Consider the following 57,671-nt stretch of genomic DNA (forward strand, 5'->3'; position numbering starts at 1 on the left):
TAGCGTAAGCTAGTAAGATCCCTGAAAGATGATCAGGTTGATAGGTTCGAGGTGGAAGCATGGTGACATGTGGAGCTGACGAATACTAATAGATCGAGGACTTAACCATATAATATGAAGCAATGTTATCTAGTTTTGAAAGAATATAAAAAACTTGTTGACTTTAAAAGTTAAATAAGTTACAATGATTCTTGTCTTAAATGAATACAGTCTGGTAATGATGGCAGAGAGGTCACACCCGTTCCCATACCGAACACGGAAGTTAAGCTCTCTAGCGCCGATGGTAGTTGGGACCTTGTCCCTGTGAGAGTAGGACGTTGCCAGGCAAATGGAGGATTAGCTCAGCTGGGAGAGCACCTGCCTTACAAGCAGGGGGTCGGCGGTTCGATCCCGTCATCCTCCACCATTTAGCCGACTTAGCTCAATTGGTAGAGCAACTGACTTGTAATCAGTAGGTTGGGGGTTCAAGTCCTCTAGTCGGCACCAGAAAATCATGGCGGTTGTGGCGAAGTGGTTAACGCACCGGATTGTGGCTCCGGCATTCGTGGGTTCGATTCCCATCAGTCGCCCCATTTTTCTTTGAATAATTAATATGCGGGTGTGGCGGAATTGGCAGACGCACTAGACTTAGGATCTAGCGCCTTTGGCGTGGGGGTTCGACTCCCTTCACCCGCACTTTTAATAAAATAACTCATACATGTCTTGCGGAAGTAGTTCAGTGGTAGAATACAACCTTGCCAAGGTTGGGGTCGCGGGTTCGAATCCCGTCTTCCGCTCCAATTTTCAATATGACATGCCGGGGTGGCGGAACAGGCAGACGCACAGGACTTAAAATCCTGCGGTGGGTGACCACCGTGCGGGTTCGACCCCCGCCCTCGGCACCATATGCGCCCGTAGCTCAATTGGATAGAGCGTTTGACTACGGATCAAGAGGTTAGGGGTTCGACTCCTCTCGGGCGCGCTTTTATTAACGGGAAGTGGCTCAGCTTGGTAGAGCACCTGGTTTGGGACCAGGGGGTCGCAGGTTCAAATCCTGTCTTCCCGATTTTCCAAAAACACGGGGCCTTAGCTCAGCTGGGAGAGCGCCTGCCTTGCACGCAGGAGGTCAGCGGTTCGATCCCGCTAGGCTCCACTTATTTTAATATCTTTTATGGCGGTGTAGCTCAGCTGGCTAGAGCGTACGGTTCATACCCGTGAGGTCGGGGGTTCGATCCCCTCCGCCGCTACCATAAAGGACCTTTAGCTCAGCTGGTTAGAGCAGACGGCTCATAACCGTCCGGTCGTAGGTTCGAGTCCTACAAGGTCCACCACTAAAGCTTTATATCTCGGAGGTATACCCAAGTTCGGCTGAAGGGATCGGTCTTGAAAACCGACAGGCGGCGAGAGTCGCGCGGGGGTTCGAATCCCTCTACCTCCTCCATTTTTTCTGAATTAAATATTTTATCATCGCGGGGTGGAGCAGCACGGTAGCTCGTCGGGCTCATAACCCGAAGGTCGCAGGTTCAAATCCTGTCCCCGCAACCAAATGGTCCCGTGGTGTAGTGGTTAACATGCCTGCCTGTCACGCAGGAGATCGCCGGTTCGACCCCGGTCGGGACCGCCATTTTTTTACATAAAGGCTCGGTAGCTCAGTCGGTAGAGCAGAGGACTGAAAATCCTCGTGTCGGCGGTTCGATTCCGTCCCGAGCCACCATTTTGAAGTAGCAAGCCGACTTAGCTCAACTGGTAGAGCAACTGACTTGTAATCAGTAGGTTGGGGGTTCAAGTCCTCTAGTCGGCACCACTTTCAAAATGAGCCATTAGCTCAGTTGGTAGAGCATCTGACTTTTAATCAGAGGGTCGAAGGTTCGAATCCTTCATGGCTCACCATTTACAATTTAATGCGGGTGTAGTTTAGTGGTAAAACAAGAGCCTTCCAAGCTCTGGTCGAGAGTTCGATTCTCTTCACCCGCTTTTCAATTATGGGCCTATAGCTCAGCTGGTTAGAGCGCACGCCTGATAAGCGTGAGGTCGATGGTTCGAGTCCATTTAGGCCCACCATAATTATTCCGCAGTAGCTCAGTGGTAGAGCTATCGGCTGTTAACCGATCGGTCGTAGGTTCGAGTCCTACCTGCGGAGCCATATTATAGAGAAGTACCCAAGTGGCTCAAGGGGCTCCCCTGCTAAGGGAGTAGATCGCGAACGCGGTGCGAGGGTTCGAATCCCTTCTTCTCTGCCAGAATTGGCCCGTTGGTCAAGTGGTTAAGACACCGCCCTTTCACGGCGGTAACACGGGTTCGAATCCCGTACGGGTCATACTAAAAGAGATAGCATAATCTGCTATCTCTTTTTTGTTGTGTAAAAGTAGACTTTGGATAGTCTACTTTTTTTATGGATTTCTTGTATACTTTTTTCTATTTGAATCGTCTAACTAATAGAAAGGAGAGAGCGATGGAGTATGAAAAGGTTATTGTAGAAACATCTATTTCTATCTGGATTTCTGGTGTCTTTTCTTTAATGCTGGGTCTTAATCATTGCAATAAATTGTAGAAGATTTATGTATATGCACTTATTTTTGCAACCTTTTTATTCTCTCATTCGACTATATTAGTAAAGGGAGGAAGAAATAAAAATGGACATAGCCTATTTAGTAAAACAAGCAACAAGAGGAAATGATCAAGCATTTGAACAACTCATTACTTTTGTTCGCCCAAAATTATATCGAACAGCCTATTCTTATGTAAGAAATGAACAAGATGCACTGGATATATACCAAGAAACAATTTATGAAGCATATCTTTCACTGAGAAAATTAAAAAAGCCGGAGAAATTTCAAAGTTGGATTATCAAAATTCTTGTTTTTAAATCCATTGATTTTGTAAGAAAATCCTCTAGACAATTTGTTGCGAATGATGAAATATTTGCTAATTTATGTACAGAAGAGAGCATGAATACATTAGAACAATCATTGGATTTAACCGAGGCATTTAATTTCTTAGATCCTACTTACAAAACTATTATTTTATTACGGTATTATCACGATTTATCTATTAAGGAAATTGCTGAGGTTCTTAATTCTCCAGAAGGAACGATAAAATCTCAATTACATCGAGCAAAGCAAGCCTTACGCCCCATTTTAAAGGAGGGATATAGTTATGAATAAAGATGAATTTAATCACCATATCAATGATATTCCTATACCAGAAGACCGGTTAATTCAAAGAGAAAAAACAGCCATGCTCCAAGCTAAGAAAAATCAATACCGTAGAAAAAAAACAATCAAGTATTCTAGTCTTGTTGCTTGTGGAATATGTGTTTCTCTCTTAGGTTTTGGATTCATTTCTCCTACTATGGCAAAGACATTATCGAGTGTCCCAGTTATAGGCCCGATTTATGCACAATTTAATGATATTGCTTCTGATAAAATTGAAAAGGATGAGCTTGCTACATCAATTGAGAGACAAGATAACCATAGTGGTTTAACGATGAATGTGAAAGAAGCTGTTTACGATGGTGGACGTTTAGTAATCACAGTGGAATACAAAGGAGAAAATCCTATTTCCAATAGTAATGAAGATAAAGCTGGACTTAGTTATGTAACCATTAATGGGAAAGAAGTCAAATCTGCGATTGGTTCTACTTCACAGAAGTCAAAAGGACGAAACACCATTATCGAGCAGCATGAATTCACTCTGGCTAATTACGGTGAATTTGGTGATAAAATTGATGTTTCCGTCCATGGAGAAGATTTATTTGGAAAAACAGGAACATGGAACGTAGCATTTCCTCTTACAAAAGTTGAAGATGAGATTCGTAAATTCACTCCTAATATAAAAACATTAACGAAAGATAATCTGTATGCATTAACAGTAGATCAAGTAACCTTTTCTTCACTTTCAACGAGGATTGATTTGACCTTTGATTATCCAAAAGAAATGGAAGCTAATGATAGGTGGCCAGCACTTGATTATACTGTCACTGATGATAAAGGAAAAATCTACGAAGGAGTCAGCTTGCAAGTTGGTAGCACGGGACTATACGGACACCATATTGTTTTAGCTCTTCCACCAATGGATAATCCTCCAAAATCCTTAACAATTGAACCTACGTATCTTAGTGGTCAAAATGATACATTAAAAAATGGAGGTGCTGAAGATTTAAAAACAACTGTGTTGCTACAATAATTGAAGAGCTTTGCTAGGTTTTCATGTCTATTGACTGTTAATAAGTGATGGTATGTTAATTTGACGTGTATGGAAAAAATATCGCTATCCAGCTAAGATAAATTTGTATCCATATAGTCAAAAAACGCTATTCTTTTTGTAGAAATATACAGAAAGGATGGCGTTTTTTATGCTGTCATCATTGGCGGGCTTCGTCGGTAAGTCGATATATTGCAAAAAATCGCTGATATATCTGGAGTTGCGCTTGATATATTCAGAAAATCGCCGATATAATTTCACTTACCGACAAAAACGTAAGAAAATCCCTTTCACAATCTAAAGAAAACACCTAATTTGGTATGGATTCCACACCTATTCCATCAACTTTACACTCTATGTGAAAAAGTTCACAAATAGGTCATAATTTGTGAAGTAATTCACAATAATACGTGCTACAATATGAATGTAAAGAAGTTAAACAACATTAAATTAGTATTTTAATTAATTACTTAAACAATCATAAAAAAATATATGTGAACAATAGAGAGGGGAAATTAACATGAAAAAAGGTATCAATCGTGTAGTATTAGTAGGAACAGGAGCTGTAGGTTGTAGTTACGCTTACTCAATGATCAACCAAGGTGTAGCTGAAGAATTCGTACTTGTAGATGTTAATGAAGCAAAAGCAGAAGGAGAAGCAATGGACTTAAGCCATGCGGTACCATTCTCTCCAGCGCCAACAAAAGTTTGGAGCGGTAGCTATGCAGATTGTAAAGATGCAGATTTAGTAGTTATCACTGCTGGATTACCACAAAAGCCAGGTGAAACTCGTTTAGATTTAGTTGAGAAAAACACAAAAATCTTTAAACAAATCGTTCGCGGCATTATGGATAGCGGGTTCGATGGAATTTTCTTAATCGCTACAAACCCAGTTGACATTTTAACTTACGTAACTTGGAAAGAATCTGGTCTACCAAAAGAGCGTGTAATCGGTTCTGGTACAACTTTAGACTCTGCTCGTTTCCGTTACATGTTAGGTGACTACTTAGATGTAGATCCACGTAACGTTCATGCTTACATCGTTGGTGAACACGGTGACACTGAACTTCCAGTATGGAGCCACGCTACTATCGGTGTACAAAAACTAGAAACAATCTTAGCTAACAACGAACAGTACAAACAAGAAGACTTAGACAAAATCTTCGAAAACGTACGTGATGCAGCTTACCATATCATCGAGCGTAAAGGTGCAACTTACTACGGAATCGGTATGTCACTACTTCGTGTAACTAAAGCAATCTTAAGCAACGAGAACAGCGTATTAACTGTATCTGCATACCTTGAAGGACAATACGGTGAGAAAGATGCTTTCGTAGGTGTTCCAGCTGTTATTAACCGCGAAGGTGTACGTGAAATCGTAGAACTTGAGCTAAATGAAGATGAAAAAGCGAAATTCGCTCATTCTGTAAAAGTATTAAAAGAAACAATGGCACCAGTACTATAATAATTGATAAATCATTCAGAGGCGGGACACTGCTTCCTACCTCTGAATTCATATAATTTAATATAAATTCCTTTTCCGGTTTCCCTTGTATATCCCCAATATACCCCTTTTGCTGGATAAGGATCGTTTATAGAAAAGAGCACTCTACTTTACGTAGAGTGCTCTTTATTATTATTTTTTAGGCGTTAATCCCAATTTCTTTAAGATATCTGCCAGTGTACCGCTTTTTGATTTTTCCGCAGGTGTTTGTGATTTAGATGCATCCGGACCCTTTTTCAAGAAGTTCTTTTCAACGAAGCGAATATCTTTTTCGTCGACAATACCATCTTTGTTAAGGTCTCCGTCTTTTACAGATACTCCTTTTTTACCATAGTTGCTAGCGATAATTTCAGCATCTTTTATATCAATTACTTTATCACCATTTACATCACCTGCAAGGTTTTCATCAAGGCGTGCATAATAATATTGGCCAAGCAGCTTACCATCTTTTTCAGTACCTAATTTTGTTGTTAGTTGGCTTGTTAAATGCCCTGGCACTTCTACATATAAGTTATAGTCGCGTTTATTAACAGGAAGTCCATTTAATTTGAAGTATCCGTATTTATCTAGTGAGCCTTCAAACTTATGACGGTAAGAATCAGTCGCATATACTTTTATACCAAGCTTTGTATAATCGAATTTTTCATCTAAATATCCACGTTCATTTAAGAATGCACCAGGTTTAATATTTCCTTCTACTAGTGAGTTTAAGGACATAACTGAGAATGTTTGATCTTGAAGTACACGCATTCTGTTTGGTTCTGATTCACCTTGTTTCCAGTAAGCGAACACTGATAAATCTAATTGAGCATTTGCTTCATAAAACTCATCGTTTTCTACTTTGAACGTTACATCAATGAATGGGAAATCACCATCTAATCCAGCGAAGTTTTTGTCATCGATAGCGCCGCCTACTGTAACAGAACCTGCTTCTAGTTTCGGTTCATTTACTTTTGCTGTTACCCCTTTTTCAGAAAGGAGTTTTTCAAAAGCAGGATTCAATTTCGCATTTGCAAATTTGAAGTTCTTCTCTAGGAATTTTACGTTATATTCCCCAGCAACGAATTGTTTTACGTGTTTCGCATTTAGGGTTACAGTAAGTTCATCATTTTTGTATACTTCTTTTTTATCATAGCTAGTTTTCGCATATTGAGCTCCTTGTGGGATAAACCAATAGTTATTTACACCGTTTGGATAGTCAGGTCCTGCAGTTGCATAATCGAAAATATATACGCCTGTGTTCATTGGGCCTTCCACCTTAAAGGATTCAGGAGTAATGCCAACTTTAAAGTCACCATTTGCATTAATAGGTAAAAACTTATGCAAGTATGGGGAATAATCATAGTACATAACGCCATTCGCTTCTTGCGTAATGTTTAAGCCTTTTCCTTTTAAGTAGTCAACGTTTGAATCATATACATTACCTTTAATCCATAGTGCCTTTTTGCCATCTTCCACTGTATAATTCTCTTCATTTAATTCATAAATACCAGGTTTTAATCCCGTTAATTTCACTTCCGGTGGTGTATTATCAATTACGACATAATCACCTTTCACACGTGCTTTCCCGGCTTTATCGTAGCCGACAAACTCAATTGTGTAGTCTCCTTCTGGTAAGTTGATTTTCTCATCACCGATTGGTTTTGCAGGATCATTTGTAAAAGGATATACTTTTCCGTTAAAGAATGAATCTAAGTAATAATACACATCCGTTTTTAGTCCACTCGTGTTTAATGTTCCGATGAAGCCGAGCGCTTTATTTGTTTTGGAATCTTTCACGATAAGATCTAACGTTTCAAGTTCGCTATTTAATTGGAATGCCCCGTGAACATAGGATTCACCGTATGGATTAAATTTCGATGTATCAGTTGAAATGGCTTTTCTTGATAATATCGCGTTTTCAATACCAGGCTCTGATACACGAATAGAGAACGGAATTTGATACGTTTCTTCTTTATTTTTCGTATTTGTAATATGAATATATCCTTCATATCGGCCTTGTTTTACACCGGCTGGGACATTAATTTTTGCTTCGATTTCATCTGATTTGCCAGCATCAAGAGTAATTGTTTCTGGAACAGAGACTTTTACACTGTTTGCGACAGCATCGTTAATAGTAGAAGAAGCCGGTGTATAAGAAATTTCTGTTTTAAATTCTTTCTTCTCTTGTTTATTATGGTTTTCCACTTTTATATTTCGTTTTTGTTCAAGAGCTTCACCGTCTTTTTGATAAAACTTACCGAATGCAATAGATCCAGTTTCTTCTGGTACTTCAATTACTTCATCATTTACAACAGTTTTTGTCGTATCTAATACTTTAAAGCTTGTTTCTGTATGAACAGCGTTGTATGCATCTACTCGCCCAGCTCCAACTTCATATACAGAATACTTTTCTTTTAAATCATCAGCCGTGTTCATAAGAGACGCCTTTACATCGAATGGAGAGTATTCTGGGTGTTCTTGTAAAATAAGAGCAGCAACGCCAGCGATATGAGGGGATGCCATAGATGTTCCTTGCATACGCTCATAGGAAACGTCATAGTTTTCGCCTTCTTGTGGATCGTTAATATATTCAGGCACTGTTGAAAGTACAGCAACACCAGGTGCTGTAATATCAGGTTTAATATCATCATTTGATGTAACAGGGCCGCGTGAGCTAAAGTCTGCAAGATGATCGCCTTCTGTTTGAATATAACTAATTTCGCCAAAAGTAAAGGAGGTGTTACCTTGTTCGATTTGAGCTTTTAGTTTTTCACCATCTTCTTTCGTTAGGCGGAATGCTGGAATGTATTTTGTGCTTTCGCCAACGTAGAAAGGAATTTCTCCGTCCACATTGTTATAAATAATAACGGCTTTTGCACCAGCTTGTTTCGCATTCGCGATTTTTTCATCAAATGAGAGTGTACCACGTGCAACGAGAGCGATTTTCCCTTTTACATCCTTTTTACTAAATTCGTCAGGCGTACCGATTCCTACAGATTCAATAGGGAGAGATTGTCCTTTGAAATCTTCTATTTTATCAGTGAAGTTTTTGCCAAATAAAATTAAGTTAGGGAATTGTACTTGTCCAGCATGACCTGATAGTTTTGGTAAGGAAATAGAACTATCACTTGCCCCGACCGTAATCGCAAATGGAGAAGCACCTGGTGATCCGAGTGTCGCTGGATTTGGACCAGAGTTCCCAGCAGCAACGACTGTAACAACACCGGAAAGCATTGCGTTATTGACAGCGATAGACGTTGGATCAAGCGGATTGTTACTATCGTCACCTAACGATAAGTTAATAACGTTCATACCGTCAGAAATAGATTTATCGATTGCAGCAATAATACCAGAACTATCTCCGCTTCCGTATGGACCAAGTACACGATAGTTATACAGTTCAATGTCAGGTGCAACACCTTTTACTGCGGAATCGGATGTATTTTTCTTTTGAGCAGAAACGATACCTGCTACGTGAGTACCATGCGCGGTGTAGAAGGAAGAGCCACGATCATCAAATTCAGGAGCGCCAGATTGTTGCCATTCTGTATAAGTTGTTTCCATCGGATCAGCATCGTTACTAATAAAGTCCCAACCTTTTACGGAGTTGGGGTCTATCTTACTAGAATCTTCATCCGGTTTTGCGCGATAGCCTTTATACACGTCTTTTAAGTCAGGGTGATTGTAATCAATACCTGTATCTAGTACACCAACTTTAATTCCTTTTCCGGTAATACCCTCGCTATGTAACTTATCTACCCCAATTTGGGGAATGCTATCTGTTAGTTTTTGAGGTACTTTCTGCTCTGCTTGTTTTGGTAAATTTAATTTCACTTCGTAATCTTTCCAAATACGTTTTACAACGCCAATTCTTAACAATTCTTCAACTGTATTTGCAGGTAATGTCAGCGCAACGCCATTTATAGCGTGCTTATAAGAACGTTTAATTTGTACAGACTGGAAATTCCCTGATTTTACTGATGGGCTAAATTGATAAAGGCGTTTTAATCCTTTTTGGAATTCCTCATGTTCTTGATCAATACGTGCCTTTATATTTTCAGGAGCAGCTTGTAACCCTTTTTCTTTTTGTTTTAATTCATTAATCTTTACTGGCGCAGTTTGAAATTCTACAATGATATTTACTGGTTCGGAACTGCTCGTATTAATATCTGGTGAAATCGTAAAACCAGGATTGGCATCTAACGTTTGTAATGCCTGACGCTGTTCTTTAGAAAGTTTTGATAGTAAAGACTGGGCGTTTGAAGGGTCAATTTGGTTAATAGGGTTTTCAGCAAGTACATTGAACGGAAGGGCAGTTGAAAATAGAACACCAGCCGTTACAATTCCGGTAACAAAACGATTTTTCTTTTTCATGTATAGGCCTCCGATAATTTATATTTTAAAAATTATTTCTCCACGCCTGGTGTTTGCTCTGCATGGAATGTCCAGTTTAGCTGCATGGAATCACCCTGGAATTTATTTTGATCTTGGTCGTTATCTTCAAAGGAGAAGAGAACGTGTAAATAGTCTGTTTCACCAGACTTAATACCGTCTATTAAGTTATGACGTTCTAGAGAAGTAGCTACATCCTCAGGTTTCATAGTTTTTAATTCTGATAATTTTGTTTCCCACAAAATTTCATGATCATCGTTTGGATTAGATGGCTTTCCGTCATTCACTAAAAATTTGACGATGATGTGATCGCCTAAATCTTCACCATCATTATTTTGCTTTGCATCTGTAACTTCATAGGATGTTTCAAGTGCTACTTTTGCAATATGCAATGTTCCTTTATTTTCAAGCTTGAAGTTTCTTTCAATCAAATCACCTGGTTTTAAATCTTTCACATTAACAATTACGCTTGGGTTAATAGAAAGATCTAGTGTACCAGCTTGAAATGAGTTACTAGATGTTTCAGAATCACTGAAATAGGCGAATACACCGCCAAATGTAAGGGATAAGCCAAGTGAAGCTGTGACAACTCCCATTCCAACTTTTTGTTTTAATGACATAAGAAAGCCCCCTAATTTAATTTTTTATCAAACTTTTTCCAGGAGAATGGACAGAGTAAACATAGTGTTTCAGTATGAATTATATTTGCGAGAGTTCGCAGTTCTTTATTGAGAACAAGTATATGCTTATGAATTTGCCATTTCAATAAAATTGTGACAAAAAATGTTGAGAAACATTTTTTTATGACAGATTATTTTGTTACGATTTTAAGTGATAAATAGCGGGGAAAATAGGATAACTCTAATGAAATAAAGGTTGAGAAATAAATAATAGGATGAAAGACTAGTAGGTAATAAAGCGTTTACAATGAATATTCGTCAAAATTCGATATTTTACACAGTAAATTTGAATATTTTAAGCGAAATTAAAGAAAAAAACGAATATTTTTAAAAAAATAACAAGGATATTTCAGTTTTTCGCAGAAATGATAAAGAGTAAAAAATTTCTGTCATCTTAGTGAGGTGAACATATTGGATGTAATAAATTGTGAAGAAGTGAAACGAGATGAGTTTCATACAGAAAAGTACTATGACAGTTATAACATCTTTGGGGCACATATTGTGACGGAAGATGGGATGCGAGGTGTACGATTCACAGTATGGGCTCCTCATGCGAAAGCAATGAGTGTTGTTGGAGATTTTAATGAATGGAATTATGAGCAACATAAGATGCTACAAGTGACAGAAGAGGGGATTTGGTCCTTGTTTGTACCGCATATTGAAGAGAATGAGATATATAAGTATGCGATTGAAACGATGGATGGTGACGTTATTTTAAAAGCAGATCCTTACGCAGTATATGCAGAAGTAAGACCAAATACGGCATCTGTAGTTTTTGATATAGAGGGATATGAATGGAATGATAAAAACTGGATTCGTAAGAGAAAGAAAAAATCGATTTATAAAGAAGCGATGACAGTTTATGAATTACATTTCGGTTCTTGGAAAAAGAAAGAAGATGGCGCTCTGTATTCTTATAGAGAAATGGCCGAGGAGCTCATTCCGTATGTGGTGGAACATCAATTTACACATATTGAAATTATGCCGCTTGTTGAGCATCCATATGATCGTTCTTGGGGATATCAAGGGACGGGATATTATGCAGCGACAAGTAGATTCGGCACGCCACATGATTTGATGTATTTTGTCGATGAATGTCATAAATATGGAATCGGTGTCATTTTAGATTGGGTGCCGGGGCATTTTTGTAAAGATGCTCACGGTTTATATTTGTTTGATGGGACACCGACTTATGAATATAAAGATATAGATGTACAAGAAAACCTAGTATGGGGAACTGTTAATTTTGATTTAGGGAAGAGGGAAGTACGTAATTTCTTAATTTCAAATGCGTTATTTTGGATGAAGTATTTCCACATTGACGGTTTCAGGGTGGATGCAGTTGCGAATATGCTGTATTGGAATAAAGAAGGACAAGAACAAAGTAATGAGCACGCTGTTTCATTTTTACGAGAGTTAAATGAAGCGGTGTTTGCAGAAGATGAAGATTTTCTTATGACAGCAGAAGATTCAACAGCTTGGCCACTTGTAACAGCTCCAACGTATGAAGGTGGGCTTGGGTTCAATTACAAATGGAATATGGGCTGGATGAATGATGTGCTGAAATATATGGAGTGTGCGCCTGAGTATAGGAAGTATATTCATGAGAAAATGACGTTCTCTTTAATATATGCTTACTCTGAAAATTTCATATTACCGCTTTCTCATGATGAAGTCGTTCATGGGAAAAAGTCGTTATTAAATAAAATGCCAGGAGATTACTGGGATAAGTTTGCTCAACTTCGTTTATTATATGGATATTTCTTTACTCATCCAGGTAAGAAATTGCTCTTTATGGGTGGAGAATTCGGGCAGTTTGATGAGTGGAAAGACCTTGAAGATTTAGATTGGAATTTACATGATTTTGAAATGCATCGTTATATGCATGATTACTTTAAAGAGCTCATAGCATTGTATAAGCGCTCCAAACCACTTTGGCAGCTTGATCATTCACCTGAAGGATTTCAGTGGATAGATGCTAATAATCATGAGCAAAGTATTTTCTCATTTATTCGCCAAGGGGATAAACAAGAAGATGCGTTAGTTGTCGTATGTAATTTTACGAAAGCTACATATGAAAACTATAAAGTAGGTTTGCCAGATTTCGAGTATTATAACGAGATTTTAAACAGTGACGCTGAGCAATATGGCGGATCGGGGCAAGTGAATAAGAAACGTCTCAAGACGATTCAAGAACCGTATCATAATCAAGCGGCACATGTAGAAATTACAATTCCACCATTTGGCGTATCCATATTACGACCAGTGAAGACGAGAAAGGGGAGCAAAAAACAAGATGGCTCAAAAGCAAAAGTGCGTAGCAATGTTACTAGCAGGGGGAAAAGGTAGTCGATTAAGTGCATTAACAAAAAATTTAGCCAAGCCAGCTGTTCCATTTGGTGGTAAATATCGCATTATTGACTTTACGCTAAGTAACTGTGCGAATTCTGGTATTGAAACGGTTGGGATTTTGACGCAATATCAACCACTCGAACTTCATAATTATATCGGAATCGGCAATGCTTGGGATTTAGACCGAGTAAGCGGTGGAGTCACGGTGTTACCTCCTTATGCGGAGTCTTCAGGTGTGAAGTGGTACACAGGTACGGCCAGTGCCATTTATCAAAACTTAAACTATTTAAGTCAGTATGAACCAGAGTATGTTCTGATTTTATCAGGCGATCATATTTATAAAATGGATTACAGTAAAATGCTAGATTACCATATTGAGAAAGAAGCGGACGTTTCGATTTCTGTTATTGAAGTGCCGTGGGATGAAGCGAGTCGCTTCGGTATTATGAATACGAACGAAGAGATGGAGATTGTTGAATTTGAAGAGAAACCGCAATTTCCAAGAAGTAATCTTGCATCAATGGGAATTTATATTTTTAACTGGGCAATTTTGAAAGAGTATTTAGAGATGGATGCAAGAAATCCTGAATCTAGTAATGATTTCGGAAAAGATGTACTTCCGCTTTTATTAGATGAAGGGAAAAAGCTGATGGCGTATCCGTTTGAAGGATATTGGAAAGATGTTGGAACGGTGAAAAGCTTATGGGAAGCGAATATGGATTTACTTCGCGATGAAACATCGCTGAATTTAAACGATCGTAATTGGCGTATTTATTCTGTGAATCCAAATGAGCCACCTCAATATATTGCAGAAAAGGCAAAAGTAGAAGAATCACTTATTAACGAAGGATGCGTCATTGAAGGGGACGTGAAGCATTCTGTATTATTCCAAGGGGTGACAGTGGAAGAAGGTAGTATGGTTATTGATTCTGTCGTTATGCCAGGAGCGAAGATTGGTAAAAATGTTGTGATTGAAAGAGCGATTGTTGGATCGGAAATGGTTATTGAAGATGGAACAATTATTCGTCCAGAAAAAAATGTCGACGATGTAGTACTCATTGCTGAAGGGAAATAGAAAAGGGGGATGAAATGAATGGGAGAAAAAATGTTAGGAATTATTAATGCAACGGGAAGTTTTCCTTCCTTAAAGAAAGTAACAGGGCATCGTTCATTAGCGGCGTTACCATTTGGGGGCCGTTATCGACTCATTGATTTCATGCTTTCAAATATGGTGAATTCTAATATTCATAGTGTAGCGGTTTTTACAAGTCATAAAAACCGTTCACTAATGGACCATGTTGGATCAGGAAAACAGTGGGATTTAGATAGAAAAAGAGACGGACTGTTTTTATTCCCGCCAAATTGCCAATGTGACCAAGATGAATTTGGGTCTTTTGCACATTTTAGAAGACATATTGATTATTTTTTAAGAGCTAGAGAAGAATACGTTGTTATTACGAATAGCCATCTCGTAACAGCATTAAATTTTCAAGCGGTGTTAGAGCGACATATACATACGGCAGCTGATATTACTGAAGTTTGCCATGAAGGGGTTTCGCTTCAAACATACGTGTTAAAGAAACAATTATTGTTAGATTTATTTGAGACATATAAAGATGTGGAGCAATACAGTTTATTTGATGTAGTGAGAGAAAAGCGCGGAAAATCACTGCATATTGCTACGTATGAGCATACAGGATATGTAGCTATTATTGATTCGATTGAAAGTTACTATAAACATAGCTTAGAAATTTTGCAACCTGCTATTTGGAAGCAATTATTTAAGAAAGAAGCACCGATCTTTACGAAAGTAAAAGATGAACCACCAACTCGTTACCTGAAGGGTGCAGCCGTGAAAAATACAATGATCGCAAACGGCAGTATTATTGAAGGAGAAGTAGAAAATAGTGTTATCTCCCGTTCTGTTAAAATTGGAAAAGGTTCAATTGTTCGTAATAGCATTATTATGCAAAAGAGCAAAATTGGAGATAACTGTATAATAGACGGTGTTATTATTGATAAAGACGTGAAAATTGGTGACGGTGTAGTACTAAAAGGAAACGCCGATGAGCCATATGTTGTAGAAAAAGGAAGCATTCAAAACAGTACGATTAATAGTTATTCTTAAAAGAATCAGTGGGGGTTTTTCCTCCACTGATTAAAGCATTCATTCAAATGAAAACTCGAAGGGAGGAAGCTGCAAGGGAAGTCGTATAAGCTTTTCGTGCAGTGGGACAACAAGTGAATATTTTATTTGCAGTATCAGAATGTGTACCATTTGTTAAATCGGGAGGATTAGCTGATGTAGCAGGTGCGCTCCCAAAAGAGCTGAAAAAATTAGGTGTGGACGTTCGCATTATACTTCCAAATTATAGTCTTATTCCGCAAAAATTAAGGGATGGATGTACGTTACATAAAGTAATTAACGTCCCGCTTGGGTGGAGAAATCAATATTGCGGAATTTTAAAAGGTGAGCAAGACGGGATTACGTATTACTTAATAGATAATGAATATTATTTTAAGAGAGATTCTCTATATGGTCATTATGATGACGGAGAGCGTTTTTCTTATTTTTCAAAAGCAGTTTTAGAGTGTATTCCGCATCTTGATTTCGAAGTGGATGTTCTCCATAGCCACGATTGGCATACAGCTATGGTGAATTTCTTACTACGTGAAAAGTATCAAGATAATCCATTATATGAGCATATTAAAACGGTGTATACGATTCATAACTTGCAGTTCCAAGGTGTATTTCCTCCTGAAGTGATGTACGACTTGTTAGAACTTGGTGATGAATATTTTCATAGTGAGCAGCTAGAGTTTTATGGAAATGTGAACTTTATGAAGGGCGGAATTATCGCTTCTGATCAAATTACAGCGGTTAGCCCGACATACAAAGAGGAAATTCAATATGAGTTTTTCGGTGAGAAGTTAGATGGGTTGTTACGAAAAAATAATGGTAAGCTTAGCGGCATCGTAAATGGAATTGATACGAGCGTATATAATCCAGAAACAGATTCGTATATTACTGCTCAGTATGATGCAGAGTCATTAGAGGAAAAGAATGAAAATAAAAGCGCCTTGCAGCGTTATTTTGGTTTGCCAGAAAAAGAAGATACACCAATTATTTCGATGGTAACGAGATTAACGAAGCAAAAAGGTCTTGATTTAGTACGTACTGTATTCCGCGAAATAATGGAGGAAGATGTGCAATGTATTATTTTAGGATCAGGTGATTCTGAATATGAACAATTCTTTGAGTGGATGGCATACGAGTATCCTGAGAAGGTAAAAGTGTATATCGGATTTAATGAAGAACTAGCCCATCAAGTGTATGCGGGAAGTGATTTATTCTTAATGCCATCACTATTTGAACCGTGTGGACTTGGACAACTTATCGCATTAGCGTACGGTACAATTCCGATTGTAAGAGAGACAGGCGGATTAAATGATACTGTACAATCTTATGACGAAGAAACTGGAGAAGGAAATGGTTTCAGTTTCACGAACTTTAATGCGCATGACATGTTGCACACGGTTCTTCGTGCGATTGAATTTTATCATGATAAACCGGTATGGGAGCAGCTTGTAAAACAAGCGATGACTGAAGATTATAGCTGGGAGAAATCAGCTCTTGCCTATAAGAAATTGTATAAAAGTCTCATGGAATAACATGTAGGTGGTGAAGAAATGTTTACTCATGTTGAAAGTTTCAAATCAGCTTTTCTAGAAAAGTTAGAGACGATGTATGGTAAAAGTTTTAAAGACTCTACAACTCGTGATCAATACAATACGCTTGGGTACATGGTACGTGAGTATATGAATAGTCAATGGATTGCAACGAATGAAAGTTATCGGTCTGGAGAGCAAAAGCAAATGTATTACTTATCCATTGAGTTTTTACTTGGGCGTTTGCTTGGAAGTAACATATTAAATTTAGGCATCAGGGATGTATGTGAGCAAGGACTTTCTGAGCTTGGGATTTCTTTACAACAGTTAGAAGAGGTGGAAGCAGATGCTGGTCTTGGAAATGGTGGACTTGGACGATTAGCAGCCTGTTTCCTTGATTCACTTGCATCTTTAAACTTACCAGGTCATGGCTGTGGAATTCGTTACAAACACGGTTTATTTGATCAAAAAATTGTTGATGGTTATCAAGTTGAATTTCCAGAGCAGTGGCTTCTTCATGAAAACGTATGGGAAGTAAGAAGGCATGATCAAGCTGTAGAAGTAAGTTATTTCGGCAATGTTGAACCGCTATACATTGATGGGCGTTTAGAGTTTAGGCATACGAATGCAGAAGTGATTATGGCAGTACCATATGACGTTCCAGTAGTAGGTTACGAGACGAGTACTGTAAATACACTCAGACTTTGGAATGCTGAACCAGTTCCTTTCCCGCAAAATTGCAAAGATATTTTGAAATATAAGCGTGAAACAGAGGCGGTATCGGAGTTTTTATATCCAGATGATACGCATGATGAGGGGAAAATACTTCGTTTGAAGCAACAATATTTCCTCGTATCAGCAAGCTTGCAAAATATCGTTCGTTTGCATAGAGAAAGATATGGTGACCTTCGTCAATTACATGAGAAAATTGCGATTCATATTAATGATACACATCCAGTTTTGGCGATTCCAGAACTAATGCGTATTTTATTAGATGAAGAAAAACTAGCATGGGAAGAAGCTTGGCATATAACATCGCAAACGATTTCTTATACAAATCATACGACGTTATCAGAAGCGCTTGAGAAGTGGCCAATTCACATTTTTAAACCGTTATTACCGAGAATTTATATGATTATTGAAGAGATTAATGAACGTTTCTGTCATGAACTTTGGGAACGTTATCCATATGAATGGCATCGTATTGAAGAGATGGCGATTATTGCGCATGATCTTGTGAAAATGGCTCATTTAGCAATTGTCGGTAGCCATAGCGTAAATGGTGTAGCAAAAATTCATACGGAAATTTTAAAGCAACGTGAAATGCGACTGTTTTATGAGTTTTATCCAGATAAGTTTAATAATAAAACGAATGGAATCGCTCATAGACGTTGGTTAATGAAGGCGAATCCGCAGCTGACGAACCTTATTTCAGAGGCGATTGGAACAGAGTGGAAGAAAGAACCGATTAAGCTTCAAGCGCTGCAAACAGTTCAATACGATGCGAGTTTCCAAGAGAAATTTGCAGAGGTAAAACAAGAGCGTAAAGAGATTTTAGCGGAGCGTATTTATAATAAAATGGGGATTACAATTGATCCTAATTCTATTTTTGATGTGCAAGTAAAAAGACTACATGCTTACAAACGACAACTATTAAACGTTCTTCATATTTTATATTTGTATAACCGTTTGAAAGAGGATGCTAGTTTTACATTTTATCCGCGTACGTTTATCTTTGGAGCGAAAGCATCACCTGGCTATTACTATGCGAAAAAAATTATTAAATTAATCAATGAACTCGCAAGGAAAGTGAATAATGATCCGTATGTGAGTCAATATATGAAAGTTATCTTTCTAGAAAACTATCGAGTGTCTTTAGCGGAAGATATATTCCCAGCTGCGGATGTGAGTGAGCAAATTTCAACTGCGAGTAAAGAAGCATCAGGAACAGGGAATATGAAATTTATGATGAATGGTGCGATTACACTCGGAACGTTAGACGGAGCTAATGTTGAAATAAAAGACCGGGTCGGTGATGATAACTGTTTCATTTTTGGCCTAACAGCGGAAGAGGTTCTTCATTACTATCAAAATGGTGGATATCGTGCAAGTGATTATTATCACCACAATATGCATATTAAAAAAGTAGTAGATCAGTTAACGAATGGTTTCTTTGCACATTCGGGAGCTGAATTTGAAGCGATTTATGATTCTCTCGTAATTCAAAATGATGAATACTTCGTTCTGCGAGATTTTGGTCCATATGCGGAAAGGCAAGAAGCTGTCGGTAGAGCGTATGAAAACCGAACGAAGTGGTTAGAAATGTCGATTTTAAATATTGCACAGTCTGGTCATTTTGCGAGTGATCGAACGATTTTACAGTATAGTAATGAGATTTGGAGTATTGGTAATGCGGTTACACAGTATTAAGTGAAAGTCCCTTTTGAAGGGACTTTTCTTTATTAAGTTGAAGTGGGGGAAATGATGTATGGGAGATATGTGTGAGGAACTGAATTTAAAAACAGATAGATTACTATTAACGAAGATACAGTATTCGCATGTAGATGATTTGTTTGAAGTGTATTCAAATCCAGAAGCAGCTATATATGTACCCCGGGAAGTGCATAAAATGAAAGAGGAAACGCATAGTTTAGTAGAAAATATGCTTGCAACGATACGAGAAGGTAAGGCTCTTATATGGTCTATTATGCTGAAGGATACTCAAAAAGTGATTGGGACATGTGGAATATGGCTCATGCCACATAATAGTGCATCGATTGGAGCTGTAATTAGCCCAGCGTATTGGGGTAAAGGACTTATTGTGGAAGCTTTAGAAGAACTCATTGAAATAGGCTTTCAGGAGCTGAATATAAACCGTATGGAAGGAAGATGTGACGCAGAGAATATAGCTTCTGAACGTGTGATGCAAAAATTGAAAATGGTATATGAAGGCATATTGAGACAAAGTGTAAAAATGGATAATACGTATAGGGATGCTAAAGTGTATTCACTTTTAAAAGAGGAATATAATCACTTGAAAAACCGAGCTTAATCTCATTAAGCTCGGTTTTCTTTTTTTGCTTAAGAAAGAAATGGGATGGCGGTATATATGATACCTGTTCCATCGTATTCTCCTGTCGCAAAGTATGAAAATGTAAAGAAACCTGTAAACGAAAAAATTACAATGAGAAAAAGTGCAAAGATAAATTTTAGCATGTAAGGTCCCCTCATCCAAAAATAACTTCATATATTATTATAGTATAAGGATATAGAGTTTCCAATCATTACCTGGTTAAAAATGAGAAGTCAGACATGTTTTGTATGTTGTCATGGCATGATTATTTGTAATGGATTTTGTGTTTTTTGTAAAAGTCATATTGTGATGAACGTGTGCATATTCCCAGTCTTGGTCATTAAAATGGACATTACGCGGAGGGAGAAGAGGAACGACATCAAATAGATTAACGAAGCGAAAGCTACTAGCTACTTGTAGTTTATAATAATTGCGAAATGCAATATCTCCGACTTTTGGAGAGGCAAATGTATAAAGACCGTACTGTGCGAAGGCGGTGTTGATACGCGCATCTAGTATATGTAGTGTAGCGAGCGCGCCGCCTAAGCTATGACCTGTTGCAAGAAGTTTTTTATGGGCTGGTAATGATACGAGCATATCCATAATAGAATCTCGGCAAGATTCATAAATAGAAAGAAAGCCGTTATGGACATTTCCGCTATTTAAAGCATATGGATATGGTTTTTGATTGACGAGTGAATCGATAATCCATTCGGTATCTGTTTGTGTCCCGCGAAAAGCTACAATAATCGTATCCTCAGATTCTAGTATGAATCCAAACCAATCTGTCGTTTGAATGGTTTTTCCTTGAAAGCCTTGTACATATTGAAAACCATCTGGTATTTCGAAAATCCCATTTTGTTTATATTGTTCATACGTTAACTCACAACAAGAAGCTAACAATATGGCGGTATCTTTATCGAAGGATAAAGGAGTACGCATTAAGGAAGCCCTCCTTAAGAAAAGGTATAGTTCAATATATGCAGTGAGGGACTTGATTCATTCTTTTGGAGGGGGCAAATAGTTTGTATCGCGTATTTAAATTAGTGGATGAAATTATAGTGACTTATGGACGAATCATGCCAAAATAAAACAGCACCCCATAAGGGCACTGTTTACTCTTTTCCATCTAATAAACGTCCAAGTCCGCCTAAAACGCTGCCTTCACCGCTGTTTTGAGCTGCTGGGCTTGTAAGGCGTGCTGCTAAACGGCTAAGTGTTAAGGACTGAATCCAAACCGTTCCAGGACCTTCTAACGTTGCGAAGAATAAACCTTCGCCGCCAAATAGAGCTGTTTTTACTTTTCCAACGAACTCGATATCGTAGTTAACGTCTTTTGTCATGGCAACGAGACAACCTGTATCGATGCGAAGTCTTTCGCCAGGTTTTAATTCACGCTTATATACAGTTCCTCCTGCATGCATGAAAGCGAGTCCATCACCTTCAAGTTTCTGCATGATGAAACCTTCACCACCGAAGAAACCAGTTCCAATTTTTTTCGTAAACTCAATTCCGATAGAAACGCCCTTTGCTGCACAAAGAAACGCGTCTTTTTGACAAACGACTTTCCCTTGATATTGTGTTAAATCAACAGGGATGATTTTTCCTGGATAAGGAGCGGCGAATGATACGTGGCGCTTGCCATGACCTGTATTTGTAAAGACAGTCATAAACATACTTTCACCTGTAACAAGACGCTTACCAGCGCCCATTAATTTACCGAATAGACCACTAGATGGGCCAGAACCATCACCGAAAATGGTTTCCATTTCGATATGATCTTCCATCATCATCATTGCGCCAGCCTCTGCGATAACGCTTTCTTCTGGATCTAATTCAATTTCAACAAACTGCATATCATCGCCATATAATTTATACTCGATTTCATGTGCTTGCATTTTTTCACCTCATCATATGTAGTAATTATATTGTACAGAAATCAAAGGAATTAGAATACTGTAGATTTGTTAATTTTTGAATAAAAATAGAATGAAAATTTAAGGTTATACTAGGATTATAAAAAACGATGGATTGAAAGTGTTCTCATTTGACGTTTTTGACATAGCATGATATAGTGAAAGAACTATTGAGCTACATAATGTGGTACGGAAATAAAGCACGTTGTATTAAAGGCTGTAAGCTTGTTATACATTCATGTCCTTTATATCCACCTTTTCATGTGGATTCATAGTTTCATTTTTATTTAGGAGGTACATGACATGCAAACAGGTAAAGTTAAATGGTTTAACGGCGAAAAAGGTTTTGGCTTCATCGAAGTTGAAGGCGGAGAAGACGTATTCGTACATTTCTCAGCTATCCAAGGCGACGGCTTCAAAACTTTAGAAGAAGGTCAAGAAGTTTCTTTCGAAATCGTTGAAGGAAACCGCGGACCACAAGCAGCTAACGTTACAAAAAACTAATTAGCTAGCGATAAAAAGCATTCCGAATTTCGGAATGCTTTTTTTATTCTTTGGAGCTAGATTCATTTGAAGATAACTCGCCTTTGAAAGTACGCTCTTCAAAGTCATCAAGCATTTGTTCATACTCTTCATGTTCTTCTGTGGCGAAAACTTGAGGATTTTTGCCATACATGTCTGTTCCTATAAAATTTTCGAAATCCTCTACATACCCAACATTTTCTTCACTATTTACGTACATGCCATTATAGTTTTTGGAATCTTGTCTTTCTAAATCGGACGGTGTTTCTGATGTCCCATAATTTGCGACATCTTGCCATGCATCTTCAGCATCGTATTCTACAGAATGATCTTCGTCGTGCTTGTGAAAAGAAGGAGCCAACACCTCTTCTTCAACTGGTCGCGTGTTCATATTTAATTTATTTGTCGTGTGCTGAATACATGTTGTAGCGGTTGGCATTGCCTCTAATCTTTCAAACGGAATTTCTTCGCCAGATACTTCGCAAATTCCATACGTACCTGCTTCAATTTTTTGCAGGGCATGTTTCGTATCTTCTAGCTGCTTATGCCAAAATTCGATGAGCCCGAAATCTTTCTCACGTTCGTACAATTCTGTAGCCATATCACCTGGATGATTGTCATAGCTAGATAATTCTCCAACAGAATCGCGTTCAGAAGCACGATCTGTATTCTCATGAGTTTGTATTGTTTGTTCAACTTCTTGCTGTTGTTTTTCTAAAATAGATTTAAATTGATTTATTTGTTGTGGAGTTAACATAGTCGTCCACCTTCCTACAATTCAGTTTCTTTACATAGTATGAGCGTCGAGAGGAGGAATTATGAGCTGAAATTGGTATATGAAAAAAGAGCTGCATAAGCAGCTCCTTTTAGAGGAAATATCCAAGCAATAATCCGATTCCCATGAGGAGACCGAAGATTGTATTTGTTTTCGCTGTTGCAATCATCGCAGGTACCATTTCCATTGGAATGCTTTTACCAACAAAGCCTTTCGTCGCTTTCAATGCTTTCGGTGCACTTAAAAATACGATAAGCATCCACGGTGATACGATGTTCACGATAATTAGAGCGATTGTCCAAATATAAGAAACGATGAACATAGAAGCGAGTACACCAACGGCTCTTTCACGTCCAACGAGAATTGCTAATGTTTTACGACCGTTTTCTTTATCGCCATCTAAGTCACGAATGTTATTAGCTAGTAAAATGGCACCAATTAAAATGGAGCTTGGAATAGATAATAAAATGACTTCTGATGTTACAGTTCCAGTTTGAATAAAGAATGAAATCCCAATAATAATAACACCCATAAATAATCCGGCTGTTAACTCTCCAAATGGTGTATAGGCAATTGGAAGTGGGCCGCCTGTATAAAGGTAGGCAACGGCCATACAAACAAGACCGATTGCAGCAAGCCACCAGCTAGAATTCATACAAATATAAACACCTAATAGTATTGCGATCCCAAAAAATCCAAATGCTAAGTTAAGCACCGTTTTCGGCTGAATGCCATCGCGAACGATAGCGCCGCCGATACCAACTGATCCTTCGTGATCGAGTCCTCTTTTATAATCAAAGTATTCATTAAACATGTTTGTTGCTGCTTGAATGAGAAGACAAGCGAGAAGCATCATAAGAAAAAGAGGGAGATGTATTTGATTTATACCTCCGACCTGCATCGCATAGGCTGTTCCGATGAAAACAGGAACGAAAGCTGCTGTTAATGTATGGGGACGTAGTAAACTCCACCAAATGCGCCAGCCTGTTTGCTTACTTGGCTTTGGCGCCGTAGGAGAGGAATTCGTTTCGACGTTCATTTCCATGTTGAATCCTCCTTTGGTCACATATTGTACACAACTAAGTGTAGAAAAAGCATCATTTAGTGTCAACGTTTATTTTCTAGGAGGAGAAGGTGAATTTCTCAGAAATGCTAAACGTTGACAGGCCTTTCGTTTGAGGTGTATCTTAAAATCAAGCGTAATTATGACTATTTTTCGCCCATAGGGGGGAGACAATTGTGATTCAAACGAAACAAATAGGCTTGCAAGAAGTTTTGAGTGCAGCCATTAAGCGTGCAACTGATGAAAAAATATTAGTGAGCTTCGTAAAACAAATAGACTGGATGGATCCGCTTCTGTTTTATGCAGCAGGAAAAAGGATTGCATTCGAAAATAGATGTTATTTTGCAGACCCAGCTCAGCATGTAATATTTGCTGGAATTGGCTCTGTTTTCACTATAGCAACTTCTTCTCACAAACGCTTTCAAACGGCTCGTGACGAGTGGGATAAAGTAAAAGAGAAAGCATTTGTACAAAGAGAAAGATACGAATTTGGAACAGGTCCTCTTTTATTTGGTGGATTTTCATTTGACCGAGAAAAAGAGAAAACCGACTTATGGAAAGAATTTGATGATACGACATTTTCACTACCAGCATTTTTATTAACTGTAAAAAATGAAAAAGCATGGTTAACAATGAATACATTCGTTTCAGCAACTGATTGTGCAGAAACTCTTTATAACGAAATTGTTTCTTTAGAAGAGAAAATTTTTGGGGAGAGTAAATGTGCACTAGAAGGATCGAAATTAACAGTTACTTCTAAAGTAGAAGTAGATCCGAAAGGCTGGATGAAGGCCATTGAGAAAGTGCAAGATGAGATGAAGCAGGGGAACGTGCAGAAGGTTGTATTAGCAAGGGAGCTAAAAGTAGAAATGAATCATCATATTGATTCTGCTCTTGTTTTAGAAGCGCTTCGCATTGGGCAACCAGATTGTTACGTATTTTCTTTTGATTATAAAGGAGCATGCTTCTTAGGAGCGACGCCAGAGAGATTAATTCGCAAAGAAGATGAGAAGTTTACGTCGATGTGTCTTGCTGGTTCAACTGGTCATGGTCAATCTATAGAAGAAAGTAAACGAAATAGTAATGCGCTTCTTCATGATGAAAAGAATTTAGCTGAACACGGTTATGTTGTGAACATGATTCGAGGAGTACTAAATGAGCACTGCGAATCCGTTAATATTCCGGAAAGTCCGGGCTTATTAACAACGAAAAACTTAATTCATTTATATACGCCTGTAGAGGCAAAAGGCGATGCGAGTCTTTTAACAATGGTAGAAGAATTACACCCAACACCAGCTCTTGGCGGGACACCTCGTTTGGAAGCGATGAAACTGATTCGTGATGTTGAATTGTTAGACAGAGGGTTATATGGTGCACCGATTGGCTGGATAGATGATGAAGGAAATGGTGAATTTGCGGTTGCACTTCGCTGCGGATTATTAAATGGCGCAAAAGCATCCTTATTTGCCGGGTGCGGGATTGTAATTGATTCAGTACCGCAACTTGAATATGAAGAAACAAGCTTGAAGTTTAGACCGATGCTTGGTGCTTTGGAGGAATTAATGAAATGAACAATCATATAGAAGCATTATCATATTATTTAGGCGCGTTCGTGGATGAACTGACGCGTCTAAATGTATGTGATGTTGTCATTAGTCCAGGCTCACGGTCAACACCGATTGCTCTACTAATGGAACAACATGAAGGAATGAACACATATTTACATGTAGATGAAAGATCAGCGGGATTTTTTGCACTCGGTATCGCAAAAGCAAAAAAACGCCCTGTTGCATTATTATGTACGTCAGGAACGGCAGCAGCGAACTACTATCCAGCTGTATGTGAAGCTTTTCATTCACGAGTGCCGCTTATCGTCTTAACGGCAGATAGACCGCATGAATTAAGAGATGTTGGTGCACCACAAGCGATGAATCAATTCAATTTATACGGTACATTTGTGAAGCAATTTACAGAGATGGCACTTCCAGAAGCGAGTGAAGCGATGTATCATTATGCTCGCATGACGACGCAGCGCACGATAGCAAGCGCACTTTTAGCGCCGCAAGGACCTGTTCATCTTAATTTTCCAGTTCGCGAGCCGCTTATCCCAGATTTCTCATTAGAAAGTTTATGGGATAAAGGACGCGGGGAATATACAGGAGTAGTTCAGCAAGGGAACGTGATGATGCCGAGTGAATATGTAGATTCTCTTGTAGGGCGCCTTTCACATATGGAAAAGGGGCTTATTATTTGTGGAGATGATAGTCATTCAGAAATCGCAGCGTTTGCGGCAGAACTAGCTGAAAAAACGGGATATCCAATATTAGCGGATCCACTTTCTAACATTCGTAGCGGACATCACGATAAAACGATGATAATCGACTGTTACGATACATTTCTACGAAATGAATTGTTAAAAGAAACGTGGAAGCCAGAAGTTATAATTCGCTTTGGTGGTATGCCTGTTTCGAAAGCATTAACGCAGTTCATTAAAAAACAGACGAAAGCCATTCATATCGTTGTTGAAGAATCTGGCCAATGGAGAGACCCAGCTCTCGTTGCGACAGAAGTTGTACAGGCAAGTGATATTGCATTTTGCAGTGCACTAATAGAAAAAATGCCAGTTATGAAAAAGAATGATTGGTTCGGAATGTGGAAACATATAAACGAAAAAACGAAGGAAACGCTTCGTGAAATGGAAACATATGAAACGGCATTTGAAGGGAAAGTCATTACGGATATCGTCCGCGTATTACCAGAAGGGGCAACGTTATTTGCAAGTAATAGTATGCCAATTCGTGATACAGATTCATTCTTCTTCACATCGGATAAAAATATTCAAGTGATGGCAAACCGCGGTGTAAATGGGATTGACGGAATCATTTCGACAGCTTTAGGAGCGAGCATTATTTGCGATCCGCTCGTATTAGTGATCGGTGATTTATCATTTTATCACGATTTAAACGGATTATTAGCCGCAAAATTACATGAATTAAATATAACAATTGTCGTTGTAAATAATGACGGTGGTGGTATTTTTTCATTCTTACCACAGTATGAGAAAAAGGAACATTTCGAATCATTATTTGGAACGCCAATTGGACTTGATTACGAGCATGTTGTTAAAATGTACGGCGGTTCATTTAGCCGTGTAAACGGCTGGGAGCAGTTCCGAGAAGAGGTACAAAAAGGAACGACGACAGACGGTTTACACGTTGTGGAAATTTGTACGAATCGTGATGAAAACTTAACATTACACCGTACATTATGGGCAAAAGCGATGGACGTAATTACTACATCGTTGCAAGGTGAATCAAAATGAAAGTAACATTGCAAGGTGTATCGTATGAATATGAAGTAGTCGGAAGCGGGGAACCACTTCTACTTCTTCATGGTTTTACGGGAAGCATAGAAACGTGGCGTCCTTTTATCTCTTCATGGAGTGAGCAGTTTCAAGTTATTGTAGTGGATCTTGTTGGACACGGAAAAACGGAAAGTCCTGAAGATGTGACTCATTATGATATTCGAAATGTAGCATTGCAAATGAAAGAACTACTAGATTACCTTCATATTGAAAAAGCGCACATACTCGGCTATTCAATGGGCGGTAGACTGGCGATTACGATGGCATGTCTATATCCAGAGTATGTACATTCTCTTTTATTAGAAAATTGTACAGCTGGGCTTGAAAGTGAAGAGGCTAGAAAAGAACGCTGTGAAAAAGATGAGCGACTTGCCGATAAAATTGAGCGAGAAGGCATCAATAGTTTTGTAACGATGTGGGAAAATATTCCGCTGTTTGAAACGCAAAAACGTTTAGCACAAAACGTACAAGAAGCAGTGCGAAAAGAAAGACTTGCTAACAATCCAAAAGGAATTGCAAATAGCTTGCGCGGCATGGGAACAGGGGCTCAGCCTTCATGGTGGAACGAGCTGCAAAACTTAAAAATACCTGTTCTTTTAATGAATGGGGAGCATGATGAAAAGTTCTTTCGCATATTAAAAAACATCGAAAAATGCGTCTCTGACGCGAAATTTGTCAAAATTGATGGTGCTGGCCATGCAATTCATGTGGAACAACCGGAAAAGTTTGATACAATAGTAAAGGGATTTCTAAAAACTATGCAGTGATGCTTTTTCATCTAAGAAGGAAGCTACACTTATAGAGGAGATCAGAAATATACAAGGAGGTAGTTGTAATGGCTATTGAATGGGTAAAAGAAGGCAATTACGAAGATATTATTTATTCAACATACAATGGTATCGCAAAGATTTCGATTAACCGTCCTGAAGTACATAACGCATTCCGTCCTAAAACGGTAATGGAGTTAATCAACGCTTTTGCACACGCTCGTGATGATGCAAATGTTGGCGTTATCATTTTAACAGGTGAAGGTGGACGTGCATTCTGTTCTGGCGGCGACCAAAAAGTTCGCGGTCATGGTGGATATGTAGGTGACGACCAAATCCCTCGTTTAAACGTATTAGACCTACAACGTCTAATTCGCGCAATTCCTAAACCAGTTATCGCAATGGTAGCAGGTTATGCAATCGGTGGTGGACACGTACTTCATATCGTATGTGACTTAACAATCGCTGCAGACAACGCTGTATTCGGACAAACAGGTCCTAAAGTAGGAAGCTTTGACGGTGGATACGGAGCTGGTTACTTAGCTCGTATGGTAGGCCACAAGAAAGCTCGCGAAATTTGGTACCTATGCCGTCAATACAGCGCACAGGAAGCGCTTGATATGGGCTTAGTAAACACAGTAGTACCATTAGAAGAGCTTGAAGCAGAAACAGTACAATGGGCACAAGAAATCTTAGCAAACAGCCCAATGGCACTTCGTTTCCTAAAAGCTGCATTCAACGCAGACACAGACGGTCTAGCTGGTATTCAACAACTAGCTGGAGATGCAACGTTATTGTACTACACAACTGACGAAGCAAAAGAAGGTCGCGACGCGTTCAAAGAAAAACGCAGTCCGGACTTCGGTCAATTCCCTCGTTTCCCGTGATCAAAAGCGGAAGCGGCTCGTTTAGAACAAGAGGGCGTAGGAAGGCGTGAAACGACCGACTGTTCTAGCCGCTGTAGCTAGATGTTTTAAAAGCGAAGCCGACTGCTTAGCCCCGTTGGCTAAGGTTCTTTCGCACAGAAAGTGTTTTTTACTTTCTCGTGCGGAAGGTTCTTAGACGGAAGGGGCTAGGAGGCGTAGCTAGATGAGATCAACAGGAAACAAAACAACTAAGAGACTTGATGTCATATCAAGTCTCTTTCTTTCATGAAAGGAGAATGAATGATGGAGACGATGCCAAATTGGTTAATGCAACGTGCATTTTTAACACCAGATCGCACTGCAATTGAAATAGAGGATGAAAAGGTTACTTTTATGCAGCTGCATGAAAAAGTAGTATCTGTTTGTGAACACCTTTCATATGTTGGGATAAAGCGTGGGCAAAAGGTGGCTGTTCTGATGAAAAATGGTATGGAGATGATTACAGTTATTCACGCCCTATCTTACGTAGGTGCAGTAGCTGTACTTTTAAATACGCGTCTTTCAAGAGAAGAGCTACTTTGGCAAATGGATGATGCTGAAGTTATTTGTTTAGTGACGGATCAAGATTTCGAGGCTAAAGATGTTCCTGTATATTCATTTGCCGAAGTGATGAATGGACCAAAGGCGGAAGCCTCTATACAAGAAGAATTCTCTTTAGAAGAAGCGATGACAATTATTTATACGTCAGGGACGACAGGGAAACCGAAAGGCGTTATTTTAACGTACGGTAATCACTGGGCAAGCGCAGTCGGTTCTTCGCTTAATTTAGGGCTTCGTGATGATGATTGCTGGTTAGCTTGTATGCCAATGTTCCACGTTGGCGGTCTTTCCCTTTTAATGAAAAACATTATGTACGGCATGCGCATTTTACTCGTTCCGAAATATGATGCGAATTTCATTCATAAAGCACTTCAAACGAGAGGTGTTACGATCATTTCTGTCGTTTCTAAAATGTTAACTGATTTATTAGAGATACTTGGAGGAGAGACATATCCATCTTCTTTACGATGCATGTTACTTGGCGGAGGACCAGCCCCGAAACCGTTACTCGAAACATGTGTAGATAAAGGAATTCCTGTGTATCAAACGTATGGTATGACAGAAACTTCGTCGCAAATTTGTACGTTATTCGCAGATTATATGTTAACGAAAGTAGGATCAGCTGGAAAACCACTATTTCAGTGTCAACTTCGTATTGAAAAAGATGGCGTAGTAGTACCGCCGTTTGCAGAAGGCGAGATCGTAGTAAAAGGACCGAACGTAACAGGTGGTTATTTTAACCGTGAAGATGCGACGCGCGAAACCATTCAAAACGGATGGCTTCATACTGGTGATCTCGGTTATTTAGATGAAGAAGGATTTTTATACGTATTAGATCGCCGCAGTGATTTAATTATTTCTGGCGGAGAAAATATATATCCGGCTCAAATTGAAGAAGTGTTGCTTTCTCATCCGATGGTAGCGGAGGCCGGTGTTGTCGGTATGACTGACGATAAATGGGGACAAGTACCCGCTGCCTTTGTTGTAAAAAGTGGAGAGGTAACAGAAGAAGAAATTCTTCATTTTTGCGAGGAGAAATTGGCAAAATATAAAGTGCCGAAGAAAGCGTGTTTCTTAGAGGAATTACCACGAAATGCTTCGAAAAAATTGTTAAGAAGAGAGTTAAGACAATTAGTGGAGGAGATGTAAGTGGAAATAAAAAAAGCGACACTTTATATAATAGAAATGCCACTCGTCATTCCGTTTGCTGCAAGCTACGGAACTTATGAAAAGCGTGAAAGTATCGTCATTGAATTAGAAGATACAGACGGGCACATTGGATTTGGCGAAGTCGTTGCATTCTCTGAGCCGTGGTATACGGAAGAAACGGTGAAGACAGCACTGCATGTACTGCAAGACTTTTTATTACCTGATTTATTAAAGGCTGAAATTTCTCATCCGAATGAAATGCCGAGTTTGTTCCAGCATATAAAGAGAAACCGAATGGCAAAGGCCGGAATTGAAGGAGCTGTTTGGGATTTATATGCGAAGCGTCAAAAGAAACCGTTAGCGACATTACTTGGTGGAACTAGGACTGAAATTGAAGTCGGTGTTGTAATTGGAATCAATACGATTCCGGTTATGTTAAAACAAATCGAGAAGTACGCGGAAGAAGGATACGAGCGTTTTAAAGTAAAAATAAAGCCAGAGCATGATTACGAATTATTGAAAGAAATTCGTAAAGAGTTCCCGCATATCCCGTTAATGGCTGATGCAAATTCAGCGTACACGTTAGCGGATACGGAGAAACTGAAACGATTAGATGAATTTCAATTGCTGATGATTGAGCAACCGCTAGCGGATTACGATTTTCTTGATCATGCACAGCTGCAAAAGAAAATTGAAACGCCGATTTGTTTAGACGAAAGTATCCATAGTTTAGAAGACGCGCGCGTTGCGATTACGCTTGGCAGTTGCCGCATCGTTAATATTAAACCAGGACGAGTGGGTGGATTAACGGAGTCGATTCAAATCCATGATTATTGTATGGAGCATAACATACCTGTTTGGTGCGGAGGTATGGTAGAGATGGGGATTTCACGAGCTCAAAATGTTGCTCTCGCCTCATTGCCGAACTTTACGATTCCTGGTGATATATCCGCTTCTAGTCGACATTGGGAGAAGGATATTATTTCGCCGGAAGTGATGCTTGAGGGCGGGAAAGTGATTGTACCGCAAAGCGTTGATGCTGAGTATGAGATAGATCGCGGGAGACTAGCAGAAATTACGAAGCAGCGAATTGTTTTGGAGCGGTAGGTTGAGTCTTTCAAATAGCAGGCGAATTTCGTCGTTAATTGTCGGTAAGTCGATATTCCTTGTCGAAACGTCGATATATTAAAAAAATCGTTGATATATTTCAAGTTGTGTTCGATATATTTGAAAAATCGTCGATATAATTTCATTTACTAAGGTTACTCCCGCGAGTAACCTTTTCATATTGTACAAATTGGATAGACTAGTTTACAATCGAGCGTATATAAGGGGGAGTAATATGAAGCGCATTTCAATTTTAATAGCGGATGATGAGGCAGAAATTGCTGATTTAATTGAGATACATTTAGAAAAAGAAGGGTACCACGTCGTGAAAGCAGCTGATGGAGAAGAGGCAATTCATGTTATTGAAACGCAGCCAATCGACTTAGTGGTTTTAGATATTATGATGCCGAAAATGGATGGTTATGAAGTGACGCGCCAAATTCGCGCGAAGCACCATATGCCAATCATTTTTCTAAGTGCGAAAACATCTGATTTTGATAAGGTGACAGGTCTTGTATTAGGTGCAGATGATTATATGACAAAACCTTTTACACCAATTGAATTAGTCGCACGTGTGAATGCACAATTACGCCGATTTCTTACGTTAAATCAACCGAAAGTAGCGGAGAGCAAATCTGCTTTAGCCATAGGCGGAGTTGTGATTGATCCTGAGCGCCGAACGGTAGATGTGTACGATGAGAAAATTGAATTAACGCCAAAAGAGTTTGATATTTTATATTTATTAGCGAGCCATCCGAAGAAAGTGTACAATGTGGAAAATATTTTTCAGCAAGTGTGGGCGGATGATTATTTTGAAGGTGGAAATACAGTTATGGTACATATTCGTACGTTGCGGAAAAAGCTTGGGGAAGATAAAAGAAAGGATAAGTTAATAAAAACAGTGTGGGGAGTAGGGTATACTTTCAATGGCTAAAAAGATGAGAAGTTTTCGCTCGAAGATGGTTATGCTATTTGCGTTAAGTATGATATTAGCTGCTGGCATAACGTATTTCATTTATGAAGGATTACGGATTTATTATAAATTAGTCGTTCGTTATGAGGATCCGTTAGCTCAATTTCGTTCCATGGTAAGACAAATTGGGGATGTTAATTTCTTTTTAATTATTTTCATCCCTCTGTCCATTATGTTTTTCTTCTTCCTTACTAGGCCGTATTTAAAATATTTTGATGAGATTTCAAACGGAATTCATCATTTGGCGAACGGAGATTTTACAAATAAAGTGCGCGTTTCATCAAATGATGAGTTTGGATATATTGCAAGTGAAATGAATGTAGCGAGTGAGAAACTAAAGGAAGCAGTGGAACGAGGAGATTTCGCGGAAAGTAGTAAGGACCAGCTTATTGTTAACTTAGCTCACGATTTAAGAACGCCGTTAACATCTGTTTTAGGTTATTTAGACCTAATTCTTAAAGATGAGAATTTGACGAAGGAACAAATTAAACACTTTGCCACGATTGCTTTTACGAAATCGCAAAGGCTTGAAAGCTTAATTGATGAATTATTTGAAATTACACGTATGAACTATGGCATGTTAAAGTTGGATACAAAGCCGATCGATGTAAATGAGCTACTTATACAGTTAGATGAGGAATTGTATCCGTTATTAGAAAAACATCATTTAGAAGCTAGATTGAATGTTGATCCTCATTTGCCGATTAACGGTGATGGAAAATTGTTAGCTAGAGTATTTGAGAACCTGTTAACAAATGCCGTTCGATATGGATATGATGGGCAATTTGTTGATATGAATGGGTATATCGATAATGAAGAAGTTGTCGTACAAGTTATTAATTACGGAGATAGCATTCCAGAAGAAGATTTACCGTATCTTTTTGATATGTTTTATACAGGTGATAAATCGAGAACTGTGAACCGTGGCGGGACAGGCCTTGGACTATTTATTGCGAAAAATATTGTTGAGCAGCATAACGGTATGATTTCTGCTGAAAGTAATATAGTTAGAACGGTATTTGAAGTGAGATTACCAAAAGACGAGACTTAACAATTTAATAAAAATTTAAACTTTACCCCACTTTTTATTTTAATAGTTTTTTCTATTCTATACGTAAGTTACGTTAAGGAGGAACTAGAGATGAAAAAGTGGGTATTTATTTCTCTTTTTATATTATGTACAGTCTGTGTAGGCTTTTATATATCACCGTTATTTCAAAAGGAGATCGATGTTAAAATTGCGGAAAAAGATAATAAGGTAAGAGCTGCGAATACTGAAAAGATAGAGATTACAAAAGAAGAGATTTATAAAGGTAATCTGTTATTAGTTAATAAAGATTACCCAGTAAAAAAAGATAGCATTAGGCCTGACATTATAAATGTAAATCATAATAGTGAATTAGTAAGAGGTTACGTAATATTTGATAGAAATCTTCGTTTATCAAAGGATGTTGTAAAAAAGTTTTTAAACGTTGTCGATGCGGCTGGAAAAGATGGCGTACAACATTTCTTAATGAGTAGTGGCTATCGAGATTTTAAAGAGCAAAGTAAATTATATAAAGACATGGGATCAGATTATGCACTTCCAGCAGGATATAGTGAACATAATTTAGGATTATCACTCGACGTTGGATCTACGCAAAAGAAAATGGAGAGAGCCCCTGAAGGAAGATGGATTGAAGAGAACGTATGGAAGCACGGCTTTGTATTACGTTATCCGAAAAATAAAAGCAATATTACAGGCATTCAATATGAGCCATGGCATATCCGTTATGTCGGCTTACCCCATAGTGCGATTATGCAAAAAAAGAATTTCACACTAGAAGAATATTTAGATTTCTTAAAAGAGAAAAAAGAAATTACAACCGATGTGGAAGGTAAGAAATATACGGTTTCTTATTATAAAGTTTCCGGAAACATGAAAGTGAATGTTCCGGTGAATAAGCAGTATGAAATTTCGGGGAATAATATGGATGGGGTTATTGTGACGGTTCAGGAATAGAGAAAGAGGTTGTTCCGTTTTGGAGCAGCTTTTTCGTATATAAGAAAGGGATTGGCGTTTTTTGTCGGTAAATCGATATTTCTTGTTGAATCGTTGATATATTTTGAGTTACGGTAGATATATTTGAAAAAGCGTTGATATAATTTCCTGTACTATCAGAATTTTGAGGAGTATCTCTTATTCTACTTTTAAACATTATAACGTTATATTTACTTCTTCCTTTTTTTGTGCTACTCTAAATATGTGAAAGAGATAAATAAAAATGAAACTTTAATGTAAGCGTATTCTTGGGCTTCTTATAGAAAAGGGTGGAAATACAATGACAGAACGATTCGTACTACGTAATGTGAAACGTGTGAACGGGGAAGAGATTGACATTGTAATTGAAAATAATAAAATCGCAAAGGTGACGAAAGCTGGTGCTGGCGAGGGTGGAAAGGTTCTTGATTACTCAGGTACTTACGTATCGAGTGGCTGGATTGATTTACACGTTCATGCTTTTCCAGAGTTTGATCCGTATGGCGATGAGGTGGATGAAATTGGCGTTAAGCAAGGGGTAACGACAATTGTTGATGCGGGTAGCTGCGGAGCTGATCGTATCGCAGATTTAGTAAAAAGTAGAGAGCAGGCGAAAACGAATTTATTTGCCTTTTTAAATATTTCTCGCATCGGTTTGAAACGAATTGATGAATTATCCAACATGGGATGGATAGATAAAGAGAAAGTAATAGAAGCAGTAGAAAAGTATAAAGATGTAATCGTTGGATTAAAGGCGAGAATGAGTAAAAGCGTCGTTTGTGATAGCGGAATTGAACCGCTTCATGTTGCACGCTCTTTATCTCGTGAAACATCATTACCGATTATGGTACATATCGGTTCAGCGCCTCCTCGCATTGAGGAAGTTGTACCTCTTTTAGAAAAAGATGATGTGATTACACATTATTTAAACGGGAAAGAAAATAATTTATTTGATGAAGAAGGCAAACCGCTACCAGTTTTATTAGATGCAGTGAAGCGCGGTGTTCATTTAGATGTTGGTCACGGTAATGCTAGTTTTTCTTTTAAAGTAGCAGAAGCGGCGAAGCGTCACGGTATTGCCTTTAATACAATTAGTACAGACATTTACCGGAAGAATCGTATACACGGTCCAGTGTATAGTATGGCTCACGTTCTTTCGAAATTTCTTTACTTAGGATATCCGCTAGAAGAAGTAATAAATGCGGTGACGAAAAATGCGGCAGAGTGGCTGAAGAAACCAGAGCTTGGCCGTATTCAAGAAGGCGATATTGCAAACTTAACTTTATTTACGGTGAAAGATGAACCGATTACGTTAATTGATTCAGAAGGGGATCAGCGCGTTGCTGAAAGAAGAATTGATACGAAAGGGGTTGTAATCAATGGGTCATTCATTGAATGCTAAGTACGGATTAAAAAGAGTGATTAATGCGAGCGGTAGAATGAGTATTTTAGGTGTATCCGCTCCGACAAATACAGTTATGGATGCGATGAAACATGGTGGACAAAATTATGTGGAAATTGCAGATTTAGTAGATAAAGCGGGAGACCATATTGCGAGAATTCTAGATTCAGAGGCAGCTGTCGTTGTAAATTCAGCATCGAGCGGAATTGCACTTTCTATCGCTAGTATCGTTACAGAAGGAAATCGCCGTAAAAGTGAAAGACTTCATCAAGAGGTCATCGCGAAAAACGAAGTGATTATGTTAAAAGGTCATAACGTTCAATACGGTGCTCCTATTGAAACGATGATTTACTTAGGCGGAGGAAAACTTGTAGAAGTTGGCTACGCAAATGAAGGGAAAGCAGAACATATTGAAGATGCGATTGGTGAAAATACAGCAGCGATTCTATATGTGAAATCCCATCATGCCGTGCAAAAAAATATGATTTCTGTTGAAGAAGCATGGGAAGTTGCGCAGCGAAATAACGTACCACTTATCGTCGATGCGGCAGCTGAAGAAGATATTCAAAAATATGTGAAGTATTCAGACCTTGCCATTTATAGCGGTTCAAAGGCAATTGAAGGACCAACTTCTGGTATTGTCGGCGGTAAACGAAAATATATCGAGTGGCTGAAAGTGCAATTACATTGCATCGGAAGAAGTATGAAAGTTGGGAAAGAAACAACTTTCGGCTTACTTCAAGCGCTTGACGAGTACGGAGTAAAAGAAGATAAGAGTGAGCAAGAAAAAGAGTTATTACAAGTACTTATGCCGCTAAAAGAATTAAACGGTGTAAATGTAACGATCGTTCAAGATGAAGCAGGAAGAGCAATCTTTAGAGCACGTATTCACATTAAAGAGAACGAGTTAAATAAATCAGCAAAAGACGTCGTAACAGCATTACGAGAAGGGGAAATCGCCATTTATACACGTGATTACGGAGTAAGACAAGGATTCTTTGATATTGATCCACGTCCACTTCAAGGTGATGACATACATGTAATCGAAGAAAAAATGAGAGAAATTGTAGGGGGAAACTAAAATGACAAACATTCAAAAACGTTTTTATAAAGGCCGCGTAGCATTAAATGTATTAGCGAACAATATCGAAAATGCGAAAGACATTTTTGAGGCCGCAGAAGGTTATGTAGTTGTTGGAGTGTTATCAAAAGATTATCCAACAGTAGAAGAAGCAGTTACAGCGATGAAAGCATACGGAAAAGAAATTGATGACGCTGTATCGATCGGATTAGGCGCAGGAGATAATCGCCAAGCAGCAGTTGTAGCTGAAATTGCGAAGCATTATCCTGGTAGCCATATTAATCAAGTGTTCCCTTCAGTTGGAGCGACACGTGCAAATCTTGGCGGAAAAGATAGCTGGATTAATAGTTTAGTATCACCAACAGGAAAAGTAGGGTACGTAAATATTTCTACTGGTCCAATTAGTGCAGCTGGAGAAGAAAAAGCAATCGTTCCAATTAAAACAGCAATCGCACTTGTACGTGATATGGGCGGAAATTCATTGAAATACTTCCCAATGAAAGGTTTAGCTCATGAAGAAGAATATCGCGCAGTTGCGAAAGCTTGTGCGGAAGAAGGATTTGCATTAGAGCCAACAGGCGGAATTGATAAAGAAAACTTCGAAACAATTGTACGTATTGCGCTAGAAGCAAATGTAGAGCAAGTTATCCCGCACGTGTACTCTTCTATTATTGATAAAGAAACTGGCAATACGAAAGTAGAAGATGTTCGCGAATTATTAGCGGTAGTGAAGAAGCTAGTTGATCAAAATGCGTAAGAAAATTGCAGCATTCGGCGAAGTAATGATGCGCCTGCAAGTACCAGGGTATGAATTGTTATCGCAAGCTAACACATTAAAGTACTCATTTTCTGGTACAGGTGTGAACGTGGCAGCAGCACTTTCTCATCTCGGTCATGAAGGCTTTCTTATTTCAACTTTACCGGAAAATTCTGTTGGGGATGCTGCGGTATCACATATTCAAAAGTTAGGCATTCGGGCACCGTTTATTTCAAGAGGCGGTAAATATGTCGGCATGTACTTTTTAGAAAATGGATTTGGAGCACGTGCAAGCCGCGTTACATATTCAAATCGATTAGAAAGCAGCTTCAATACGGCATGTGAAGACATGTATCAATTTGAAGAAATCGCAAAGGAAATTGATATCGTTCATTTTTGCGGAATTACACTTGCGATGAATGATACGGTGCGCCATCATATGAAATCTTTAGCGAAAGCAGTGAAAGAAAACGGAGGAACTGTCGTCTTTGATTGCAACTATCGTCCATCTCTTTGGGGAGAAGACGGGTATGAGCAGGCGAAACCACATTACGAAGAAATGCTAGCTCTTGCTGATATCGTTATGATGAACGAAAAAGATGCAATGTTCGTTCTTGGAATGAAAACAGAGGAGACAGAGCGAGAGGCGCAACTTGTTGATCTTATTCCAAAGGTTGCTGAAACATATCATATCGCTACAATTGCTGGTACACATCGCTCTATTAATAGCGATAATACACACTCGCTTCGCGGGTTTATATGTAAAGATGGTGCGTTCACTTTTGCAAAAACACTTACGTTTTCTGTATATGATAGAATAGGTGCTGGAGATGCTTATACGAGCGGGATTATTCATGGCGAGATAGAAGAGTTTGCACCAGAGAAAGCTGTTTCATTTGCGTCAGCAGCTGGAATGCTTGCACATACAATCGTCGGTGATACGCCAATGTCATCAGAGAAGGATATACTTCGGGCAATGACGGCATCAGTAGGTGATGTAGAAAGGTAGTGGGTGTAACGGTGAACGTAACGAGGAAAAAAGGACCATTATATTTACAAATAAAAAATATTATTCGTGATCGAATATTGCATGGTGTATATGCGATTCATACGAATATTCCTTCCGAACCGCAGTTAGAAGAAGAGTTCAAAGTGAGCAAAATTACAGTGCGTAATGCGATTAAAGAACTTGCTCAAGAAGGATATTTAGAAAAGAAAAGCGGTAAAGGAACGAAAGTGATCCGTAATACTTCTGCGACAAAGTTGTCAAAGGGTAAGAAATTTACAGAAGTGTTAGTGGAAGAAGGATATAAAGTACAAAAGAAACTGCTAAAAGCAGAAATCGTTCATAATGAAGAAGGAACAGTGCCATTTCAATTATTCGGTAGGGAAAGTTTTCGTATCGAACGTTTATATACGTTAAATGATGCACCGTACATTCATTATACGCACTATTTCTCAGCACACATGGCAAGTACAGATTTATCGGACTTTGACTTGCAATCGCTTTACGATTTAGTTGAAGACCGAGGTATACATTTAGAAAACTTCAGAGATGAATTCGCTGTTGGACTTGCGCCTAGTTTCGTTGCAGAAGCGTTAGGTGAAAAAGAGGGGACAGCGTTATTAAAACGTATGCGCTATTCTTACGATGAAGTTGGCGAAGTAATTGAATATAGCGAAGGCTACTACAACACAGAAATGCAGCATTATGTAGTGAATTATGACGTATAAAAGGAGGGTATTCGCCCTCTTTTTTTATAAAGTGTTTCATTAGATTCATCCCGCACCAATTAGGTGTTTATTGCCTGCAAATACGGGATAAAAGTAAGGGGAATGAGAGATGGATATATACTTATTAATCGTCACGTTATTTGCAATCGCGATTGTTATTTTAGGGGTATCATGGTGGAAATGGCATGCATTTATTAGTTTAACAGTTGCGAGTTTATTTTTAGCTATCATGTCTGGATTGAATTTGACGAAAATAGTGACTGCCTATGAAACTGGTGTTGGTAGTGTACTAGGGCATTTAGTTGGTATTTTAGCTCTCGGAACAATTTTAGGAAAAATGATGTCCGATTCAGGGGCCGGCATGCAAGTGGCAGACTTCTTTATTCGATTTTTCGGTGTAAAGAAACTACCGTGGGCTATGTTATTTGCAGGATTTGTTATAGGAATTCCAGTGTTTTTTGAAGTGGGGATCGTCATTTTATTACCACTTGTTATTTCTATTCGAAAAACGACGAAGCAAAATATATTATTAATTGCGTTACCTGTTATTGCTGGATTATCTATTGTGCATGGGCTAGTGCCACCACATCCAGGGGCGATGACAGCAATCGGTATTTATAACGCGAACTTAGGAAAGGTACTTTTATATTCATTAATTATCGCGTTACCAACAGCCATTATCGCAGGACCGATATTTGCAAAGTGGGTACATAAAAGGGTTATACCTGAAAATGAACCAGAGCTTGTTCGAGTTACGACTGTATCAACAGATTTACCAAGTCGTAAAGTTTCATTTTTTATTATTTTATTACCAGTTGTATTGATGATTTTATCAGTAGTGGCACCATATATTTCATTACCAAAAAAGATAACTGAATTTTTTGTATTTATAGGAAGTCCAGTAATTGCTTTACTTATTTCATGTTTTGCAGCATTTTATTTACTTGGAATAAGGCAAGGAATTAATAAAAAGATGATTAAAAAATTAACGGATGACAGTTTATTACCGGTCGGTTCCATTATTTTAATTATTGGTGCAGGCGGTGGATTTAAACAAATATTAATTGAAAGCGGCGTTGGAACAGCGATTGCCCAAATGGCAGAACATATAGCGTTATCACCAATTGTGTTAGCTTTTATGGTAGCTGGATTAATTCGAATTGCAACAGGTTCAGCGACAGTAGCATTAACGACAGCAGCAGGGATTGTTTCACCAGTTATTCAGCACATGTCAGGTGTAAATTTAGAATTGCTCGTTATAGCAACGGGTGCAGGATCATTAATGTTTTCTCACGTAAATGATGCAGGATTTTGGCTTGTAAAAGAGTATTTAGGATTAACGGTGAAGGAAACGTTTAAAACGTGGACGGTACTTGAGACATTGTTATCATTTATTGCATTTGGTTTTGCGCTTTTATTAAATACTTTTATTTAGAAGATACCTTAATTGGTATCTTTTTTTTGATGAAGCCCATTTCCAAAAACAAGCCCGTTTTTAGGTAAGCCAAGCTTCCTATTCGCCCTGAAAACATACTATAAATGGAATCCCCTCATTTAGAGCAAGGTGAACTTGTTATGAATGATACTAAAGGAGGAATAGAGTAATGAGCGAAAAGTGTGAACACAGACATGATGATTGTAACCGCAGAAACCATGGTTGCGGAGGCGGTTTTGCGCTTCTAATCGTATTGTTTATTTTATTAATTATCATCGGTGCTAGCTGCTTCGGCGGAGGCGGAGGCGGTTGTGGTTATGGTGGTTACGGCGGTTATGGCGGCGGCTATGGTGGATATTGCTGCTAATTAAAAACTATTGAAAATAGCCTTGTGCATACTGCACAAGGCTATTTTATTCATATTTTTATATGCTGTGATAATTTATTAATGTACAGAGAACGGATTAAGAAGAAGAAAATAATCTCGATAATCCCGAACAATGTAAGTATAATGATTAATTCTTTTAATAAAGGAAAAGCAAACATGCTTTGTAGAAACTTAATCGCAAATATTGTATGAATACCAGCAACGATATAAGGAATGAAAAATAAAATTCCTAATTGAATCGTTGCTGAACGAAACATTTCCGATTCTGTTAAGCCGAGTTTTGTAATTGTAATGTACTTTTGTTTTTCGGTCGTTAAGTCATTATACATACGGAAGTATAAAACACTAGCTGCCCCGATAAAGAAAATAAAGCCAAGAAATGCCCAAATAAAGAAAGTAGCAATTGAATTGCCTTTACTGTAGTGTAGATCATCCGCGGCTGTAGAAAGGGAAAATGGGACTCGAGCATCTTCTTCTTTATGTTTTTCATAAAAATCACGCACATCTTCACTTATAGTACGCGAAATATTTTTTGTCGGAGTAATTGAGTTTTCCCAGTTCTCCACAAAATAATTATATAGCGTTATTGTTTCAATATGAGGAATCAAATTATCAATTACAGTATCTTGAATAACAATTAAATGGGGTAATAAGAAAGACGGCTCTATCCCTTTATTAATAAATCCTTTAATAGAGAACTCCTTTTTATTTGATCCGAGTGTAATTGTATTTTGTTTTGCAAATGGATTTGATACAAGATTTAAGAGTTCTGGCGAGTAACGAGAAATAATATAGACTTGTGTAGAATCAAGAGTTATTTCTGGTCTCTTTAATTGTTTGGCGAGTATGTTATAGTCACTCATTTTCATAAGAACAACGTCTTCTTTTAAAGCTGTATCTTTTAATACTGTAGATTTGTATTTATTGTATTGAAAATTAGCATTTGTAAGCTCCGTTTCAATTGTAGCAATGTGTTTTTGCTCTAATGCATCTTCACCTTTGGTTACGTATGTGAAGGGGAAGGGATATCGTTCTAATATCGAAGCTTTTGTATTGTTATTAGCGGCAAATAATCCGATGATAATTGTAAATGCAAGTGCTGATAACATAGAAACGATAAAGAGAACATTAATATTACTACGAGTACGGCTAGTTAAATCTGAAATCCATAACATATTTATTTGCTTCATATAAAACTTTCTTCGTCTTTTTAAAATGAAGATAAAGAGAAGAAATGTTTGCGAAAAGAATAGATATGTCCCGACTACTACGAGAGGCAAAATAGATAATATAATAAAGACTACAGAGCCATTCTGTACATTTTTTTCTGTTACGTAGCCTTGTGGATAACCGGCGATATAATAACATAATGTTAAGCAAATTAAAGCAAATATCGAAATAAGTATAGATGGTTTCTTTTCTTTGTCTCCTTTTTTTGTCCCCTTAATGAGCTGTGTTGTTTTACGAGTACGAATGAACATCGGTGTAAACGTAGAAACGATGAAAAATAAAATGATAAACGTTACTGTTGTAACGATGATTGCTTCTGTTGGCCAATATAAATAGAGGCCTTTTGCATTTGTTAATTTAGAAGTAACGAGTAAGAAAAAGTTAGAAAAAACAAGACCGCCTTGAATACCAGCAAAGATAGCTAGTATTCCAATAATCATATTCTCAGTAAACAAAAGGCGTTTTAATTGTTTGTGTGAAATACCGAGAACAGTTAAAACGCCAAATTGTTGTTTCCGGACATTTAAAAATGTCCCGATAGAATATAAGAGAAAGAAGAACGAGAACAAAACGATAACAAACTGTGCCATGCCAGCTAAGTTCATGAGCGGATCTTGTTCCTGCAATTTATTCATAATTTGTAAGCGCGGATGATACGCGTATACAGTAAATGAAAAGAAAACCATGATAGAAAACGCACTACTTACAAAATAAGCGAAATATGCTTTCGAATTGCGCGAGACATTTTTAAATGCGAATTGCCAAAATGTCATCCACGTCTTCCTCCTAATAATGCTAAAACATCTAATATTTCTTGATAAAACTTCTCGCGATATAATCCGCGGTGTAGTTCGTTGTAAAGCTCGCCATCTTTAATGAAAATGACGCGGTTACAATAACTTGCTGCAAACGGATCGTGCGTAACCATTAAAATCGTTGCATCTTCTTCTTTGTTTAATTTCGTAAATAGCTCCATTACGTCAATTGCCGCTTTTGAATCTAAGTTTCCTGTCGGTTCATCGGCAAGTAGAAGGGAAGGATGATGAATAACAGCACGTGCTACTGCGGTACGCTGTGCTTGTCCTCCTGACACTTCAAAGATACGCTTGTCTAAAATATGATCAATTCCAAGCTTTTTTGAAATGTTATCAAGCTTTTCATCCATTTCTTTTAATGGAACATTATCTAATGTTAAAGGTAGTACGATATTTTCACCGATTGTTAGTGTATCTAGTAGGTTAAAGTTTTGGAAAACAAACCCTAACTCTTGGCGGCGGAAAATAGCTAACTTTTCCCTACGAAATGTGTGCGGTTTTTTTCCGTTAATCACGACATCACCAGAAGTAGGGGAATCAATTGTAGAGATAACGTTTAAAAATGTAGATTTACCGCTACCAGATGGCCCCATGATAGCAACAAATTCACCTTTATCCACGTGTAAATTTATATTTTTTAAAGCAGTATGAGGGACTTTTCCTTCATACACTTTTGAAACGTTTTTTATGTGTAAAACTTCTTCCATAGTAATCACCTTTCTGCTTTTTAAAACTTAATGTGTTGTGATAATTTTTGCATATAGAAGGAACGAATTAAAAGGAAAAATAAAATTTCAACTGTTCCAAAAATCATAAGTACGACTGTAATTTCAGCGAAGAACGAGAGATGTAATATGTCTTGTAGCATCTTTGTCGCAAACATCGTATGGATCGATGCCATAATGTAAGGGACAAAAAAAAGAATCGCAAGCTGAATTGTCGCTGAACGTTTCATCTCAGCTGCAGTTAAACCAATTTTCGTAATCGTTACATATTTTTCTTGCTCATTTGTTAAATCTGTATACATTCGGAAGTAAAGAACACTACCGGCACCGATAAAGAAAATAACACCTAAGAAAGTACCAATTAAGAAGAAGGAAGCGACATTTAGTTTAGTTTTGTATAGAGAATCGCTTGCTTCACTTGCATGAAAAGGTGGGTGCTCTGCTTGAATTGCGGCATTGTCATTATCAATTTTTGTTGTAAATGTCGAACCGATGTTATGTGCTTTTTCCCAATCGTAAACTTTAAAGCTATATACACTCATTTGTTTTGAAACGGTGGATAATGCTTCTACATTTTCATCAGATAGTATGAGCAATTGGTATATTAAGCGATTTGGGAATGGGTTATAACCTTTATATTCTTTCACTTGTAGTTGTAAATTGTTTTGAGTAAGTGTAAGAGTATTTTTCTTTTCTTGATTATGAAGTGTTCCAATAACCTGATCATCTAAGTCTTTCATAAGAATATAAGATTCATTCTTATTCACCGTGAGCGTTTCCCAATTTAAAGCCTTAGCAAGTACATTATAGTCACTTTGTTTAATGGCATAATAGAGCTGCGTGTTATCTTCAGCTGAAGATACTTCATATATATCCGTTTTAAATTTTGTATAAGTAAAGTGCTCTTCATTAAATTTTTGCTCTAACCAGTTTAAATGTTCATCAGCTAACGTATTTTCAGTATGAGATAAATAAGTAAACGGGAAAGGGTTTTTCCTAATTTCATCAAACTTTGTAAACTTCCCGAATCCATATAAGAATGTAATCATTGTAAAAGCGAGCGTCGATAGCATCGCTACTATAAAGAGCATATTAATATTCGTACGAATGCGCGATGCTAGATCAGAGATCCAGAGCATATTAATTCGTTTCATGTAAAACTTTCTTCGAGTTTTTAAAATACGAATAAGTAAAAAACTAATTTGTGAAAAGAAAAAGTATGTTCCAGCTGCAATAAGCGACGGAATGACAAATATACTAGAGATGGCATATAAAAGCCCAATGATGTCACCTAGCGACATAAAATACAGCGGATTTGCGGCTAACGCATATCCAGATATTAAACACGTCGCACCAAATAGAGAGATGAGCACGGATGCTTTTCTTTCTTTTTGTTTTGTTCCTTCTTTTAGAAGTCGTACAGCTTTTCTCGTACGAATGAGCATCGGTGTAAAAGATGATACGAGAATGAAGAGCCCAAGAAAGATGATAATCGTTAAAACGATAGCACTTGTAGGCCAATATAAGTATAAACCAGGTACATGCGTAATTTTGGCCGTAACTAATAAAAAGAACTGTGAAAAGACAAGTCCAAGTTGAATACCAAAAAATATGGATAGGACACCAATTAGCATGTTTTCTAGAAATACGAGCCTCTTTAATTGCTTTTGAGATATGCCAAGTACTGTTAAAATCCCAAATTGTCTTTTTCGTACTTTTAAGAAAGTACCAATCGAATATAGTAAAAAGAAAAATGAAAAGAACACAATGACAACTTCTGAAATTGTCATTAATATGCTTAGAGCATAATTCACGTCTGTCGTGTGCAATTTAGGATGAAATAAATAAACTGCAAATGAGAAAAAAATTGCGATGGAGAACGCACTGCTTACAAAATAGGCGAAATAAGCTCTGGCGTTCCGTGTGACGTTTTTAAATGCAAACTGCCAAAATGTCATTCACCTGAACCTCCTAATAGAGTGAAGAAGAAAAGGATATAAAAGATACCCTTTTCCTGTACTAATATATTTATAAAACTTAACCATTCGTATACTCTGATAACTTTTGCATGTAAAAGGAACGAATGAATAAGAAAAAGATGACTTCAACGACTCCAAAAATAATAAGAACAGCTGAAATTTCTTTGAATAGTGATAAATCAATTACGTCTTGGAGCATTTTTGTTGCGAACATTGTATGAATGGACGCCATAACGTACGGAACGAAAAATAAAATGCTAAGTTGAATGGTTGCAGATTTTTTCATCTCTGCATCTGTTACACCAATTTTTGAAATTGCTACATATTTTTCTTGTTCATTCGTTAAATCAGTATACATTCTAAAGTAAAGAACGCTACCTGCTCCAATAAAGAAAATGACACCTAAGAATGTCCCGATTAGGAAGTATGCGGCACTTCCTGATGTAATTCTATATAATGAGCCTGCTGATTCATAGGAGCGTATAAGGGGTCCTTCGTATTGGAATTCCTGTCGATCTTTTTGTATTCTTTTCATAAAATCATCAGCAATTTCATACGTCTTTTCCCAGTTTTGTACGTTATAATTGTATGCTGCAACATGTTTTGTTGTATTTGGTAAGTTGTTTACAACAACGTCAGGTAAAATTAAAGTTTGATATGAAAAGTTAGATGGAATGGCCCCTGCTTGTTCATAGCCCTTTACTTGTAATTGCGTATTTGTGCTAGAAAGTGTAATAGACTTTCTATTGTAACTTGGCTCAAACTCGCTGAATAAGGTTACATAAGCGCTACCTGTTAAGACATATGCTTCATTATCGTTCATGAATAGTTGTTTCATTCGTAAGGAAGCTGCAAGTTTGTTATAGTCACTTTGTTTCATTGCATATATGTCATTATAAGCGGTTATACCCTCATCTTCTTTCAGTGGTGTTTCATATAAATCAGCCTTTATTTTTTTATAAGAGAAATTCTCTTTTTTTAATTGTTGTTCAAGCCAATTTAAATGATCGTCCACAAAAGGATTTGCGTCATAAGAAAAATAAGAGAATGGAAAAGGTGAACTTCGCGTAACCTCTAGCTTTGTAAACTTTCCGACTCCATATAGGAACGTAATCATTGTGAAAGCAATTGTAGATAGCATCGCTACAATAAACAGCATATTAATATTCGTTCGGATGCGGCTTGCTAAATCCGAAATCCAAAGCATATTAATCTGTTTCATATAAAACTTTCTTCTTTTCTTTAAAATATAAATAAGTAAGAAACTAATTTGCGAAAAGAAGAAATATGTCCCAATTGTAACAAGCGTTGGGATCACAAAAATACTTGAAACCATATATATAACGCCTACTTGTGGATTTATTGAGAAGAAATATTTAGGGTTTGCCGCTAAAATATAACCCCCTAATAAACAGATAGCACCAAATAGAGAGACGAATATGGATGGTTTTCTTTCTTTTTGTTTTCCACTATTAGCTTTTAAAAGATGTACCGTTTTTTTCGTCCGAATTAGCATTGGTGTAAATGAAGATACAGCGATAAAGAGACTAAGAAATACAATTGTTGTTAAAATGAAAGCATTCGTCGGCAAATATAAATATAGTCCTGGTAGATGTGTAATTTTCGCTGTTACTAATAAGAAAAATTGCGAAAAGACAAATCCAAACTGCATGCCGAAAAAGATAGATAAGATACCAATTAACATATTTTCAGTGAAAATGAGTCGATGTAATTGCTTTTTTGATATACCTAAAACGGTTAAAACACCAAATTGCATTTTACGAACTTTTAAAAAAGATCCGATTGAATAAAGTAGAAAGAAGAACGAGAACAAAACAATGATAACTTCTGAAAATATCATTAATCCTGAAATTTCAGAGACCATGCCAAAGTTTTGTAATTTCGGATGAAATAAGTAAACAGCAAACGAAAAGAAAACAGCAATGGAAAAGGAACTACTTACGAAATAAGCAAAATAAGCTCTGGAATTACGTGTTACATTTTTAAAGGCAAACTGCCAAAATGTCATAATACGTACCTCCCGCTAGAAGGCAAATATGTAGTTTTATTGCAAAAAATGTATGAGAGTAAGTTCTCATACATTTTGCTAGCATATGTCACGATCATGCTTCGGTCACCTTCTCCGTATGTTCTGCTTGATTACTTGCAGCGTTGTGGAAGATGATCTTAATCGTCGTTCCTTTACCAACTTCAGAATCTAGTTTGACAGAGTGACCTAAATAATCACAAATTTTACTTACAATATAAAGTCCCATACCAGTAGATTCTCCAAATGTACGACCGTTTTTCCCAGTGTAAAACGGTTCAAATACTCTTCGAATATCTTCTTGCGGGATACCAACACCTTCATCACGAACTTCTAAAATAATATCTTTTCCGTTTCGGTAAGCAGATAAGAACACTTTCTTTCCGCGCTCACCAGAGTAACGAACAGCATTCGTCATTAACTGATAGATGATAAATTTTAGCCATTTCGCATCAGAAGCAACTTTTAAATCAGAATGAACTTCTAAAACAGGGAAGACTCCGTTACGAATGAATAGTTCTTTTAGGCCGTTAATATTTTTTGTTACCGTATCTTTTAATGAAATTGTTTCGACATGGAAATCTTCATGGAAGTTATTTAATCTTGCCATATATAAAGCCATATCAAGCCCTTGGTTCAGACGATCTAATTCCTGTTTAAACTTTGGAATTAAATGTTCGTCTTCCATTTCTAGCACCATAAGCTGCATAACGGACACAGGTGTCTTCATTTGATGCACCCAGTGGTTAATGAATAATTGATGCTCTTGTTGTTTTACTTCATACGATTGTAGTTCTTTTTGGAATAGACGATACTGCGTACGCACGAGTTCATTTACACCATGAGGCATCGGAGCGGTTGCTCTTTCAATAAAAGCATCTTCCATTTTTTCTGGTTGCTCACTTAATCTATGGTACATTCTACGATTGCGAACATAACGGTAAGCGAGGAAACAAATAAATAAGTATAGGCTTAAAACGACGAAGTAAAATTTATTATTTTGAAATCCATCTACTGCATCATAAAGAACGAAGATGATACCGAAGTTTAATACGTACAGTAGAAAAAATGCAAAATGATCACGTAAAAATAGCTTCATGCTTATTCACTCCAAGTTGCGTTAAAACGATACCCAAGTCCACGTACTGTTTCAATAGCATTTTCAATACCAAGCTCATTGAACTTTTTACGAAGACGCGTAATGTTTACGTTTAATGTGTTTTCTTCAACGAAGCTCTCGTCATCCCAAAGGGCAGCTAATAAATCTTCACGGCTCGCTGTACGAGGGAATTTAGATAATAACATTTCTGCTAAAATAGCTTCTTTCTTCGTTAAAAGAACTTGCTCAGCACCGAAATGAATTTCTGGGCGTTCCGGGAATAGTTTTAAACCTTCTACTTCAACGATACGTTCAGAAATATTTGGCGCATAATCACCGTAAATACGGCGTAATTGACCTTTAATTTTCGCCATTACAACGTCGTAGTGGAACGGTTTTGTAATATAATCATCCGCACCGCTTTCAATCGCCATAATTTGCTCCATCTCACCAGCACGAGCTGAAATGAAAATAATTGGACAAGTAGATTCATGGCGAATTTGACGGCACCAGTAGAACCCATCGAATTTTGGTAAGTTTACATCAAGTAAAACAAGGTGTGGTTTCACTGCGTTAAACGATTCCATAATATCATCAAAGTTTTCAGTAACAACAGCGTCGTAACCGTACTTTTGAATGTGAGATTGCAGTAATGATGAAATATTTGGATCATCTTCAACGATTAAGATTTTGTACATATGTATACTCCTCCTCAAAAAAACACTTGTAGCTATAGTGTACCATGTGTTTCATGTCTTTTCATTATGTTGAAATATAAGCTAGTAAACAGTATAAGTCAAAAGTGTGAAAAGTAAAAAAGGGCGCTGGATATAATTGACAAATAAAGGTAATCAGTTTAATATTTAGATAAATATCTAAATGTCTAATTAGTGAGAGGAAGAAAGACATTGAATCAAGCATTCAAAGCATTAGCAGATCCAACAAGGCGAAAAATTTTAGATTTATTAAAAGAAGGCGATCTAACCGCCGGGGAAATTGCAGAACAGTTCAATATGACGAAGCCAAGTATTTCACACCACTTAAATGCACTTAAAAATGCTGAACTTATTCAAGATGAAAAGAAAGGCCAATTTGTTGTGTACTCTTTGAATACAACTGTATTTCAAGATTTGTTGACTTGGGTGTTTACATTTACGAATAAGGGGGAAGAGGGGAAATGAAGAAGCATATATTTCCGTTATTATTAATTGCTTTAACGATTATTGCATGGTGTGTCGCGTGGCCCCATTTACCAGGTGAAGTTCCGAGCCATTGGAACATTGATGGTGAGGTAAATGGGCATATGTCAAAAATGGGAATGTTGATTTTTGATGTAGCAATTATGATTTTTATATATGCATTAGTAACTGTATTGCCTAAGATAGATCCAAAGTACGATAACTATAAAAAATTTCCTAAAGCACTTGGAAGGATCAATGGAGCAATTTTATTTTTCTTATTTACTATTAATATGATGACACTAGCAAATGCTTTAGGATATAACATTCCAATTGGAATCGTTGTGAATATAATGGTCGGTATTCTCTTCGTCGTGCTCGGCAATTATATGCAGCAATGTAAACCAAATTTCTTCATAGGTATAAAAACACCGTGGACGTTAAGTAGTGAGGAAGTGTGGAGAAAAACAAATCGCTTAGGATCAAAGATTATGATGATTGGCGGTATTGTAATTACGATTTCGGCGTTTCTACCGGGAATGTGGAAAATGATTAGTTTGTTAAGTGTTGTAGTCGTACTGGTTGTTGGTACGATGGTGTATTCCTATATCGCTTATAAAAAGGAACTAAAAATGTAAACCAAAGCTGCTTTTCCTTTCATGGAAAAGCAGCTTTGGTTTTTATTTCTTCAAAACCGGTATCCAAATTTCACTTTTAAAATTCGGAGAAGATATATCTTTCTGTTCATTCCACAATATTTCTGGTCCTTCCGCTAGTTCATAGTTTGAGGAAGGAAACCATTCGGAATAAATGCGTCCCCATACATTTTGTAATGTTTCAGGAAATGGACCGACAGCTTCAAATACGGTCCACGTTGAAGCTGCGACTTCAAGTTGTGTGAATTGCTCTGGACAATCTTTCATTGAGGCTACTCCAATGTAGTGATCGAGTTCTCCCTTTTCCTCCATTCTACCTTCAGAAAAGTTAGTAGAAGCACTAATAATTCCAGTAGGTTCAATGTTTGAAAGGGACTTTAATGTTTGAATGGACTCTGGATTTAAACTTTTCCACATAGAAGCAATTTCTTCATTTACACCGTTAAATACAATCGGTACGCGTTTTGTAATACCAATAATTCGAAATGGTTCTTTTTCTTCAATTCGATAGTTCATTTCGTTTCCTCCTTGAATCGATAACTGGAAGGTCATTGGTGAATAAGCTTTCAAAGAATGACTACTATTTCGGGCCTCTGAAGGTGTTATGCCGTGCAAGTTTTGAAAAGCACGTGTAAAAGAATCTGGCGAGTTGTACCCATATTTTATAGCGACATCAATGACTTTTGCATTGCTATCTTTTAGTTCAAAAGCAGCGAGAGTAAGACGTCTACAGCGAATATATTCTGACAGTGATATGCCGGCTAGGAAAGAAAACATTCTTTTAAAGTGATACTCAGAGCAGAGTGCTAGCTGTGCAACTTCTTTAAAATTAATTTCATCTGTCAAGTTGTCTTCAATATATTGCATTGCAGCATTCATATTTTTTAGTGAATCCATTAAATGACCTCCTCTGTAAGTAGAATAGCAGGAAAGAAATAGCCCCATCCGACATTTCATGCACAACTTTGTAGGATACATTTTTAACCTTACAAAATTGTAATGTTCCTGTAAGGAGAATGAATGGATGGTATGATATCCCAATGCTATAGTAACAAAGTACTTTTGTTCAGTAGGTTAAATTTTTATATCTTTACTTATGCGTCTTACATAACTGTCATGTTTGTGTAAGAAACATCGATAGTGGCAAGAGTAGAGAATGTATATAGTTGAAAATAGAGAATAGAAGAAATGAGGGATGTCGAGATGAAAACAGTGTTAGAAGCAAAAAATATTGAAAAAGTGTATGACACGGGTGGTAATAAATTCGCAGCGTTAAAAGGTATTAACTTACAAGTAAAAGAAGGTGAGTTCGTTGGAATTATGGGACCTTCTGGTTCGGGTAAGACGACTTTACTAAACGTTCTTTCTACAATTGATAATGCGACGAACGGTGAGATTTTAATTGATGGAAAAGATATCGTGAAAATGAATGATGATAAGTTAGCGTTATTCCGCCGCGATCATTTAGGTTTCATTTTCCAAGATTATAATTTATTAGATACGTTAACGGTAAAAGAGAATATTGCGTTACCTCTTGCGTTATCAAAAGTAAAGGCAAATGAAATTGATCGTCGTGTTCTTGAAATCTCGAAAAAGTTCGGTATCGATCATATTTTAAGTCAGTTCCCATATCAAGTATCTGGCGGACAGAAACAGCGTTGCGCAGCATCGCGTGCGATTGTTACAAATCCAAGTATGATTTTCGGGGATGAGCCAACTGGAGCGCTTGATTCTAAATCAGCAACAGATTTACTTGAAAGTATGAAGTCGTTAAATGAATATGATAACTCTACAATTTTAATGGTAACGCATGATGCGTTTGCGGCGAGTTACTGTAAACGAGTTATTTTCATTAAAGATGGTGAGTTATATAAAGAATTGCACCGCGGTGAATTAACGCGCAAACAGTTCTTCCAACAAGTCGTTGACGTAATGTCTTCTATTTCCGGAGGTATGGCTGATGACCTTATCTAGCATTGCCCTCCGCAACATACAGCGGAACTTTAAAGACTACTTTGTATATTTTGCATCTATGATTTTTAGTATTGTTATTTATTTTACATTTAAAGCACTGCAATATAATTCACAAATGGAAAAAGCAGCGGAAGCTTCTAAAAAAATTAGTGGAGCGTTCCAAGTTTCCAGTGTCATGCTAATTATATTCGTAGCAGTGTTCATTATATATTCAAACGGTTTCTTTACAAGGAAACGTAAAAAAGAAGTTGGATTATATTCCTTATTAGGTATTCGTAAAAGACAGATTGGTAAAATGCTGTTTTATGAAAATATGTTAATGGGATTAATGTCATTAGTAATCGGGATTGCGATTGGTAGTGTCCTTTCAAAATTATTCCTTGAGTTACTAGTAAGTATGATGGGATTAAACTTAAATGTTCATTTTGAAGTACCGATGGCTGCAATTGTTGATACGGCAATTATTTTCTTTGTGATTATATTGTATACATCACTTCAAGGATATCGTTTAATTTATCGCTTCAAGTTAATTGAACTTTTCCGCGCAGAACGTGAAGGAGAAGCAATGCCAAAAGGATCTGTCATTATGGCATTAATTTCAGTGTTCTTAATCGGTTCAGGTTATTTCTTAGCGTTAATGTTTATGAAGGCAGTTAAATATGCAGACTTTATGGCAGTTGCACTTTATATTTTACTTGCGACAGTATTAGGTACGTACTTACTATTTATGTTCTTTACAGTATTCGTATTAAAACGTGCAAGAAATAATAAATCATCGTTTTATAACGGTATGAATATGGTAACGACGTCACAGTTACTATATCGTATTAAAGGAAATGCAAAGTCACTTGCGACAATTTCTATTTTAAGTGCAGTGACATTAACGGCGGTTGGTACGTCAGTTACGATGTATTACAACACATTTACGCAATCAAAAGCATTTACACCATACAGCTATTCTTATGAGAAAAAAGATGCAGAACTAGATAAGAAAGTAAATACGATTCTTGCGGAAGAGAAGCAGAATCACCCTGTTAAAGATCAATTTGAAATTGAGACAGTTCCTGTAAAAGGGAAGTTTGAAGGAGACAAAGTTGATTTCATTCTTAATATGAATTACACGATTTCAGAGAAATATCAGTTTATGTCTCAGTCTGAATTTAATAAACTTGCTAAAAAAATCGACGCAGAAACAGTGAATGTAGCTGCTGGTGAAGCATTTATATATGATAGTTCATATATTGAAGGGCATGAGTTTAGTCCACAATATAAAGGAAACAAAGCAGTATTCCAAATTGGAAATGAAACGAAGCAATTAAAAATCCAAGGTGCAAATGACGTTGCGATTACAAATTTAGGTGAATTAGTTGTTGTCGTTTCAGATGAAATGTATGAGCAAGCGAAGCAAGCATTTGGAACACGCGTTGTAAAAAATATTGATGTAAAAGATGAAAAAGATAGTAAAGTGTTAACAGAAAAATTAACAAAAGTGATGCCAGCTGGTGAATCAGAAATGGTACCACCATTTAGAGATTTCTACACTGGTTTCCATATGGGGCTTGAAGGAACAGGACTAATGATGTTTATCGGAATGTTCTTAGGACTTGTATTCTTACTAGCAACGGGTTCTATCATTTACTTTAAGCAATTAACAGAAGCAAATGCTGATCGTGAGCGCTATATTGTACTTCACAAAGTAGGGGTCACAAAACAAGAAATGAAAAAAGCTATCGCAAAACAAGTAAGCTTTATCTTTGCGATTCCGTTAGTAATCGGAATCCTGCACAGCTTGTTTGCATTAAAAGGTTTAGGGAACATACTACCATTTGAAATTATGATTCCGCTTCTAATTAGTATTGGAGTATACGGTGTCATTTATATTGGATATTACTTCCTAACAGTTCGTTCTTATTATAAGATTGTGAGTGCGAAGTAATAAATGAGCAGCTATCGCTATATAAGCGGTAGCTGTTTTTTCATTCTTCATAAAATCTTAAGAAATCTCCTCGATTTTTGTTAAGAAACGATAGTTATACTTAGAACCAAGTTAAAAACTATTGAACGAATGGGGAGAGGTTTACATGCAACTCATAACATTCTTACATGAATTTATAAAACATCCGAAACATACTGGTGCAATTGCGCCAAGTTCAAAAATATTAGCAAAGAAAATGGTAGATGTAATTGATTTTAATAGAGCGAAATGCATCGTAGAGTTAGGGCCTGGTACAGGAGTCTTTACGAAAGAAATTATGAAGAGAAAGAAGAAGGAAACAATATTTCTTCTTATTGAAATTAATGAAGTGTTTTGCAAAGAGTTAAAGAGAAAGTTTAAAGATGAGCAAAACGTCATTGTTGTACATGGTTCAGCCGAAAATATAAAGAGGTATATGGAAGAGTTCCATATAGAATGCGTTGATTACGTCTTATCAGGATTGCCTTTTACTTCTTTGCCAGAAGAAGTTTCAAAACGCATTTTAAACAATGCAATGGAAGCAATACATGAGAATGGGGAATTCATAACATTTCAATATTCGCTTGTGAAAAAAGGATTTATACAGCATTTCTTTCCCGAAATTACGCTAGAGAAAGTGTGGCTCAATTTCCCACCAGCGTACGTCTTTAGCTGTAAAAAAGAACTCAGGAGAGCATATGCATAATGGAATTACATGAATTATTATCTTATATTGAACAATACGGTTATTGGGCGTTATTTTTCTGTTTATGGTTAGGTATTATTGGTATGCCAATTCCAGACGAAATGATTGTCATGAGTGGTGGTTTTGTATCTTCAGTAGGGATATTAAGTGTTGTTCCTTCATTCGTATTAACATATTTAGGTGTTGTATCAGGGCTATCTTTAGGGTATATACTAGGGAAAATATTTGGCATAAAAGTACTTGGAAAATTGATGAAAAAGAAAAAGGCGAAGTACCTTTTAAAATCACAAGAGATAGTAGAGAAATATGGTCATTATGCATTAGTAATAAGTTATTTTATCCCCGTTGTGAGACATATCGTACCGTATTTAGTAGGAATGAATAACATGTCATTTAAAACTTATGCAATTTATTCATATGTAATAGGGTTTGTTTGGACGTTAGTTTACTTTGTACTAGGCTCTTTATTTGGAAAGCATATAGAAATGATAGTAACCCTTGTGACCGAGTATGGTATATATTTTGGTGGCATCGTTATCATAGTTTCTAGTATTTCTTATGTGTATATACATAAGAAGAATACAGTAGTGAGTGAAATAAAGTAACATTCATAGTTTGGTAAATGATGCTGGAGGAGATTTTGTGAATAAAGGAACGATACTTATCGTGGACGATGAGAAGGAAATTAGAAAACTTATCACCATCTATTTGAAGAATGAAGGGTACGAAGTATTACAAGCTGGAGATGGTGAAGAGGGTTTAGAAATAGTAAGGAAAAGAGACGTGCATCTAATTGTACTTGATATTATGATGCCGAAAATAGATGGTATTCATATGTGTATGAAAGTGAGAGAAATAGCGGAAATGCCCATTATTATGCTTTCGGCAAAAACGCAAGATATGGACAAGGTTTTAGGGTTAACAACTGGAGCAGATGATTACGTAGCAAAACCATTTAATCCACTTGAACTCATTGCTCGTATTAAATCACAACTTCGGAGATATATGAAAATGAGCGGGGCAAGTGTAAAAGATGAAAATGTGTTTGAAGTTGGAGATATAAAGATAAATATAGCAACGCGGCAGGTCATTATTGCAAATGAAGAGGTGAAATTGACACCGAGAGAGTTTGAGGTATTAGAATTGCTTGTACGAAATCAAGGAATGGTATTAAATGCAGAGCAAATTTATGAAAGGGTATGGAAAGAGCAAGCTTTCCAATCCGATAATACTGTGATGGTACATATTCGGAAAATACGTGAAAAGATAGAGGCAATTCCAAGGAAGCCTCGTTACATTAAAACAGTATGGGGAGTTGGCTACAAGATTGAGAAAGATATTTAAACCGATGATATGGATGAATCAAGTTTTTAAAAAAATGATAGGTAAAACAGTGAGTTATTTGCAAAAGAGCATACGGGTACAGCTAATTACTACATTTACTTTCTGTACATTACTTGGTGTATTAGTAGGAGGGGTTTCATCTTCCTTTTTCGAGGATGCGAATAAAATTTCTATCATTGATTATGCATCAGGTATGGAAGCCATTGATGGA

At 37.4% G+C, this 57,671-nt stretch carries 48 protein-coding genes, 22 tRNA genes and 2 rRNA genes (2 of these 72 cut by a window edge); 58 read left to right on the forward strand and 14 right to left on the reverse strand.

Annotated features, from left to right (window positions below):
- The 27 genes from QEP67_RS02830 to QEP67_RS02960 all read left to right on the forward strand — a co-directional run.
- Positions 1-109 (forward strand): 23S ribosomal RNA (locus tag QEP67_RS02830); it begins 2,813 nt to the left of the window's first position.
- 101 nt (positions 110-210) lie between these two features.
- Positions 211-326 (forward strand): 5S ribosomal RNA (rrf, locus tag QEP67_RS02835).
- A 4-nt stretch (positions 327-330) separates the two neighbouring features.
- A tRNA-Val gene (locus tag QEP67_RS02840) sits at positions 331-406 on the forward strand.
- A gap of 4 nt (positions 407-410) precedes the next feature.
- A tRNA-Thr gene (locus QEP67_RS02845) sits at positions 411-486 on the forward strand.
- 10 nt (positions 487-496) lie between these two features.
- Positions 497-572, forward strand: a tRNA-His gene (locus QEP67_RS02850).
- A 22-nt stretch (positions 573-594) separates the two neighbouring features.
- A tRNA-Leu gene (locus QEP67_RS02855) sits at positions 595-675 on the forward strand.
- A 29-nt stretch (positions 676-704) separates the two neighbouring features.
- Positions 705-779: transfer RNA gene (locus QEP67_RS02860), tRNA-Gly, on the forward strand.
- 16 nt (positions 780-795) lie between these two features.
- Positions 796-884, forward strand: a tRNA-Leu gene (locus tag QEP67_RS02865).
- A gap of 3 nt (positions 885-887) precedes the next feature.
- Positions 888-961 (forward strand) — tRNA-Arg (locus tag QEP67_RS02870).
- Between the two features lie 10 nt (positions 962-971).
- Positions 972-1,045: transfer RNA gene (locus QEP67_RS02875), tRNA-Pro, on the forward strand.
- A gap of 14 nt (positions 1,046-1,059) precedes the next feature.
- Positions 1,060-1,132, forward strand: a tRNA-Ala gene (locus QEP67_RS02880).
- 20 nt (positions 1,133-1,152) lie between these two features.
- A tRNA-Met gene (locus QEP67_RS02885) sits at positions 1,153-1,229 on the forward strand.
- Positions 1,230-1,233: 4 nt separating this feature from the next.
- A tRNA-Ile gene (locus tag QEP67_RS02890) sits at positions 1,234-1,310 on the forward strand.
- Between the two features lie 17 nt (positions 1,311-1,327).
- A tRNA-Ser gene (locus QEP67_RS02895) sits at positions 1,328-1,420 on the forward strand.
- Positions 1,421-1,447: 27 nt separating this feature from the next.
- Positions 1,448-1,524 (forward strand) — tRNA-Met (locus QEP67_RS02900).
- Positions 1,525-1,527: 3 nt separating this feature from the next.
- Positions 1,528-1,603 (forward strand) — tRNA-Asp (locus tag QEP67_RS02905).
- Positions 1,604-1,617: 14 nt separating this feature from the next.
- Positions 1,618-1,693 (forward strand) — tRNA-Phe (locus QEP67_RS02910).
- Positions 1,694-1,707: 14 nt separating this feature from the next.
- Positions 1,708-1,783 (forward strand) — tRNA-Thr (locus QEP67_RS02915).
- A 10-nt stretch (positions 1,784-1,793) separates the two neighbouring features.
- Positions 1,794-1,869: transfer RNA gene (locus QEP67_RS02920), tRNA-Lys, on the forward strand.
- 13 nt (positions 1,870-1,882) lie between these two features.
- A tRNA-Gly gene (locus QEP67_RS02925) sits at positions 1,883-1,953 on the forward strand.
- Between the two features lie 10 nt (positions 1,954-1,963).
- Positions 1,964-2,040 (forward strand) — tRNA-Ile (locus tag QEP67_RS02930).
- 7 nt (positions 2,041-2,047) lie between these two features.
- Positions 2,048-2,122 (forward strand) — tRNA-Asn (locus QEP67_RS02935).
- A 6-nt stretch (positions 2,123-2,128) separates the two neighbouring features.
- Positions 2,129-2,219: transfer RNA gene (locus QEP67_RS02940), tRNA-Ser, on the forward strand.
- 5 nt (positions 2,220-2,224) lie between these two features.
- Positions 2,225-2,296, forward strand: a tRNA-Glu gene (locus QEP67_RS02945).
- 316 nt (positions 2,297-2,612) lie between these two features.
- Complete coding sequence (locus tag QEP67_RS02950; protein ID WP_064056408.1) at positions 2,613-3,143, forward strand: sigma-70 family RNA polymerase sigma factor; 531 nt, start codon at positions 2,613-2,615, stop codon at positions 3,141-3,143.
- A complete protein-coding gene (locus QEP67_RS02955) occupies positions 3,136-4,164 on the forward strand; it encodes a DUF4179 domain-containing protein (RefSeq protein WP_001030598.1) in 1,029 nt (342 codons plus the stop codon). The genes QEP67_RS02950 and QEP67_RS02955 overlap by 8 nt, the downstream gene beginning before the upstream one ends.
- 538 nt (positions 4,165-4,702) lie before the next feature.
- Complete coding sequence (locus tag QEP67_RS02960; protein ID WP_000715335.1) at positions 4,703-5,647, forward strand: L-lactate dehydrogenase; 945 nt, start codon at positions 4,703-4,705, stop codon at positions 5,645-5,647.
- A gap of 171 nt (positions 5,648-5,818) precedes the next feature.
- Here QEP67_RS02960 and QEP67_RS02965 read toward each other — a convergent pair whose 3' ends face one another.
- Together QEP67_RS02965 and QEP67_RS02970 are read right to left on the reverse strand one after the other, a co-directional pair.
- Entirely contained in the window at positions 5,819-10,042 is a 4,224-nt protein-coding gene (locus tag QEP67_RS02965) for a S8 family serine peptidase (RefSeq protein ID WP_064460198.1), read from the reverse strand.
- Positions 10,043-10,074: 32 nt separating this feature from the next.
- Complete coding sequence (locus QEP67_RS02970) at positions 10,075-10,680, reverse strand: CalY family protein (RefSeq protein WP_000053935.1); 606 nt, start codon at positions 10,678-10,680, stop codon at positions 10,075-10,077.
- A 471-nt stretch (positions 10,681-11,151) separates the two neighbouring features.
- Between QEP67_RS02970 and glgB the strand changes: the two genes are divergently transcribed.
- The 6 genes from glgB (at position 11,152) to QEP67_RS03000 (ending at position 19,813) form a co-directional block, all read left to right on the forward strand.
- Positions 11,152-13,089 carry a 1,4-alpha-glucan branching protein GlgB gene (gene glgB, locus QEP67_RS02975; RefSeq protein ID WP_000382602.1) on the forward strand — a complete coding sequence of 646 codons (1,938 nt, stop codon included), beginning with the start codon at positions 11,152-11,154 and terminating at the stop codon, positions 13,087-13,089.
- Entirely contained in the window at positions 13,037-14,167 is a 1,131-nt protein-coding gene (gene glgC / locus QEP67_RS02980; protein WP_000057613.1) for a glucose-1-phosphate adenylyltransferase, read from the forward strand. Before glgB ends, glgC begins: the two co-directional genes overlap by 53 nt.
- Before the next feature lie 18 nt (positions 14,168-14,185).
- Positions 14,186-15,220, forward strand: coding sequence for a glucose-1-phosphate adenylyltransferase subunit GlgD (glgD, locus tag QEP67_RS02985; RefSeq protein ID WP_000504142.1), 1,035 nt, complete (start codon positions 14,186-14,188; stop codon positions 15,218-15,220).
- A gap of 113 nt (positions 15,221-15,333) precedes the next feature.
- Positions 15,334-16,764 carry a glycogen synthase GlgA gene (glgA, locus tag QEP67_RS02990; protein ID WP_002107519.1) on the forward strand — a complete coding sequence of 477 codons (1,431 nt, stop codon included), beginning with the start codon at positions 15,334-15,336 and terminating at the stop codon, positions 16,762-16,764.
- An 18-nt stretch (positions 16,765-16,782) separates the two neighbouring features.
- Positions 16,783-19,191, forward strand: coding sequence for a glycogen phosphorylase (gene glgP / locus QEP67_RS02995; RefSeq protein WP_000494074.1), 2,409 nt, complete (start codon positions 16,783-16,785; stop codon positions 19,189-19,191).
- Between the two features lie 58 nt (positions 19,192-19,249).
- Positions 19,250-19,813, forward strand: a complete 564-nt coding sequence (locus QEP67_RS03000; protein WP_000502676.1) for a GNAT family protein — start codon at positions 19,250-19,252, stop codon at positions 19,811-19,813.
- 29 nt (positions 19,814-19,842) lie between these two features.
- Here the strand turns inward: QEP67_RS03000 and QEP67_RS03005 are convergent, their stop codons facing one another.
- From QEP67_RS03005 to QEP67_RS03015, 3 genes are all read right to left on the reverse strand, one after another.
- Positions 19,843-19,977 carry a hypothetical protein gene (locus tag QEP67_RS03005; RefSeq protein ID WP_000911067.1) on the reverse strand — a complete coding sequence of 45 codons (135 nt, stop codon included), beginning with the start codon at positions 19,975-19,977 and terminating at the stop codon, positions 19,843-19,845.
- Between the two features lie 76 nt (positions 19,978-20,053).
- A complete protein-coding gene (locus tag QEP67_RS03010) occupies positions 20,054-20,776 on the reverse strand; it encodes a lipase family protein (protein WP_001260117.1) in 723 nt (240 codons plus the stop codon).
- 173 nt (positions 20,777-20,949) lie between these two features.
- Positions 20,950-21,732, reverse strand: a complete 783-nt coding sequence (locus QEP67_RS03015; RefSeq protein WP_001147830.1) for a TIGR00266 family protein — start codon at positions 21,730-21,732, stop codon at positions 20,950-20,952.
- A 321-nt stretch (positions 21,733-22,053) separates the two neighbouring features.
- Here QEP67_RS03015 and cspD point away from each other — a divergent pair, with 321 nt between their 5' ends.
- A complete protein-coding gene (gene cspD, locus QEP67_RS03020; protein WP_001193052.1) occupies positions 22,054-22,254 on the forward strand; it encodes a cold-shock protein CspD in 201 nt (66 codons plus the stop codon).
- A 43-nt stretch (positions 22,255-22,297) separates the two neighbouring features.
- Here cspD and QEP67_RS03025 read toward each other — a convergent pair whose 3' ends face one another.
- Entirely contained in the window at positions 22,298-23,029 is a 732-nt protein-coding gene (locus tag QEP67_RS03025) for a yteA family sporulation protein (RefSeq protein WP_000957360.1), read from the reverse strand.
- Positions 23,030-23,138: 109 nt separating this feature from the next.
- Entirely contained in the window at positions 23,139-24,092 is a 954-nt protein-coding gene (locus QEP67_RS03030) for a 1,4-dihydroxy-2-naphthoate polyprenyltransferase (protein ID WP_000425756.1), read from the reverse strand.
- Positions 24,093-24,286: 194 nt separating this feature from the next.
- Here QEP67_RS03030 and QEP67_RS03035 point away from each other — a divergent pair, with 194 nt between their 5' ends.
- The 16 genes from QEP67_RS03035 to QEP67_RS03110 all read left to right on the forward strand — a co-directional run bounded on the left by QEP67_RS03035 (position 24,287) and on the right by QEP67_RS03110 (position 41,732).
- Positions 24,287-25,681 carry an isochorismate synthase gene (locus QEP67_RS03035; protein WP_000616719.1) on the forward strand — a complete coding sequence of 465 codons (1,395 nt, stop codon included), beginning with the start codon at positions 24,287-24,289 and terminating at the stop codon, positions 25,679-25,681.
- Positions 25,678-27,432: a 2-succinyl-5-enolpyruvyl-6-hydroxy-3-cyclohexene-1-carboxylic-acid synthase gene (gene menD, locus QEP67_RS03040; RefSeq protein WP_001059223.1), complete on the forward strand. Its 1,755-nt coding sequence runs from the start codon at positions 25,678-25,680 to the stop codon at positions 27,430-27,432. Before QEP67_RS03035 ends, menD begins: the two co-directional genes overlap by 4 nt.
- On the forward strand, positions 27,429-28,241 hold the full coding sequence (gene menH, locus QEP67_RS03045) for a 2-succinyl-6-hydroxy-2,4-cyclohexadiene-1-carboxylate synthase (protein WP_000869206.1): 813 nt from the start codon (positions 27,429-27,431) through the stop codon (positions 28,239-28,241). The genes menD and menH overlap by 4 nt, the downstream gene beginning before the upstream one ends.
- A gap of 68 nt (positions 28,242-28,309) precedes the next feature.
- Positions 28,310-29,128 carry a 1,4-dihydroxy-2-naphthoyl-CoA synthase gene (gene menB / locus QEP67_RS03050; RefSeq protein WP_000963888.1) on the forward strand — a complete coding sequence of 273 codons (819 nt, stop codon included), beginning with the start codon at positions 28,310-28,312 and terminating at the stop codon, positions 29,126-29,128.
- 282 nt (positions 29,129-29,410) lie between these two features.
- Positions 29,411-30,856: an o-succinylbenzoate--CoA ligase gene (locus tag QEP67_RS03055; RefSeq protein WP_000449564.1), complete on the forward strand. Its 1,446-nt coding sequence runs from the start codon at positions 29,411-29,413 to the stop codon at positions 30,854-30,856.
- Positions 30,857-31,963: an o-succinylbenzoate synthase gene (menC, locus tag QEP67_RS03060; protein ID WP_000403297.1), complete on the forward strand. Its 1,107-nt coding sequence runs from the start codon at positions 30,857-30,859 to the stop codon at positions 31,961-31,963.
- Positions 31,964-32,198: 235 nt separating this feature from the next.
- Entirely contained in the window at positions 32,199-32,897 is a 699-nt protein-coding gene (locus tag QEP67_RS03065; protein ID WP_000822500.1) for a response regulator transcription factor, read from the forward strand.
- On the forward strand, positions 32,890-33,987 hold the full coding sequence (locus QEP67_RS03070) for a HAMP domain-containing sensor histidine kinase (protein WP_064460197.1): 1,098 nt from the start codon (positions 32,890-32,892) through the stop codon (positions 33,985-33,987). The genes QEP67_RS03065 and QEP67_RS03070 overlap by 8 nt, the downstream gene beginning before the upstream one ends.
- A gap of 90 nt (positions 33,988-34,077) precedes the next feature.
- On the forward strand, positions 34,078-34,938 hold the full coding sequence (locus QEP67_RS03075; RefSeq protein WP_000759416.1) for a D-Ala-D-Ala carboxypeptidase VanY: 861 nt from the start codon (positions 34,078-34,080) through the stop codon (positions 34,936-34,938).
- A gap of 319 nt (positions 34,939-35,257) precedes the next feature.
- A complete protein-coding gene (locus QEP67_RS03080) occupies positions 35,258-36,358 on the forward strand; it encodes an amidohydrolase/deacetylase family metallohydrolase (RefSeq protein ID WP_048565824.1) in 1,101 nt (366 codons plus the stop codon).
- On the forward strand, positions 36,336-37,439 hold the full coding sequence (locus tag QEP67_RS03085) for a DgaE family pyridoxal phosphate-dependent ammonia lyase (RefSeq protein WP_064460196.1): 1,104 nt from the start codon (positions 36,336-36,338) through the stop codon (positions 37,437-37,439). Before QEP67_RS03080 ends, QEP67_RS03085 begins: the two co-directional genes overlap by 23 nt.
- Before the next feature lies 1 nt (position 37,440).
- Positions 37,441-38,196: a KDGP aldolase family protein gene (locus tag QEP67_RS03090; RefSeq protein WP_000181914.1), complete on the forward strand. Its 756-nt coding sequence runs from the start codon at positions 37,441-37,443 to the stop codon at positions 38,194-38,196.
- Entirely contained in the window at positions 38,189-39,205 is a 1,017-nt protein-coding gene (locus QEP67_RS03095; RefSeq protein WP_001227472.1) for a sugar kinase, read from the forward strand. Before QEP67_RS03090 ends, QEP67_RS03095 begins: the two co-directional genes overlap by 8 nt.
- The gene (locus QEP67_RS03100; protein WP_033658692.1) at positions 39,205-39,930 is read left to right on the forward strand and encodes a GntR family transcriptional regulator; all 726 of its coding nucleotides are present in this window, start codon (positions 39,205-39,207) and stop codon (positions 39,928-39,930) included. The genes QEP67_RS03095 and QEP67_RS03100 overlap by 1 nt, the downstream gene beginning before the upstream one ends.
- 109 nt (positions 39,931-40,039) lie before the next feature.
- The gene (gene gntP / locus QEP67_RS03105) at positions 40,040-41,365 is read left to right on the forward strand and encodes a gluconate permease GntP (RefSeq protein WP_000356137.1); all 1,326 of its coding nucleotides are present in this window, start codon (positions 40,040-40,042) and stop codon (positions 41,363-41,365) included.
- Between the two features lie 169 nt (positions 41,366-41,534).
- Complete coding sequence (locus QEP67_RS03110; protein ID WP_001290407.1) at positions 41,535-41,732, forward strand: YjcZ family sporulation protein; 198 nt, start codon at positions 41,535-41,537, stop codon at positions 41,730-41,732.
- A gap of 50 nt (positions 41,733-41,782) precedes the next feature.
- Here QEP67_RS03110 and QEP67_RS03115 read toward each other — a convergent pair whose 3' ends face one another.
- The 6 genes from QEP67_RS03115 to QEP67_RS03140 all read right to left on the reverse strand — a co-directional run bounded on the left by QEP67_RS03115 (position 41,783) and on the right by QEP67_RS03140 (position 50,346).
- The gene (locus QEP67_RS03115) at positions 41,783-43,756 is read right to left on the reverse strand and encodes an ABC transporter permease (protein ID WP_000144909.1); all 1,974 of its coding nucleotides are present in this window, start codon (positions 43,754-43,756) and stop codon (positions 41,783-41,785) included.
- Entirely contained in the window at positions 43,753-44,505 is a 753-nt protein-coding gene (locus QEP67_RS03120) for an ABC transporter ATP-binding protein (RefSeq protein WP_000393250.1), read from the reverse strand. The genes QEP67_RS03115 and QEP67_RS03120 overlap by 4 nt, the downstream gene beginning before the upstream one ends.
- Before the next feature lie 20 nt (positions 44,506-44,525).
- A complete protein-coding gene (locus QEP67_RS03125) occupies positions 44,526-46,481 on the reverse strand; it encodes an ABC transporter permease (RefSeq protein WP_000145023.1) in 1,956 nt (651 codons plus the stop codon).
- A 79-nt stretch (positions 46,482-46,560) separates the two neighbouring features.
- Positions 46,561-48,531 carry an ABC transporter permease gene (locus QEP67_RS03130; RefSeq protein WP_000145064.1) on the reverse strand — a complete coding sequence of 657 codons (1,971 nt, stop codon included), beginning with the start codon at positions 48,529-48,531 and terminating at the stop codon, positions 46,561-46,563.
- A gap of 94 nt (positions 48,532-48,625) precedes the next feature.
- Positions 48,626-49,648 carry a sensor histidine kinase gene (locus QEP67_RS03135; RefSeq protein WP_000765354.1) on the reverse strand — a complete coding sequence of 341 codons (1,023 nt, stop codon included), beginning with the start codon at positions 49,646-49,648 and terminating at the stop codon, positions 48,626-48,628.
- 2 nt (positions 49,649-49,650) lie between these two features.
- Entirely contained in the window at positions 49,651-50,346 is a 696-nt protein-coding gene (locus QEP67_RS03140; protein WP_000276731.1) for a response regulator transcription factor, read from the reverse strand.
- A 210-nt stretch (positions 50,347-50,556) separates the two neighbouring features.
- On the opposite strand from QEP67_RS03140, the gene QEP67_RS03145 reads away from it, so the two are divergent.
- Complete coding sequence (locus tag QEP67_RS03145) at positions 50,557-50,829, forward strand: autorepressor SdpR family transcription factor (RefSeq protein WP_001070536.1); 273 nt, start codon at positions 50,557-50,559, stop codon at positions 50,827-50,829.
- On the forward strand, positions 50,826-51,464 hold the full coding sequence (locus QEP67_RS03150) for an SdpI family protein (RefSeq protein WP_000716175.1): 639 nt from the start codon (positions 50,826-50,828) through the stop codon (positions 51,462-51,464). The genes QEP67_RS03145 and QEP67_RS03150 overlap by 4 nt, the downstream gene beginning before the upstream one ends.
- A 42-nt stretch (positions 51,465-51,506) precedes the next feature.
- Here QEP67_RS03150 and QEP67_RS03155 read toward each other — a convergent pair whose 3' ends face one another.
- Positions 51,507-52,379, reverse strand: a complete 873-nt coding sequence (locus tag QEP67_RS03155; protein ID WP_000377690.1) for an AraC family transcriptional regulator — start codon at positions 52,377-52,379, stop codon at positions 51,507-51,509.
- Positions 52,380-52,685: 306 nt separating this feature from the next.
- On the opposite strand from QEP67_RS03155, the gene QEP67_RS03160 reads away from it, so the two are divergent.
- The 6 genes from QEP67_RS03160 to QEP67_RS03185 all read left to right on the forward strand — a co-directional run.
- Complete coding sequence (locus QEP67_RS03160) at positions 52,686-53,456, forward strand: ABC transporter ATP-binding protein (RefSeq protein WP_000859653.1); 771 nt, start codon at positions 52,686-52,688, stop codon at positions 53,454-53,456.
- On the forward strand, positions 53,443-55,392 hold the full coding sequence (locus tag QEP67_RS03165) for an ABC transporter permease (RefSeq protein ID WP_000176174.1): 1,950 nt from the start codon (positions 53,443-53,445) through the stop codon (positions 55,390-55,392). Before QEP67_RS03160 ends, QEP67_RS03165 begins: the two co-directional genes overlap by 14 nt.
- 145 nt (positions 55,393-55,537) lie before the next feature.
- Positions 55,538-56,116 (forward strand): rRNA adenine N-6-methyltransferase family protein, encoded by a 579-nt coding sequence (locus tag QEP67_RS03170; protein WP_064460195.1) that lies wholly within the window; start codon positions 55,538-55,540, stop codon positions 56,114-56,116.
- Entirely contained in the window at positions 56,116-56,721 is a 606-nt protein-coding gene (locus tag QEP67_RS03175) for a DedA family protein (protein WP_000418937.1), read from the forward strand. Before QEP67_RS03170 ends, QEP67_RS03175 begins: the two co-directional genes overlap by 1 nt.
- A 37-nt stretch (positions 56,722-56,758) precedes the next feature.
- Positions 56,759-57,460, forward strand: a complete 702-nt coding sequence (locus QEP67_RS03180; RefSeq protein ID WP_016085797.1) for a response regulator transcription factor — start codon at positions 56,759-56,761, stop codon at positions 57,458-57,460.
- A protein-coding gene (locus QEP67_RS03185) for a HAMP domain-containing sensor histidine kinase (protein ID WP_048565817.1) crosses the window boundary here: on the forward strand, positions 57,444-57,671 show its start. Its footprint extends 1,281 nt past the window's final position; the window shows 228 of its 1,509 coding nt (coding positions 1-228); the start codon lies at positions 57,444-57,446; its stop codon lies beyond the right edge, outside the window. The genes QEP67_RS03180 and QEP67_RS03185 overlap by 17 nt, the downstream gene beginning before the upstream one ends.

This window comes from Bacillus cereus group sp. MS39, assembly GCF_040448665.1.
Classification (GTDB): Bacteria; Bacillota; Bacilli; order Bacillales; family Bacillaceae_G; genus Bacillus_A; species Bacillus_A wiedmannii.

Excerpts from the sequence above, each read along its gene's own strand:
- QEP67_RS02950 (WP_064056408.1), top strand. The coding sequence starts at position 2,613 with ATGGACATAGCCTATTTAGTAAAACAAGCAACAAGAGGAAATGATCAA.
- QEP67_RS02955 (WP_001030598.1), top strand. The coding sequence starts at position 3,136 with ATGAATAAAGATGAATTTAATCACCATATCAATGATATTCCTATACCA.
- QEP67_RS02960 (WP_000715335.1), top strand. The coding sequence starts at position 4,703 with ATGAAAAAAGGTATCAATCGTGTAGTATTAGTAGGAACAGGAGCTGTA.
- QEP67_RS02965 (WP_064460198.1), bottom strand. The coding sequence starts at position 10,042 with ATGAAAAAGAAAAATCGTTTTGTTACCGGAATTGTAACGGCTGGTGTT.
- QEP67_RS02970 (WP_000053935.1), bottom strand. The coding sequence starts at position 10,680 with ATGTCATTAAAACAAAAAGTTGGAATGGGAGTTGTCACAGCTTCACTT.
- glgC (WP_000057613.1), top strand. The coding sequence starts at position 13,037 with ATGGCTCAAAAGCAAAAGTGCGTAGCAATGTTACTAGCAGGGGGAAAA.
- glgD (WP_000504142.1), top strand. The coding sequence starts at position 14,186 with ATGGGAGAAAAAATGTTAGGAATTATTAATGCAACGGGAAGTTTTCCT.
- glgP (WP_000494074.1), top strand. The coding sequence starts at position 16,783 with ATGTTTACTCATGTTGAAAGTTTCAAATCAGCTTTTCTAGAAAAGTTA.
- QEP67_RS03000 (WP_000502676.1), top strand. The coding sequence starts at position 19,250 with ATGGGAGATATGTGTGAGGAACTGAATTTAAAAACAGATAGATTACTA.
- QEP67_RS03005 (WP_000911067.1), bottom strand. The coding sequence starts at position 19,977 with ATGCTAAAATTTATCTTTGCACTTTTTCTCATTGTAATTTTTTCGTTT.
- QEP67_RS03010 (WP_001260117.1), bottom strand. The coding sequence starts at position 20,776 with ATGCGTACTCCTTTATCCTTCGATAAAGATACCGCCATATTGTTAGCT.
- QEP67_RS03015 (WP_001147830.1), bottom strand. The coding sequence starts at position 21,732 with ATGCAAGCACATGAAATCGAGTATAAATTATATGGCGATGATATGCAG.
- cspD (WP_001193052.1), top strand. The coding sequence starts at position 22,054 with ATGCAAACAGGTAAAGTTAAATGGTTTAACGGCGAAAAAGGTTTTGGC.
- QEP67_RS03025 (WP_000957360.1), bottom strand. The coding sequence starts at position 23,029 with ATGTTAACTCCACAACAAATAAATCAATTTAAATCTATTTTAGAAAAA.
- QEP67_RS03030 (WP_000425756.1), bottom strand. The coding sequence starts at position 24,092 with ATGGAAATGAACGTCGAAACGAATTCCTCTCCTACGGCGCCAAAGCCA.
- menD (WP_001059223.1), top strand. The coding sequence starts at position 25,678 with ATGAACAATCATATAGAAGCATTATCATATTATTTAGGCGCGTTCGTG.
- menH (WP_000869206.1), top strand. The coding sequence starts at position 27,429 with ATGAAAGTAACATTGCAAGGTGTATCGTATGAATATGAAGTAGTCGGA.
- menB (WP_000963888.1), top strand. The coding sequence starts at position 28,310 with ATGGCTATTGAATGGGTAAAAGAAGGCAATTACGAAGATATTATTTAT.
- QEP67_RS03055 (WP_000449564.1), top strand. The coding sequence starts at position 29,411 with ATGGAGACGATGCCAAATTGGTTAATGCAACGTGCATTTTTAACACCA.
- QEP67_RS03065 (WP_000822500.1), top strand. The coding sequence starts at position 32,199 with ATGAAGCGCATTTCAATTTTAATAGCGGATGATGAGGCAGAAATTGCT.
- QEP67_RS03070 (WP_064460197.1), top strand. The coding sequence starts at position 32,890 with ATGGCTAAAAAGATGAGAAGTTTTCGCTCGAAGATGGTTATGCTATTT.
- QEP67_RS03075 (WP_000759416.1), top strand. The coding sequence starts at position 34,078 with ATGAAAAAGTGGGTATTTATTTCTCTTTTTATATTATGTACAGTCTGT.
- QEP67_RS03080 (WP_048565824.1), top strand. The coding sequence starts at position 35,258 with ATGACAGAACGATTCGTACTACGTAATGTGAAACGTGTGAACGGGGAA.
- QEP67_RS03085 (WP_064460196.1), top strand. The coding sequence starts at position 36,336 with ATGGGTCATTCATTGAATGCTAAGTACGGATTAAAAAGAGTGATTAAT.
- QEP67_RS03090 (WP_000181914.1), top strand. The coding sequence starts at position 37,441 with ATGACAAACATTCAAAAACGTTTTTATAAAGGCCGCGTAGCATTAAAT.
- QEP67_RS03095 (WP_001227472.1), top strand. The coding sequence starts at position 38,189 with ATGCGTAAGAAAATTGCAGCATTCGGCGAAGTAATGATGCGCCTGCAA.
- gntP (WP_000356137.1), top strand. The coding sequence starts at position 40,040 with ATGGATATATACTTATTAATCGTCACGTTATTTGCAATCGCGATTGTT.
- QEP67_RS03110 (WP_001290407.1), top strand. The coding sequence starts at position 41,535 with ATGAGCGAAAAGTGTGAACACAGACATGATGATTGTAACCGCAGAAAC.
- QEP67_RS03115 (WP_000144909.1), bottom strand. The coding sequence starts at position 43,756 with ATGACATTTTGGCAATTCGCATTTAAAAATGTCTCGCGCAATTCGAAA.
- QEP67_RS03120 (WP_000393250.1), bottom strand. The coding sequence starts at position 44,505 with ATGGAAGAAGTTTTACACATAAAAAACGTTTCAAAAGTGTATGAAGGA.
- QEP67_RS03125 (WP_000145023.1), bottom strand. The coding sequence starts at position 46,481 with ATGACATTTTGGCAGTTTGCATTTAAAAACGTCACACGGAACGCCAGA.
- QEP67_RS03130 (WP_000145064.1), bottom strand. The coding sequence starts at position 48,531 with ATGACATTTTGGCAGTTTGCCTTTAAAAATGTAACACGTAATTCCAGA.
- QEP67_RS03135 (WP_000765354.1), bottom strand. The coding sequence starts at position 49,648 with ATGAAGCTATTTTTACGTGATCATTTTGCATTTTTTCTACTGTACGTA.
- QEP67_RS03140 (WP_000276731.1), bottom strand. The coding sequence starts at position 50,346 with ATGTACAAAATCTTAATCGTTGAAGATGATCCAAATATTTCATCATTA.
- QEP67_RS03150 (WP_000716175.1), top strand. The coding sequence starts at position 50,826 with ATGAAGAAGCATATATTTCCGTTATTATTAATTGCTTTAACGATTATT.
- QEP67_RS03155 (WP_000377690.1), bottom strand. The coding sequence starts at position 52,379 with ATGGATTCACTAAAAAATATGAATGCTGCAATGCAATATATTGAAGAC.
- QEP67_RS03160 (WP_000859653.1), top strand. The coding sequence starts at position 52,686 with ATGAAAACAGTGTTAGAAGCAAAAAATATTGAAAAAGTGTATGACACG.
- QEP67_RS03165 (WP_000176174.1), top strand. The coding sequence starts at position 53,443 with ATGACCTTATCTAGCATTGCCCTCCGCAACATACAGCGGAACTTTAAA.
- QEP67_RS03170 (WP_064460195.1), top strand. The coding sequence starts at position 55,538 with ATGCAACTCATAACATTCTTACATGAATTTATAAAACATCCGAAACAT.
- QEP67_RS03175 (WP_000418937.1), top strand. The coding sequence starts at position 56,116 with ATGGAATTACATGAATTATTATCTTATATTGAACAATACGGTTATTGG.